Below are 56,810 nucleotides of genomic sequence, written 5' to 3'. Positions count from 1 at the left end.
TGTTATGCACCGTCGCGCTGGCGTCGGTCGCGCCTGCAACAGGGGCGTTCGCGGGATGGTTCGCGGTGGCGACCAATCTTGCCGTGGCGCTTCTGTTCTTCCTGCACGGTGCGCGGCTCTCGCGCGATGTCGTTGTTGCCGGCCTGATGCATTGGCGCCTGCACCTGGTCATCCTTCTGACGACCTTTGGCCTGTTCCCGCTGCTGGGCCTGGCGCTTGGCTATCTGCCTGCCGCGATCCTGCCCAAGCCGCTTTACCTCGGTATTCTTTTTCTGTGTGTCTTGCCGTCGACGGTTCAGTCCTCGATCGCATTCACCTCGATGGCCGGTGGCAATGTCCCCGCGGCCATCTGCTCGGCGTCCGCCTCCAACATCTTTGGCATGTTCCTGACACCCTTGCTCGTCGGGCTGCTCTTCTCCATCGGTGGTCACGGCGGATTTTCGTGGGATGCGGTGAGCCAGATCCTGATGCAACTGCTCCTGCCCTTCGCGCTCGGGCAGCTGCTGGAACCGCGGATCGGCAAGTGGATACGCGCTCGCAAGACCTTGCTGATGCCTGTCGATCGCGGCTCGATCCTGATGGTCGTCTACCTGGCCTTCAGCACGGCGGTTGCCGAGGGACTGTGGCACATGTTCTCGCTGCGCGACATTGCCGTGGTCGTTGTCGCCGACATGGCCTTGCTCGTCCTGGTGCTTCTGTGCACGACCTATGGCAGCCGGCTTCTTGGCTTCGACAGGGCCGACCAGATCACGATCACCTTTTGCGGCTCGAAGAAGAGCCTGGCGAGCGGCGTGCCGATGGCCAACGTCATCTTTGCCGGTCAGGGCGTCGGCGCGATCGTTCTGCCGCTGATGCTCTTCCATCAGATACAGCTCATGGTCTGCGCCATGATTGCCCAGAAATATGCCCGTGCGGCGCACCGGTCTTCCGTGCTGGGAGCCGAAACGACGGCTTCGGTCGCCTAGCTGGGTTTTTGCGTATATCGCATGAAGGCCTTGCGCCCGCAGGCCGGCCTGGACGGTCAATCAGATCTTCGTCTTGATCCGCAGTCGACCTTTATTCCGGCCGCGGGGCATCGCCGGTGAAAGGAGGCACACTGGACGGCTGGACGATCGATGAGGTCGAGACACCAGCGCCTTACATTGACAAAATCGTTGAGGTTGGTCTTGTGTCTCGGGAAACGCGGTATCCATGGCCAGATCGCGATGTCGGCGATCGATAGTCGCCGGCAATCGTGACGGAAACGCCGGGATTCTCGACGACAAGCATCGAGCTGAAACATCGTGCGGCGCATGTCCGCGGTCCGCCGATAGTCCGTGAACGACATGGAGAATTAGATGCGGAACACGATGCTGGGCTTGGCGGCACTTGCCCTGGCTGCGTGCCAATCGGCTCCCGTGGAGCCGCAACCCGCCGCTGTCGAACCCGCGTCGGGTCCGGTCGCCCCTCAACCGGCCTTGGCTGCCGCTGCTCCTGCTGGCTCTACGATCATGGATACATCCGTGACGATCACTCCCCCGGCGAAGGGCGTTCCGGCAAAGTACGCGGCTTTTTCAGGCATGTGGGCTGGACGATTGGAGGGCGCGTATGAAGCCAAGGTCGCCGTTCAGACGATTTCTGCGAACGGCAAGGTGACGGTCACCTTTGCCTGGGGCAATCTGGGCGACAACAATCCGGGCGAGGCCGCCGGTGAAGGAAGAATTGTCGGGAGCACGTTGAAGCTCGGGCGCCTGCCGAATGGCGCGGACATCAGCTTGACCATGATGCCTGACGGGACCCTGTCCGTAACCTATGCGCTCGTCGGCCAGACCTACAGAGGCACGTTTATCAGGCAATGACCAAAACCCGACTGGTCGCATTGCGGCCAGCCAGCCTTCAGCCCGCCATCCAGCCACCGTCCACCATCAAATTGATACCGGTGACGTAGCTCGCCATGTCGCTGGCAAGGAACAGTGCGGCTCCTGCCACATCGTTCGGGGTCCCGAGTCGCGGCCAAGGCGTGCGCCGATGTGAATAGTCGAGTGCGTCGGGGTCGTTGGCCACGCCCGGCTTGCCGGTGATGATCTTGCCGGGTGCGATTGCGTTGCAGATGATCAGGTCGTCGGCGTGGTCGACAGCGATCTGCCGCGTCATCTGCACGATGCCACCCTTGCTCACCGAATAGGGAAAGTCGCCGGGGCAGGCGACCATGCCGTGCTGCGAGGAGATGTTGATGATGCGGCCGCGCACGTCGTTGACCGGCGCCTGGGCGAGCATCTGCATCACCGCCCGTTTCGAGCAGTAGAAGAAGCCGGTCAGATTGACGCCGATGACGCGGCTCCATTGCTCTGGCGACGTCTCGATCAGATTGGTGCTGGTGTAGATCGCGGCGTTATTGACCATCACATCGAGCCGTCCGAACTGCTCGACCGTCGCACCGACCAGCGCATCGACGGCGTTCCAGTCGGATATGTCGGTCCGGATGTAAACGGCGGCTCCGCCGGCCGAGCGGATCAGCCCCATGGTGCTCTCACCGCCTTCGATCGGCTGCTCGACCGTGTCGGCGATGACGACGTTCGCGCCCTCGGCCGCGAATTTCAGCGCGATCGCGCGGCCGATGCCGGAACTGCCTCCGGTGACGATGGCGGTCTTGTCTGTGAGCAGGGGCATGGTCCTCAGCTTTCCCGGGTGACAATGTTTCCGACTTTCGGGCCGGTCAGCTTTCCCTCGCGCACGATCTCGCGACCGCGCAGGAAGACACTTGTCAGCCGCGCCTGGACGGTCCAGCCGTCGAATGGCGTATAGCCCGCTCGCGACACCTGATCGGCATTGGCGATCGCGCTGGACTGGCGCGGATCGAGAATGAGGATATCGGCATCGTGGCCGGTGGCGATCTTCCCCTTGCGCCGGCCAAGGCCAAAACGCTCGGCCGGGTTGCGGGCGCACAGGCGCACCAGATCGGGCAGGGCGATCAGGCCTTCGTCGACCAGCTTCAACATCGCCTGCAGCAGCGTCTGCAACCCCGGCATGCCGCCCGGAATGTCGGCGAAAGCCGCGTAGGGCGCCGCCTTCTCGGCCGGCTTGTGCGGCGCGTGGTCGGTGGCGACGATATCGATCAGCCCCGCGCTCAGCGCGGCGCGCAGCGCATCGACATCATGCGGCGAGCGCAATGGTGGTGAGGCCTTCAGATTGGCGCCTTGTGTTTCGTAATCCTGCGCCGTGAAGAACAGGTTCTGTGGCGTGGTTTCGACGCTGGCGTCGGCCATGCCGCGCAGCCGGCTCCAGGTTTCGACGCCGAGTTCGGAATTGATCTGGCGGACATGAATCCTGGCCTCGGCCGAGGCGGCGGCGACAAACGCCCGGGCAATGCCGTTGGCTTCCGCCAGCGGCGGCCTGCTGGCCTGAAAGGCGGCGATGGTGCCGGAGCGGTCACGCAGTGTGCTGCCGGTAAGGATCGATTGATCGCCCGGCGAGATGCCGATCAAAGTGTCGCTGCCGGCGAAAGCCTTCAATGCCTCGGCCACGGTGTCGAGCGTCGCGAAGAGGAAGTTGTCGGGCACATCGGCGGTGAACAGTTCGAACGAGACCGGCGCGAGATCGAGCAGGCCTGAGACGTGCGACAGGTCGCTGCTGACCACGGCCTGGAAGCCGAGATCGACATGGATGCGGCCATCGGTCATCGCCATCTTGTCGGCAAGCTGTTCGGCCGTGGCCGTCCACGGCTCGTCTGTCGGCATGTCGAGCACCGTCGTCACGCCGCCAAGGGCCGCGGCATGCGTGCCGGAGGAAAAGTCCTCCTTGTGCGTCAGGCCGGGCTCGCGCAGATGTGCATGCGCGTCGACCAGGCCGGGCAGCAGATAGGCACCGGCCGCATCGAAAACGGTGCTAGCCGAAGCCGTCTCGCCGGGCGCGATCATTGCCGCGATGCGGCCGTCGGTGATGCCCACGTCGCGCCGCTCGAACCCTTCGGCGTTGACGATGGTGGCTCCCCGGATCAGCGTATCGAACATGTCGCCATTCTCGTTGCTCTTGTCAGCCGCGCCGCTCGAAGCCGGCACGATTGTCCAGCCAGAACCGGGCAATGTCTTCGCGCCGCATAAAGGCAGCGGCCGGGTTCCGCTTCACATGCTCGATCACCTCGCGCAGCCCGGACGCCCGGTTGGGCTGGCCCATCCAGCGCGCGTGGATGCCGATCGTCAGCATGCGGCCGCCGGTTTCGTCCGCCTCGTCGAGCATGTAATCGATCGCCGAGCGGCAATCCTCGGCGAAGTCGCGCGGATTGCTGTAGCCGGGCGCCACCAGATAGCGGCTGTCATTGAGCGTCTTGGAATAGGGCACGACCAGGATCTCGGTCCCCCGATGGTCGAGGAAATAGGGTAGGTCGTCGTTGCAGGGATCGGAGTGGTAGAGGAAGCCGCCTTCCTCGACGAGCAAATCGCGCGTGTTGACGCTGGGCAGCGAGCGGCAGTTCCAGCCGAGGGGGCGCCTGCCCAGCAGCTTCTCGTAAAGCGCGATCGCTTCATGCAGGTGGCGCTTTTCCTCGCCGCGCTCCATGGTCGTGTAGTCGATCCAGCGCAGGCCGTGGCCGAGCAGATCGTGCCGCCGCGTCTTCATCCATTCGACGAAGGGCGGGTTCCGCTCCAGCGCTACCGCGCAAGCGGAGATGGTGATCGGGATGTCGTGGCGATCGAAGAGCCGCGCCAGACGCCACACGCCGGCACGGCTGCCATATTCGAAATGCGTCTCGGTGCCGAGGTCGCGCACCGGCGGGCTGGAGGTGAGATTGTATTCGCCCCAATTGTCGTTTCGGCCGTCTTCCAGCCAGGAGTACTCCGAGCCTTCCTCGTAGTTGAGCACGAGGTTGATGGCGAGCTTGACGCCGCCGGGCCAGGTCATGAAGGGCGGCCGGGAACCATAGCCGACGAAGTCGCGCGGCTGGGGCGGTTGCGGGGCAGCGCTCGGCGTCATGGCAAATTCCTCTCAACTGGTTTCGTTGGCTTCTATCCAGTCCATGTAAGCGTGGAAGGCTTCCTTGCCGGGACGCGGCCGCCATGTGGTGTCGCGCAGGATGCGGGCGATGTCATACGCGCCCCACATGCCGCCTTTCAGTCTCACATCCTGGACGATGTTGGCGTCTTCTCCCGATGTCACCTCGACTTTCAGTCCGGGCACACGCTCCCTTGCCCAGCCGATGATCTCGCCGATGGTCTGGCTGGAGCCGGAGCCGATGTTGTAGTGGCGGTAATTGAGGCACGGCGCATCGATCAGTGCGAGGATCGCGGCGGCAACGTCGGTCGAGGTGGCGTAGTCGCCGACCGGCTCCAGGCTGTTCGGCCTGATCGTCTCGCCGGCCAGGGCCATATGCGCGACGCGGTTGGGAACATGGCGAAAGTTGCGGCTCTCGGTGGCGCGGTCCATCGGGCCGTAGACGGAAGCAAGCCGCACCGAGACCGCCGACAGGCCGAACAGGTCGGCATAGCGGTTGGTCACCATCTCGGAGGCGAATTTCGAGATGCCGTAGAGCGTCAGCGGCGCGACATAGCCGTCTTCCGGCAGTGGCTCGCCGCCCCAGTCAGGTCCGTTGTGGCGGTAGACGGAGCCCGAGCTGACATAGACGAAGCGTTTCACCTCCGGCCTCGCGCGCGCCCAGTCGAGCATCCGCACGGTGCCCATGAGATTGACGTCGACGATGCGGGCCGGGTCCTCGGCCTCCGGCTGGCGTTTTGCCTCCAAGGCGCTGCCGCGTGAGATCGGCGTGATTGTCGCGCCATGCACGATTGCCGTGATGCCTTGCTTGTCCAGCGTTGCGGACCAGGTCTTCGGGTCGAGCACATCGGCGGCGATCACTGTGAGCCGGTCGCGCACCGGGGCGAAATGCTTTTCGGCCGCCGCGTCGAGGCCGGACCGGTCGAGGATCACGGCACGGGCTTGCGGATCGCGGTCGAGCCAGGCGCGTGCGACCACGCTCATGACAAAGCCGGTGCCTCCGGTGACGAGCAGCGTCATGCGAACTCCTTTGAAGTTGAACGAAGAGGGTCAGCGCGTCGCATAGCCGCCGTCCACGAGCATGTCGGATCCGGTGACGAAGGATGCGTCCGATGACAAAAGGAAAGCCGCCGCCGCGGCGATCTCATCCGGCTCAGCGATGCGGCCGAGCAGATGCGCGGGTCCAAGACCTGCATTGGCGGCCTCGAAATCTGGAAATCTGCGCAGCAGCCGCGTTGTCGCCACCGCGCCCGGCGACAGGCTGTTGACGCGGACCTTGTCCGGCGCATGGTCGACCGCCATCGCCTTGGCGAGATGGATCAGCCCGGCCTTGGCGGCGCAATAGGCGACGGCCCTGGTGGTGGCGACGCGTCCGAACTGCGAGCCGATGAACACCACCGAACCGCCGCCACCCGCCGCGATCAATGGCACCGCGTATTTGCTCATCAGGAACGCACCGGTCAGGCTGACGTCGAGCTCGCGACGCCAGGACTGTTCGTCGAGATCGACGACGGTGGCGTTGGTCGATGGCGCGGCGGCGTTATGCACCAGTCCGTCCAGCCGGCCGAATTTTTGTTTCGCGAATTCGACGGCGCCCCGGGCGGAACTCATGTCGGTCACGTCACATTGGCAGGCGGCAACCGAAGGACCAAGTGTGTCGGCAAGCTGTGTTGCCGCCGTGAGATCATGGTCGGCGCAGACTACGCTGGCGCCTTCCGCAACGCAGCGCCGGGCAATGGCGGCGCCAATGCCGCTTGCGGCGCCCGCGATCAGGACAACGCTTCCCTGCAATCGGTTCATCGCGGCGACCTCAAACACGTTCCTCGACGCTTTGCATGACCGGCGCGGTGACCGGCCGGCGCAGAAGATTGTAGCAGGCCGCGAGCGTGACCAGGGCAGCGCCGCCGCCGAGCAGCAGGAACATGGCGGGAGGCCCAAGATGCGCCATCAACCCCGCCGCGACACCCGGCGTCGCCACATTACCGATCGAGTAGAGCAGGAGCAGCGTGCCGGAGGCGGCGACCATGTGCCGGCTATGAAGCTGCGATGCACCGAAGGCCATCGCCACCGGATAGATCGTCAGCGCGGTGGCACCGTAGAGGAAGAACAGCACGAACAGCAGCGGCACCGAGAAAGTGCCGACCCATGCGATCGCGGCGCAGGCCGTCACCGACACCAGCCCTTGCACGAGCAGCATCAGGCGGCGGTCGAACCGGTCCGACAGCCAGCCGACCGGGGTCTGCGCGAGCATGCCGGCGATGCTGATCGTGGTCACCAACCAGACCGTGGCCGCCGCCGACAGCCCGATCTGCGTGCCGTAAAGAGGCGTCAGCACGAAGATGTTCATATTGGTGATGCCGGCCTGGAAAATGGCGACGACCGTCACCGGCGCCAGCCTGAAAAGCGAGAGCGGTCCGAGCCGCCTGTCTGCCTTCGCTCCGGGCGCCGGCGCCGGGTCTGCCGGCACCGAAGGCAGCGTCGGCCAGCGCAGCCCCGCGAATTTGGGCGCGAACGCCACAAGCACCGTCGCCGCCGCGACCAAGAACAGATGCGGAGATTGCGGACCGACAAGCGCGACCAGGATCTGGCCGAGCAGCACGGCGATCGCCGTCGTCAGCATGTAGATCGAGAACATCGCCCCGCGATTGTGCTGTTCGGCATAGAGATTGATCCAGCTCTCGCAGACGACGAACATCGAGGCCATCGACATGCCGCCCAGCAGCCGAAAGCAGAACCAGAACGGCATGAAGTCGGTGAAGACGAAGCCCAGGGCCGACAGCAGCGCTGTTGTCAGGATCAGCAGGAAGGTCCGCTCATGGCCGTAGCGGGCGACCAATGGACGTGTCATCAGGCAGCCGATCAGGAAGCCTACCGGATAGGCGGTCAGCACGATCTGCACGATTTTGGGGTCGACGCCGGGTTTGCCCAGATGGAACGACACCGCGGTCGTCAGCATGGCGCTGCCGATACAGGCGAGACAGACGCTTGCCATGATCGGCAACATGGCGCGGGAGCGCTCGGCATTCCGCCACAAGCGCATCGCGGATTGAGCAATCGATCCCATGAATGCCGCTGTCGGTCGGCTAGAGCAGACGCCGGCGATCGCAAACAGGATCAATGACCGACGCTGGACGTTCATGCATGGCGACGGCTCCCCTTGGCAGTCACGCTGACCAGCGGCTGCTCTCCCAGACAGAAGCTACACTTCATCATGCGTGCCACAAGCGAAGATTGACACGGCTATGGCGTCATTTTTTTTGGCCATCCCGGTGGCTGAAAACGGCGTCGCGCCATGCGACAGGCTTTACAGTCGTTTCGCACGCTCCCTACGATAGGCCGCCTGCAGAACATCGAGAGGAGACCAGGAGATGACGATCGAACGTCTTGAGAACGGCCAACGCTTCTGTCGGGTGCTGCGCTACAACGGCACCGTCTATGTCTCCGGCCTGACGGTGGACGACCTTTCCGGCGACACCACCGCGCAGACCAAGCAGATCTTCGCCAAGATCGATGCGCTTCTGGCCAAGGCTGGCAGCGACAAGTCGAAGCTTCTCAGTGCTCAGATCTGGCTGCGCGACATCGCCGATTTCGAGATGATGAATGCGGCCTGGGATGCCTGGATCGATCGCAGCGCCATGCCGGTGCGCGCGACGGTGGAGGCACGACTTGCCGGCGACCAATATCGCGTCGAGATCATGGTCACGGCGGCGGTCGGCTGACGCCGATTGGGGTGGGCAAACCGAATGCATGAGCTGGTGATCAAAGGCGGACGGGTTGCGCTCGACGACGGTTGGGCCGAATGCGACATCGCCATCGACGATGGCTGCATCGCCGCCATCGGGACCGATCTGGATGGTCAATCCGTGATCGGCGCCGACGGTCGTTGGGTCATGCCCGGCGGTATCGACGCCCATTGCCATCTTGACCAGCCGGTCTGGGGCGGGGCGGGCAATGCCGACGATTTCGAGTCCGGCACCATCTCGGCCGCCTTCGGGGGCACGACATGCATCGTCCCGTTCGGCATGCCGGGTCCGGACATGACGACAATTGGCGCCATCGACCGCGCTCTCGATCGCGCCACGGGGCGCGCGGTCATCGACTACGGGCTGCACGCCGTGGTGACCATGGGCACCGGCGCGGATGTAGAGGAACAGCTTTCGCAGCTCGCCGGCCGTGGCATCGCCTCGGTCAAGTTGTTCATGACCTATCAGGGTTTCGCCGTCGACGACGATCTCTTCTTCAGGGTGCTCGATACCGCCCACACGCTTGGCTGGATCGTCATGGTCCATGCCGAGAACGATGCTGCCATAAGACGCACGCGCCAGCGCCTGATCGATCTCGGCCGCACCGATATCCGCTACCATGTCGTTGCCCACAGCGAGACGATGGAGCGCGAGGCCACGCATCGTGCGCTGGCCTTCGCCGAAATGACAGGCGCGCGCATGACCATCGTCCACGTCTCCTCCTGGCAGTCGGCCGAAGAGGTGGCGCGGGCGAGGACGCGCGGCGTCGACGCGATCGCCGAGACCTGTCCGCAATATCTGTTCATCGGCGCCGCCGACCTCGATCGGCCGGCCCTGGATGCCGCGCGTTTCGTCTTTTCGCCGCCGCCGCGTTCGCCGCGCAGCCATGAGCATCTATGGCAGGCGCTGATCGATGGCGGCATCGACCTCTGGTCCTCGGACCATTCGCCCTATTTCTTCGCCGACAAGATCGCGCGGTCGCAGACACCTGGCTTCACCACCACGCTGAGCGGCATTCCCGGCATCGAGACTCGTCTGCCGCTGCTCTTCTCGGAAGGGCTGCTGACCGGCCGGCTGACGCTGGAGCGCTATCTCGATCTCACCTCGCGCAATGCCGCCGCGATCTATGGTCTGGCCCACGCCAAGGGGCGGATAGCGGTCGGCCTCGATGCCGACCTGGCGCTGTGGGATCCGACAGTGACCTGGATGCTCGGTCATGCCGCCTTGCATTCGCGCGTCGACTTCACCCCTTACGAGGGCCGGACCGTGACCGGCAAGCCGACCACCGTGCTGGTGCGCGGCGTGCCGGTGGTCGCCGACGGCGAGCTGCAGGTGCGGCCGGGGTTCGGACAATTCATAGAGCGCACCGCGGCCGATCCGGCGCGATCGGGAAAACCAGTTGAGGAGACGACGCCATGGCTCGATGCCTGACCATAGCGGTCGCCCAGACCGGGCCCATCCAGCGCAGCGCTTCGCGTACCGAAACGGTCGATCGCCTCGTCCACTTGTTAGAGCAGTCCGCCGCCGCAGGGGCGGAAATCGTGGCGTTCCCGGAGATGGCGCTGACCACCTTCTTTCCGCGCTGGCGCATTGACGATCAGGCGGAGATCGACGCCTTCTTCGAACAGTCGATGCCAGGCCCCGAAACGCGGCGCCTCTACGATGCCGCCGCGCGTCTCAAAGTCGGCTTCGCGCTCGGCTATTGCGAGATCGCCAGGGAAGACGGCCGCACGCGCCATTTCAACACCATGGACCTCGTCGGACCGGACGGCGCCTTCATCGGGCGTTACCGCAAGATGCATGTGCCGGGCTCAGCCGAGCCGGAGGAAGGCACCACCACGCATCTCGAACGCCGCTATTTCGAACCGGGCAATCTCGGCTTCCCGGTCTTCGACTATCGCGGCGTCCGTATCGGCATGGCGATCTGCAACGACCGACGCTGGCCCGAGACCTACCGCATGCTCTGCCTCAATGGCGCAGAGGTGGTTCTGCTGGGCTACAACACGCCGCTGCTGCTCGACGAGGCGCCGGCGCTGGCGCATCTCAGAATGTTCCACAACCATCTGCCAATGCAGGCCGGCGCCTACCAGAACACGCTGTGGGTGGCGGCCGCGGCCAAGGCAGGGCTGGAAGACGGCCAGGCGTTGATCGGCGGCTCCTGCATCATCGCGCCGACCGGCGAGATCGCCGCGCAGGCGCTATCGCTCGACGACGAGGTCATCGTTCATCGCGCCGATCTCGACCTGATCGAGACCTGCCGGAAGGTGAATTTCAACTTCGCGCTCTATCGCCGCCCCGACCAGTACCGGCGCATTTCGGAACCGGTCTGAGATCGAACGACATGGGCCTCGTCGAAACCAATCAGGACACGATGCCGCGCGCGGCCGACCCGCTGTCACTGGGCGCGATCGTCGAGAATGGGCTCTGTATCGGTTGCGGCCTGTGCCGTTCGATCGCCACGCCCGATGCCATCGAAATGGTGATGACGCCGGAGGGCCGCGAGCGGCCGGTGGCGAGGGAGGCATTGGACAGGCCGACGCTGATGCGGATCAACGCCGTCTGTCCGGGAACGCGCATCGCCGGTCCGCCACCGGCGCAATCAAGCGAAGCCGCTTTGACGGATACCGTCTGGGGGCCTGTCGAACGGCTCGTGCTTGGCCGCGCGAAAGACCCGACCGTGCGATTTATCGGTTCCGGCGGCGGGGTGCTGACAGCGCTCGGCCAGTTCCTGCTGAGCTCCGGCCGCGTCAAATTCGTGCTGCATGTCGCGGCATCGCGTTCCCAGCCGATGCGCAGCGAAAGGCGGCTGAGCTTCGATGCCGCGTCGATGCTTGAGGGTGCGGGCTCGCGCTATGGTCCGGCGGCGATCCTGGTGGATTTCGGCGACATCCTCGATCGCGGCGAGCCCTTCGCGCTGATCGCCAAGCCTTGCGACATCACTGCCGTGCGCAACCTGGCGCGGCTCGATCCCCGCGTCGACCAGTATATGCGCTATGCTTTGGCCTTCGTCTGCGGCGGCGCATCCGACCTGTCGAAATCGGAACAGGTGCTGCAGCGTTTCGGCCTCGCCGAGGACGAGCTCACGCTATTTCGCTATCGCGGCCACGGCAATCCCGGCCTCAATCGGATCGAAACCAGGGACGGCCGCGCCTTTGAGCTCACCTATCGGCAGCTGTGGGAGGATGAGGACAAATGGATGATCCAGCCGCGCTGCAAGATCTGCCCGGACGCGATCGGCCAGGTGGCGGATATCGCGGTTCATGACGCCTGGTTGAACGGCGGACCGGCGGCCGAGGACGAGGCGCTCAACGGCATCATCGTGCGCACTAGGCGCGGCCTTGAGCTGTTCGACGCGGCGGTCGAAGCCGGCGCGCTGGAGATCAAACGCGAGACCGGCATTGCCGAAATCAGTGAGTTGCAGTCGCACCAGGTGCGCAAGCGGCGCGCTGTCTGGGCGCGGCTCAAAGGCATGGCGATCGCCGGCAAGCCGGTGCCGCTTGTCACCGACCTCGCACTTGAAGATTGCGCCCTGCAGAATTCTCTGGCCGAGAATCTGGCCGAGGGGCGGGGCGCCCGCGACCGTGCCCGGCGCGGACGCCTGGGTGAGCCGCCTGCCGCGCCGCGCAAAAGCGAGGTTGTGCAGCCGTGTTGAGGGATGGGCTGATATGAGTGCCGCCGAGCAAACCGAAATCATCATCATTGGTGGCGGCATTGCCGGCGCCGGCGCCGCCTTCGAAACGTCCCGCTCCGCCAAAGTGATCGTGCTTGAGCGGGAAAGCCATTGCGGCTACCACACCACCGGCCGCTCGGCGGCGAGTTTTACCGAAAACTATGGCAACGGCATCATCCGCCGCATCGTGCTGGCGAGCCGGTCTTTCCTGACCGAGCCGCCCAGCGGCTTCTGCGATTACCCGCTGCTCGGCAAACGCGGCATGATCACCGTGGCGCGCGCCGATCAGCTTGATCTCTTGGCGCAGGATCTGGAGGCCGCGCAGGCCTTGGTGCCCTCGATTGTCGCCATGACGCCGGCCGAGGCGATTGCGCGCGTGCCGGTGCTGCGCGCGGATTACCTCGCCGGCGCCTATACCGAACCGCATTCGATGGACATCGATGTGAACGGCCTGCACCAGGGTTATCTGCGTGGCGCCCGCGCGCGTGGCGCGCGCATCGTCACCAATGCCGGCGTCAAGGCGATCGACCGGCGAGGCGGCCAGTGGCGGGTCGAAACCCCGGCGGGAACATTCCTTGCGCCAACGGTCGTCAATGCCGCCGGTGCCTGGGGTGACGAGATCGCTTTGATGGCGGGTGTGCGTCCGGTTGGCCTGCAGCCGAAGCGCCGCACCGCTTTCAACATTCCGGCGCCCGCCGGCGTCGACATCACAGAGTGGCCGCTGGTCAACGATGTCGGCGCCGAATTCTATTTCAAGCCCGATGCCGGGCAGTTGTTCGTCTCGCCTGCCGATGCGACGCTTTCTCCGCCGATGGATGCCTATGCGGAGGACATCGATGTGGCGATCGGCGCCGAGCGTCTTGAACGGGCGACCACCATCGAAGTGCAGCGCGTGTCGCGCTCATGGGCGGGCTTGCGGACCTTCGTCGCAGATGGGTCGCCGGTGGTCGGACCGGATGACGAGGTCCCGGATTTCGTCTGGCTGGTCGGGCAGGGCGGCTATGGCATCAAGACCTCGCCGGCGCTGTCGCGCGTCTGCGCCAGCCTGATTGCTGGCAAAGGCTTTCCAGACGATGTCGCAAGGCAGGGCGTGTCGATGGACGATCTCACGCCACACCGGCTGCGCGGCGACGAGTCTCAAACCAGGCAGGTTGCTTTATGAGCAACGCTGCCCTCACGGCCGGCGGCACGTTGGCCGGGCATCTGCTGGAGAGGCTGGCGCAGGCCACCAGCGACGCGCCAGGGATCACCCGCGTCGCCTACGGACCAGGTGAGCGCCTCGCCCATGATCTCGTGCGCGACGAAGCGGAAAAGCTCGGCGCCACGGCGCATGTCGATGCCGCCGGCAATCTCTATTTGACTCTGAAGGGACGTAGTCCGGATTTGCCGGCGATCGTCATAGGTTCGCATCTCGACAGCGTGCCGCATGGCGGCAATTTCGACGGCGCCGCCGGTGTCGTGGCCGGGCTGGCGGTGATGGCCGAACTGCTCGGGCAAGGCATGCAATTGCCGCGCGATCTGATCGTGCTGGCGACCCGCGCCGAAGAGGCTGTCTGGTTTCCGCTGTCCTATCCCGGCAGTCAGGCAGCACTTGGCCTGCTGGACCCGGTGGCGCTCGATGCGAAGCGGTCGGACAGCGGCCGCACGCTTGCGGATCACATGCGTGAGGAAGGCTTCGATCCCGATGCCGTGCGGCGCGGTGTGCCGGGCATCGACGCCGGCCGGATCGCGGCCTTTGTCGAAGTGCATATCGAGCAGGGACCGCGCCTTGTCGCATCCGGTGCGCCGGTCGGCATCGTCACCGGCATTGCCGGCGGCTTTCGCTATGTCGATGCGAAATGCTTCGGCGCCTACGCGCATTCCGGCGCCGAGCCGCGCTTTGCCCGCCATGACAGCGTGCTCGGCTTTGCCGATCTGGTCGCCGGCCTTGAAGCGGAATGGGACGCGCTCGAGCGCGACGGCCACGAAGCCACAATCACCTTCGGCCGGGTGGAATCCGATCCGAGCCAGCACGGCGGCAGCCGCGTCCTGGGCGAAATCAGCTTCACGCTCGATGTGCGCAGCGCCGAGGCCGCAGTGCTGGACCGGATCGAAGCGCGCCTTCATGCGATCTTCGCAGAGGTCGGCGCCAAGCGTGGCGTCAGCTTCGAGGCCGGGCCGCGCTTCACCTGGGAGCCGGCGACCATGTCGCCGCCGCTGATCGCGAGGCTGGACGGTGCTGCCGCCGAACTGCAAATGCCGGCGCCGCATGTGCCGAGCGGGGCGGGGCATGACGCGGCCACCTTTGCCGGCGCCGAGATTGCGACCGCCATGATCTTCGTGCGCAACGAGAACGGCAGCCACAACCCGCATGAAGCGATGGAAATCGCCGATCTCGATCAGGCGATCCGCCTGCTTCTTCGTTTCGTCACCGACTTCGACAATCCCGTGGGACAGCCATGAACCTTGCCGCGACCGCCTTGCTCGTCATCGACCTGCAGAATGAATATCGCCCCGGTGCGGCCTGGCCGGTCATCGGCTACGACGCGGTGCTCGCCAACACCACCGCGCTGATCGAAGCCGCCCGCGCGGCCGGTGTGCCGGTCATCCATGCGCAGGCCTGGGTGAAACCGGAGGAACGCGATGGCTATGCAAGGCAGGAAGAGATCCTGACCGAGGAATTCCGCTCCGCCGTGGCCGGCAGCGAAGGTGCTGCGATCTGCGCCGAAGTGGCGGCCCGGCCCGGCGACATCGTCATCCACAAGCACTGGCCGAGCGCCTTTCGCCGCACCGATCTTTCAAAACGGCTTGCCGACCTCAAGGTCGAGAACCTGATCGTCACCGGCGTGCTGACCGACAGCTGCGTGACCGAGAGCGTGTTCGACGCGGTCTATCAGGGATTCAGGGTCTGGCTGGTCAAGGAGGCCTGCGGCAGCATGAGCGAGGCCATGCACCGCACCGGCATGCTCGACATGGCCAACCGGCTCTATGGCGGCGGCATCCTGCGCCTGCCCGAGGCGCTGAAGGCGCTCGCCGGCCAGCCTTTCGACGGCTGGCGCTGCACGCGGCCGGTGGAATTTGTCTACACGCTGGAAACCGTCGACCGGATTTACGAGGCTCTGTGATCGGCGCCGCAGCCGCATGCGCCTCTGACGACCTTTGAGGCCGCCGGCTTGAGCACCGCGCCCGGCAGCGCTCCGGTTGCTCTGCCGCCACGCCAGACGGATACGCCGTTTACGAAGACATGCTCGATGCCGGCGGCGGGCCGGCGCGGCTCCTCGAACGTGGCGGTGTCGATGATCGTGTCGGGATCGAAGATGACGAGATCGGCGAAATTGCCTTCCGCGAGAAGCCCGCGTTGCGCGATGCCGAACTCCCGTGCGGGCAGGCCGGTCATGCGGAACACGGCTTCCTCCAGGCTGAACAGGCCGACATCCCTGGCATAGTGCCCGAGCACACGCGGAAACGTGCCCCACAGGCGCGGATGCGGATGGATGTCATGCGGCAGGCCATCCGAGCCGATCATGGTGCGTGAATGCGCCATGATGTTGCGCACGTCCGTCTCGTCGAGCTGGAAATAGACAGCACCTGCTGGCAGCAGGCGCTGGCCGGCCTCGCGCTCACTGCAGTTCCATTCCCGCGCAATGTCGGCGATCTCGCGCCTGGCCATCTCGGGATGCGGATCTGACCAGGTGATGAGGATCTTGAGCCCTGTGTCGCAGCGCTCCAAGCGAAGCACGGTCGAGCTCGCGGCATAGGGGTAGACATCCATGCCGATGTCCATCGTTTGGCGCGCCCGGTCGATCCTTTCCAGGGACGGACGGCTTTTGCCGAAATTGGCGCGGCCGGTGCACTGGTGGTGCGAGATGAACAGCTTGCCGCCGGCATGATCAGCGATGTCGATCGCTTCCTCGATCGCCTCGTCCATTGTCTCGAAATAATTGCGCGTGTGCGTGACATAGGGGCCGCCGAGGCTTGCCGCCGTGGCGGCGAGCGCCTTGACCTCTTCGGTCGAGGAGTTGACCGCCGGCGGATAGTCGAGCCCGGTGCTGAGGCCGAAGGCGCCTTCGGCCATCGCCTCGGCGATCGCCTCCTGCATCGCTGCCGTCTCCGCGTCATTGGCTGCACGATCGGTCACCGGCATGCAGCGCTGGCGCAAGGTGGTGTGGCCGACGAGCAGGGCCGCGTTCGTGGCGATGCCGCGCCGCTGGAGCTCGGCGACATAGTCGGCAAAACGGTCGAAGCGGAAATTCTCGCGGCCGCCGACCAGTGTGAAGGGCGGTGGCGGTGTCTTGTCGAGAAGCAGCGGCGCCAGGCTGACGCCGCAATTGCCGGCGATCACCGTGGTGACACCCTGGCTGATCTTCGGGTCCATGCCGTGTGGCGCCAAAAGCGCGCCGTCGTCATGGGTGTGCACGTCGATGAAGCCGGGCGCGACCACCTTGCCCCTGGCATCGATCTCCTCGATGCCAGTCACGTCGTCCAGCCGGCCGATGGCGGCGATCCTGTCGCCGGTGACGGCCATGTCGGCCTCGAAAGGTTTCGAGCTGTCGCCGGAAATCAACGTCGCATGACGGATGACGAGATCGTATGGCATCGGGCAAAGGTCCAACTCTCTTGTTGGAGCATGATCTCTGGACAAACGGAAACCGTTTGTCCGAGAAAACCGGTTCCCACTTTTCGGGATCATGCTCTAGCCGTCCGGATTGGCGGCGATCTCCTCGCGGCGGCGCGCGACATAGGCGTCGAGCTCCTCGCGGATCGCGGGGTCCATCACCGGTTCTTCGTAATCGTGCAGCGCCTGCTGCCAGAGCTCCGTAGCCCGCTCCAGCGCATCCTTGCCACCGGCCTCCTCCCAGGCGCCATGGTTCTGCCAGTTGGAGAGCATCGGCTGGTAGAAGGCGGTGGTGTAGCGCGACATGGTGTGCTCGGCGCCGAAGAAATGGCCGCCGGCCGGCACCGACTTGATCGCCTCGAAGCCGAGGTCGTCTTCCTGGAACGGCAGCGGCCGCAGGAACTCCATCATGTTCTGCAGGATCTCGACATCGAGCACGAGCTTTTCATAGGACGCGGTGAGCCCGCCCTCGAGCCAGCCGGCCGCATGGTAGATCAGATTGGCACCACCAAGCACCGCGCCCCAGGTCGCCATTTCCGTCTCATAGGCCGCCTGCAAATCGACCACATTGGAGGCATTCGCGTTGGAGGTGCGGTAGGGCAGATTGTAGCGCCGCGCCAATTGCCCGGCGATGATGTTGGCCTTGGCGTTCTCCGGCGTGCCGAAGGCCGGCGCGCCCGACTTCATGTCGACATTGGAGGTGAAGGCGCCATACATCACCGGCGTGCCGGGGTTGACGAGTTGGGTAAGCACCACGCCGAACAGCGCTTCCGCATTCTGCTGGCAAAGCGCTGCCGCCAGCGTCACCGGCGTCATCGCGCCCATCAGCGTGAAGGGCGTGACGGTCACCGGCTGGCCGTGCTCGGCCATGGCGATCAGTCCCTCCGCCATCGCATCGTCGAACAGGCGCGGCGAGTTGATCGAGATGATCGTGGTCACGCCCGGTGAGGCGCGCATCTCCTCGACGGAGATGCCGCGCGCTATCGCCATCATGTTGATGCCGTCCATCGCCCGGGCGCGGCCGATCGCGGTGCAGTGGAAGGAGAGATCGCTCAGCGTCAGATTGGCGTGATAGGTGTCGAGATGGCGCGCGTTGGCCGGCAGCTCCATCGGCGCCACCACCTGGTTGCCGATGATGTGGATGGCGTTGAAGTGGTGCGCCAGCTTGATGAAGTTCTGGTAGTCGGCAAGATTGCCCTGACGTCGGCCGTTGATGCGGTCGTGCACATTGGGCGGGCCAGCGACCAGCCCGAAGACCAGCGAATTGCCGCCGAGATGCACCTGCTTCTCAGGATTGCGGCTGGTCAGCGTGAAGGAGGACGGCACCGCGCGCAGCGCCTCGTTCACCAGGCTCTCGTCGATGCGGATGGTCTTTTCCTCGCGGTCGACGATGGCGCCGGCGGAGGCGAACAGGTCCATCACCCGCTCGCTCATCACGCGGATGCCGAGCTCCGACAGGATGCGCATCGAGGTGTCGTGCAGTTGCTGCATCCGCTCTTCGTCGAGAAGCTGCATGGGCGGATAGGGATTCTTGACGCTCTGCCACGGCAGTTGCGCGATGCCGCCGCCGCCGCGTTCCAGCCTCGACTTGCGGCCGCCGCCGCGCCTGTCCTGTGACATCGGATTTATTCCTTCCCGGCCTTCAATAGCCGCGCTCCGGACTGACCACATTCTCCAGCGGCTCGCCGCGGCGGTAGCGCGCCAGATTGTCGGCGAACATTCGCACCGACTTGATGTCCCAGCCGTCATAGACCGCCGCGCAATGCGGCGTGATGGCGACGTTGTCGTAGCCCCAAAGCGGGTGCTCGGCGGGCAGCGGCTCGGTCGCAAAGACATCCAGCGCCGCGCCCTTGATCTGTTTGGCATCGAGCGCGGCCAGAAGTGCTGCTTCCTCGACGACGCCGCCGCGCGAAATGTCGATGAGCACGGCGGAAGGCTTCATGGCGGCAAAGGCCGCTTTGCCGAGCAGGCCGCGCGTGGTCGGCAGCAAAGGCACGCAGCAGATGACGAAATCGGCGTGGCCGATGAGTGGTAGCAGCGCGTCAACGCCATGAACCTCGTCCAGGCATGGCGTCGGCTTGGGCCGCGCGCGGATACCCAGCGTATGCATGCCCATCGCCTTTGCCCGTTTGGCGACGGCCTCGCCGGTCTTGCCAAGGCCGATGATCAGCACGGTCTTGCCTTCGATCGGCTCGACACGGCCGCCGCCCCACTGCCGCGCCTGCTGGCGGCGTTCGAAGCCGCGCAGGTCGAGCGAGAAGGACAGCATGGCGCCGAGCGCGTATTCCGCCAGCATGCCGGCGGCAACGCCTGCGGAATTGGTCACCGTGACGCGCGTCGGATCCCAGCGTCCCAGATGATCCGTGCCGGAGCCGCCGATGGACACCCATTTCACGGTCGGGCTTTCGACGAGGGCCTGGCGTGGATAGCGCGGCGTGCCGTCGAAGCGGATGGAATAGACCACTTCCGCCGCCACGCGCTCGATCAGTTCGGGAAGCCCAGCGTAGCTCTCGCAGGGGTGGACCGGGAGGTCCGGGTGCGTCTCGGCGAGCACGGCCAACGCGCCGGCCGGCTTGTCGGTGTGCAGAATTACGGTTGGGCGGGCCGACATGGCGCGGGCCTCAGCCGTGGCCGATATGATCGGCGGCACTGCCCAGCGCGACAAGCAGCGCTTGCCCGTTCTCCAGCGTTGCATTCTCATGCGGCGCGCGCAGGTTCAGCCAGCGCTGGTCGCCGGAGCGCACGGCCAGCACGGCCTTCATCGCAGGGATCAAGCCGGCATCCTGGATGATCTTGCGGAATGCCTTGATCGCCGCATCCGCCTCAGTAACGTTCTCCCCGGCCAACGTACGATCGTAGAGCGAGCGGATGGCCGCGGCGTTGAGGTTGACGGTGGCCGAGATGCAGCCCGCCGCGCCGTTGGCCAGCCCCTTGGTCAGTTGCGCTTCGGAGCTGGGGAACACCGCAACATTTGGCGCGGCGGCAATCACCGCCGCCGTGTTGTTCCAGTCGCCGGCGCTGTCCTTGTAGGCGACGACAGTGTCGGGAAACGCCGCGCTCAGCCGGGCGGTCAAGGCCGGGCTCACCGGCACGCCGGAGTTCTGCGGAATATGGTAGAGGATCATCTTCATTGCCGGGTTCGCAACCCGCTCGATCAGTTCGCTGTAGTAGCGTGCCTGGCCGTCATCGCCGGCGGCGGTGTAGAAGAACGACGGCAGCACCATCACGCCGGCGCAGCCGAGCCCGACCGCGTGCGCCGACAGTTCGACGGTTTCCGGAAGCGCGGTGACGCCGGTGCCGGGCATCAGCCGGCCTGGCGAAATGCCGGCTTCGATCAGCCACTCCAGCGCCTGCATGCGCTCACCAAGTGAGAGCGACAGCGCCTCGCCTGTGGTGCCGAAGGGGGACAGGAAATGCGCGCCCTGGTCCAGCAGCCATTTGGCATGGGACACAAAGAGGTCGCGTGCGATGCCGCCGTCATCCGCGAACGGTGTCAGGATCGGTGCGATGGTTCCTTGCGGGCGGGTCATGCGTATCCTCTTTTGCGTGATGGTATTCGGGTGTGATCACCGCTGCCGCCGTCCGGCCGCTACCACGCCGGTCGTTGCAGCATCCTGGTGATCACCGGAGGATCGTAGAGCAAGGCCGAGAGGTCGGAGAAGAGGCTGTCGCGGTCGCTGAGCGACAGCACCGCGTCGCGGATCGCCTCGGCGCGGCCTTGTCCGAGCACCGGCGCGGCGAATTCCATGTACTTGGCCTCGATCTCAGCTTGCGTCAGCGGTGCCTCCGGTCCGCCGCGCGCATGCACATCGCCCGAAGCGAGGATCCGCCCATCAGTGGTCGTGATCAGCACGTCGGCCCAGCGGCCCGCCGGAAAGCGGGCACTGTGGCGTTCCGATTCCACGACCGTGATGCGGCTCAGCATATCCGCCACGGCAGCATCCTCCAGCCCGCTGCCAGAAATGTGCTCCAGTCCGATGCGGCCATGGACGATAAAGGTCGCGACGGCGAAGCGCAGGCTGTACTGCGCCTTCGAGGTCGTGTCCGGCATGCCGTCGAACAGCGTTGCGGCGTAATGAAAGCTGTTCACCTCGACGTGGCTGATGTCGGCGGGTGCGAGATGATGTGCATGGCAGAGCCCGCGCGTCGCGTCGATCGCCGCATGCGCCCAGCGGCAGATCGGGTATGGCTTCACATACTGGTGCAGCACCTGCCAGAAGGCGCCGAGATCTTGCCAATGTGGCGCGACCTCGGGCTCTTCGATCGTGATTGCCGGCGCGCCGGTAAAGCCGCGTTCTGCGAGCACGGCCGCCGACAGGCCGATCAGCGCGCCGATGCCCGAGCCGTCATGCAGCATTGTCGGGTTCGCGATCTCGCGCATCATCTGGCTGCGTGGGCCGTGATATTCGGCAATGCCGAGCGCCTGGCGCAGCTGATCGTCGCTGAGCCGTCGCAACCTTGCCGCCACCGCAACCACGCCCAGCGCGTTCCATGCGCCCGAAGTATGGTAGTCCGACACGGTTGCGTGCAGCGCAATGCCCGCCCGGCCGGCAATTTCGTAGCCGACGACCAGGGCTGCCAGTGCCTCCGGCCCGCCAAGGTCGGGGCGTGCCTCGGCAAGCGCTGCCAGCGCCGGCACGACGGCGACGCCGATATGGCCCTTGGTCGGGCTGTATCCGTCATGGCCGTCGAGATTGTCGATCTGTGTCGCGGCCGCATAGGCGGCTCCCGCGATGCTGGCACGGCGGCCATCGAAAAGCATGCGTGCCGAATGCCGCGGGTCGGTAGAGGCATAGAGAAGCGTGGCGGTGTCGCGGGCGATCCGGCCCGCTTCCATCGGACCGGCGGCAATGGCAATGCCGATTGTGTCGAGCAGGAGATAGCGTGCCTGCTCGAGGACGGAGGCGGGGAATGCGGCCGCCGGCCGCCGTAACACGAAATCGGCCAGGCGAACGGCAACGCTGGTACTTGCGTCAGGCCCTTCACGCCGATGCGACGGCACAGCCACTTGCATCACTCCCCTTTGCGTCACGACATCATTAATTTGGGTTCATCGTGCTTTCACGCAATTAGTTCAGCGGCATTGGCCAAAAAAATTCACGTCTTGCGATCAGGCACGATTGAACGCCGGCCGGTCTGTGCGATAGCTATCCCTGCATCTTGCAGGAGAGAGCGATGAAGCCGCCACCCCCGTTGAACTATATCAGGTCTTTTGAGAGTTCGGCCCGGCATCTCTCCTTCACCGCCGCCGCCAACGAACTCGGATACACGCAGGCCGCGGTCAGCACGCATGTGCGCGCGCTCGAACATTACATCGGACGGCAATTGTTCATCCGCTATCCACGCAGCCTCAAGCTGACCGAAATGGGCGAGGCCTTCCTGCCGACCTTGCGCCAGGCCCTCGATCAGATCGACCAGGCGACGGAGGCGATCGTCACCTCTTCGCGCAACCGCACCGTGGTCGTCTCCTGCCCGATGAGCCTGGCGGAGAACTGGCTGGCGGGGTGCATGGCCGCGTTCCGCAAGAAGCATCCCGAGATCGAGATCGTGCTGCACGGCACGATCTGGGAGGATATCAGCGAGCAGATCGCCGACATCACGATTTCGACGCGGCGTTTCGACGATCGCCCGCCCGCGGGCATCCCGCTTTGGAACGACGAGTTGTTGTTGCTCTGCGCTCCGGCGCTGCTGGATGGCGAACACGCGCTGAAGACGCCGCGCGATATCCTCAAGGTGGATTGGATCTTCGTGCACGGCCGTCAGGAATACTGGCAGGTCGTCACGACGGCGCTTGGCCTCGACATGGACGAGCACGACAAGGGGCTGTCGACGAACGCCTCCAACATCGCGCTCGAACTCGCTGCCATGGGGGCCGGACTGGTCGCTACCCAGCGGTCGCTTGCCCACGCCTATCTGCGTCGCGGGCTGCTCGTCGAACCCTTTCCGGTTCGGCCGCCAAGCCCCTGGAATTACTACCTCACCGAGAGCCAGCTCTCCAAAGGCAACATCGCGCGCATCGTGCGCGAATGGATCCTTTCACGGGCGCGCGAAGACGGCGCCTGACAGCCATCCGCTAGCCGGCGGCAGGCCAGCGCTCAAAAAATTGACACGCCAATGGCATCGTTTTTTTAGGTCTTGAGGGTCGGTTTTTGGCGGTTCTTCAGGGTTCGAGCCCTTCCGGGATTTTTGCATCGCCCCTAACATGGATATCGCAAGGGGAATGTAACGGGCGGAAAGCCCTGAACCGGAGAACAACGATGACAATGTTCAAGAGCAACGGTGATCGCGTCCCGGCGGTCATCGAAAGCTACGCAGCCGAAGTCAAAAGCGGCAGGATGGATCGCCGCGAATTCCTGGCCATGGCAAGCGCGATGGGCGCTTCCACGGCATTCGCCTATTCGATGGCCGGCATCGCCCCGGCCAAGGCCGCGGCGATCGTGCCCGGCAAGAAGGGCGGCATCCTCAAGATGCAGATGATCATCAAGGACATGAAGGATCCGCGCTCCTGGGATTGGTCCGAGATCGCCAACGTCATGCGCCAGTGCAACGACTACATGATCCGCTACACCACCGACTTCACCTTCGAGGGCCATCTCATCGAGAGCTGGGAAGTCAGCGACGACGCCACCGAGTACACGCTGCATCTGCGCAAGGGCGTCAAGTGGTCGAACGGCGACGACTTCAACGCCGACGACATCGTCCATAACATCGAGCGCTGGTGCGACAAGGCGGCCGAGGGCAATTCGATGGCCGGGCGCATGAGCTCTCTGATCGATCCCGCCACCAAGAAGGCCGCTGCCGGCGCCATTACCAAGGTCGACGACCACACGGTGAAGCTGAAATGCCATCAGTCCGACGTCACCATCATTCCGGGCTTTTCCGATTATCCGGCGGTCATCGTCCATCGCGACTTCGACAAGAACGGCGCCGACATGCTCAAGACGCCCGGCACCGGTCCCTATGAGCTGATCTCGTACAAGGTCGGCGAGTCGGCCTCGGTGCGGCGGCGCAAGGACTTCACCTGGTTCGGCGGCGAGCCCTATCTCGACGGCGTCGACTGGACCGACTACGGATCGGACGCCTCCAACCCCGCCATCGGCAGCGCCTTCGAGGCTGGTGAGATCGACTGCAACTACCAGACGGTGGGCGGCACGGTCGATCTCTATGACGGCATGGGCCTGGTCAAGGAGCAGGTCGTCACCGCCGGCACCATCGTGCTGCGCACCAATGTGACCAACAAGCCGTATGACGACAAACGCGTGCGCAATGCCATCCAGCTCGCGGTCGACAATGAGACGGTGCTGAAGCTCGGCTACAGCGGCTTGGGCCAAGTCGCCGAGAACCACCATGTCTGTCCGATCCATCCGGAATATTTCGCCCTGCCGAAAGTTCCGCGCGACATTGCCAAGGCCAAGGCGCTGATGACCGAGGCCGGCCAGATGGATCATGAATTCGAACTGATCTCCTACGATGCGGACTATGTGAAGGACCCGGCCGACGTCGTCGCCGCGCAGATGCGCGAGGCCGGCTTCAAGGTCAAGCGCACCATCATTCCGGGCTCGTCGTTCTGGAACGACTGGACGAAATATCCGTGGTCGACCACCGACTGGGGTATGCGGCCGCTCGGCGTCCAGGTGCTGGCGATCGCCTATCGCAGCGGTGAGGCCTGGAACGAGTCGGGCTACGCCAATCCGGAATTCGACAAGAAGCTCAACGCGGCGCTCGCCGTGGCGGACGTCGACAAACGTAAGGAACTGATGAAGGACGTCGAACTCATCCTGCAGGACTCCGGCATCCTCATCCAGGCATTCTGGCGTTCGCTCTACCGGCACCACGCAACCTATGTGAAGAACCTCGGCATGCATCAGACATTCGAACTGCAGCTGGACAAGGTCTGGCTCGACAAGGCCTAGGCCGGCCGGTCACAGCAAATATCTCAGGGGCGCATGTTGCGCCCCTGAAGTCGCCGGGCGACTGCGATTGACCCATCAGCTAAATCAAACGCCAAGATAAAAGTCGCCGAACAAAGGGAAGAAACATGCGTACCCATGCACAAGCCGTCGTCATCGGCGGGGGTCTGATCGGTTGCTCGATCCTCTATCACCTTGCCAAGTTCGGCTGGACGGATGTCGTTCTCCTGGAGCGCAGCGAACTGACCTCCGGCTCGACCTGGCACGCGGCGGCCAACATTCACGGTCTGCATGATTCCACCAACATCAGCCGCCTCCAGCACTACACCATGGCGCTCTACAAGGAGCTGGAGGCCGAGACCGGCCAGGGCTGCGGCATCTTCCAGCCGGGCTCGCTCTATCTCGCCCAGACCGAGGCGCGCGAGCATCAGCTGAGGCTGCAGGAAGCCAAGGCGCGGCGCTACAAGATGAATTTCTACGAGGTCGCGCGTGACGAGGCGGAGCGGCTGCACCCGCTGGTCGATTTCGACGGCATACGCTGCATCATGTATGAGCCGGAAGGCGGCAATGTCGATCCGTCCGGCGTCACCGCCGCCTACGCCGCCGGCGCGCGCCAGCGCGGCGCCGAGATCCATCGCTTCACGCCGGTCACCGCCACCGAGGCGCAACCCGACGGCAGCTGGATCGTGCGCACGCCGAAGGGCGACATCCACACGCAATGGGTGGTCAACGCCGCCGGCCTGTGGGGCAGGGAGGTCGCCGCGATGGCTGGCCTGCAACTGCCGCTGATCCCCACCGAGCACCAGTATTTCGTCACCGACACCATTCCGGAAATCGCCGCCATGGGCCGCCGCCTGCCCTCGGTCGCCGATCGCGACGGCGAGTACTATCTTCGCCAGGAAGGCCTCGGGCTGCTCATCGGTGCCTACGAGCGCAAGATGAAATTCTGGGCCGAGGACGGCACACCGCTGGATTTCGGCCACGAACTGTTTCCCGACGATCTCGACCGTATCGAGGAGAACATGCTGCGCGCGATTGCGCGCGTCCCGGCCGTCGGCACCGCCGGCGTCAAAAAGGTGATCAACGGACCGATGATCTGGTCGCCGGACAGCGCGGTGCTGTTCGGACCGGTGCCCGAACTCAGCAACTATTTCTGCTGCAACGGCATCATCCCCGGTTTCTCGCAGTCGGGCGGGATGGGCAAGCTGGCGGCCGAGTGGATGATCGAGGGCGAGCCTTCGCTCGACATGTTTGCTTGGGACATGGCGCGCTTCGGCCACTGGGCCGGCAAGGCCTTCACCAAGGCCCGCGTCCAGGATCAGTACAGCCATCGCTTCAAGATCCATTTCCCCAATGAGGAGCGCGCCGCCGGGCGGCCGGTGCGGACAAGGCCTGCCTATGAAACGCAGAAGCAGATCGGCGCCGTCTTCGGCCTCAATTTCGGCTGGGAGCACCCGTTGTGGTTCGCCGCCGAGGGCGAGCCGAGCGAGGAGACGATCGGCTTCACGCGCCAGAACTGGTGGGGACCGGTGGGCCGCGAGGCGCGTATGCTGCGCGAACGCGCCGGCATCATCGACATCTCCAATTTCGCCAAATACGAGGTCAAGGGTCCCGGCTCCGAGGCCTGGCTCAATGCGCTGTTCGCCAACCGCATGCCGACAAGGATCGGCCGCTCCTGCCTCACGCCGCTGATCGGCAAGCGCGGCGGCATTGCCGGCGACTTCACCGTGACCAGGCTCGCCGACGACGAATTCATGGTCGTCGGTTCCGGCATGGCCGAGCGCTTCCACCAAAGGTTCTTCAAGGCCGTCCCGTTGCCCGAGGGCACGACCTTCCGCTCGCGCACCGAGGACCTCTGCGGCTTCAACGTGGCCGGACCCAGTTCGCGCGACTTGCTGCAGCGCCTGACCAATGAAGATCTGTCGAACGAGGCATTCCCCTTCATGCAGTCGCGCCGGATCACCGTCGCCGGCATCGATGTGGTGGCGCTCAGGGTATCCTTCACCGGCGACCTTGGCTGGGAACTGCATTGCAAGGTCGCCGACCAGGTCGAGCTCTACGACGCGCTGCTCAAGGCCGGCAACGAAGTTGGCGCCGGACCAGTCGGGTCGCGCGCGCTGATGTCGCTGCGGGTCGAAAAGGGCTATGGCAGCTGGAGCCGCGAATACTCGCCCGAATATTGGCCGCAGGAGGTCAAGTTCGACGGCCTTGTCAAAATGGATAAGGGCGCGTTCCTCAACCGCGAGGCCTATGCCGCCATCGCCGGCAAGCCGGCGCGCGACGAACTCATCATGCTGTCGATCGACGCCAGGGATGCCGACGCGACCGGCGGCGAGCCGATCTTCCTCGCCGACGGCACGCCGATCGGCCAGGTCTCTTCAGGCGCCTACGGCTATTTCGTCGAGCAGTCGCTGGCGCTCGGCTATGTCAAGGCGGGCTCCGCCAGGGCCGGCGACAAGGTCTCCGTCGCCATACTGGGAAGGCCGCATGAGGCGATCCTGCTGCCGCATCCGCCCTTCGATCCTGAGGGCAAGCGGCTGCGCTCATAGAGGTTCGGCCATCCGTTCGCCCAGTGAACCAACTGACGAAAACCGTAGCCGGCCGGAGACGCCGGCGAAGCTGAACGAGGAAGATTTTGACCGTCTGAAAACAAAGGGGAATCGCATGATCAAACGGCATCTGCTGGGCACCCTGTTTGCCCTGATCCTCACATCCTCCGCGCATGCGGGAGACGTCAAGGTTATCAATCAAGACGCGTGGTTCGCCGAAGGTCCGATCTGGTATCAAGACAAGCTGTTCTACGTCGAATATGGCCGCGGTACCGTGGACGTATGGGACGGCAAGAAGAACGCGATCTTCTGGAAGATGGACGGTTGTGGCCCATCGGCGGTGTTACCAACGACCACTGGCGAGTTCCTTGTCACCTGCTACGACAGCAACTCGATCGGCCGCATCTCCGCTGACGGCAAGACACTGCCGGCCTATGACAAGGACACGGACGGCAATCCGTTCAGCGGGCCGAACGACTTCGCGCCCGACAAGGATGGCGGCATCTATTTCACCGGCTCCGGCAAGGGCGGACCGCTGATCGACGCCTCGGCCTACTACATCGGCAAGGACGGCAGCGTGAAGAAGGTTGCCGGCGACCTGCACAATGCCAATGGCCTCGTCATGTCGAACGACGGAAAAATCCTGTACCTGGTCGAGACCGAGGATAACAGGATCATCGAGTTCGACGTCCAGCCCGACCATAGCCTGAGCAACCGCCGCGTCTTCCTGCGCCTTGACGACTTGTTCCCGAACCAGCCGCATATCTGGCCTGACGGCATCAAGATGGACAAGGCCGGCGAGATGTATATCGGCCAGAGCCCGCGCTCGCTCGACGCGCCAGGCAAGATTGTCGTCGTAGACAAGGATGCGAAGCTGCTGCGCACGCTTTCGGTGCCATCGCCATCCATGCCGAATTTCGCCTTCGGACCCGAAGAGAAAGAGCTCTACGTGATGGCGCTAGACCAGATCGATGCGGCACCCTGGCACGGCAAGGTCTACGAGGTTCCGAACAAGTAGGGTGTTGCCGGCGGCCAGGGCAATTCCAGGAAAAGTGCGAAGCGGTTTTCCGTCCGGAATTGCGTCAAAACAATGCCGCCGGGTGCATTGTCAGCCGCCGAACCGATCCAGCCAATGTTGGGCAAGGTCGGAGCGGCGGCAGATCCAGATGTCCGGATTGGCCTTGATCTTGTCGAGGAAGCGGGCGAGCCCGATCATACGGCCCGGCCGGGCCGCCAGCCGGCAGTGCAGCGACACGGTCATCATGCGCGGTGTGTGCCCGCCTTCGGCCAGCAGCCAGTCCACGCCATCGCTGACATATTCGAAGAACTGGCTGCCGGTCTCCAGACCGGAGCCGCGCGAAAAGCGGCTGTCATTGTTGTCGAAACTGTGCGGGACGACCAGGTGCCGCTTGCCATCGACGTCGACAAAATAGGGCAGGTCGTCATTGTAGTCGTCGCAATCGAACAGGAAGCCGCCATGCTCCGCCACCAGCCGCCGGGTGTTGAGACTGGGCCGGCCCGTGTACCAGCCGAGCGGGCGAATGCCGGTCAGGCGCTGGACGGTGTCCACGGTCATCGCAATGTGATTGCGTTCTTCGGCCTCGCTCAGCGGCGCGTAGTCGATCCACCGCCAGCCATGGCAGACGATGTCGCTGCCGAGTGCGGCGATCGCCTTGCCGGCCGCCGGATTGAGTTCCAGCGCCCTGCCGACGACATAGAAAGTCGGAACGATGCCCTTTTCGCCAAACAGCGAAGCGAGCCGCCAGACGCCGACGCGCGAACCGTATTCGTAGAGCGATTCCATGTTGCGGTTGCGCAGGCCGGGCACTGCCGGGGACACCGCAAGGTCCGACAGGATCGCCTCGGAGACGCCGTCGCCCTCGCCGATGCTGTATTCTGCGCCTTCCTCGTAGTTGACGACGATGTTGAGTGCCAGTTTGGCGCCGCCGGGCCACTCAGCGGCCGGAGGCTTGGCGCCATAGCCGATAAGGTCACGGACAGGCAGATACGGCATCTCTCAATCTCCCCAGGATTCAGTCGTAAGACATGCGGTCGCCAAAACTATCCGCCGCGCATGTCGATCAGTATGTGCAGTGCTCGATCCATTATCTCTTGCGGGCCGACCGTCGCGCGCAAGCAGTCCGTGAGGCCGTAGCCGCCCAGGCTGCGCACGATGATATCGGCGCCGCGTAAAGTTCTCTCGGCGGCTTCTGCGGCGGCTGCACTGGAGAAGCGGATCAGTACGAAATTCGTCCGGCTTTCGGGAACATGGTAGCCGGCAGACCGCAGATCATGCGCATACCGATCGCGGATCACGGCCGTGCGGGCCACTGTTTCGCGCATATAGGCCTGGTCCTGCACGGCCGCGACGGCCATTGCCAGGCTCGGTGTCGTGACCTGGTTCGAATTCTGCATCTTGCGCATTTCAGCCGCGACCGAAGGCGCGAACAGTCCCCAGCCGACGCGCGCGCCGGCCAGGCCATAGGCTTTGGAGAGGGTGCGCAACACCACCGTATCGCCACGCGCGGCGAGCGCAAAAATCGGTCCTGGGTCTTGGTCGTCGAATTCGCCATAGGCCTGATCGATTACGAGGAGCACGTCCGGCCGCAACGCCGCGCGCAGCCGCAGCAGTTCGCTGTTGCGGATACGGGTGCCGGTCGGATTACCCGGATTGCAGACGAAGACGATACGCGTTGCTGGCGTGACGGCAGCCAGGATGTTGTCGATCGAAACGGTGAGATCGCGCTCTTCTGCCTTGACGTAGACTGCACCAACACGCGCGGCGGCGGACGCGGCGAAATTATAGGCAAAGGCGGTGCCCAGCACCTCATCGCCTGGCCCGGCAAACGCCGCGACGGTGCAACTGATCAGGTCCATCGAACCGGCGCCGCACAAGACCAGGCTGCGCTCGACCCCGTAGGCTTGTGCGAGCGCTTCGCGCAGCGCTGTCCAGTCCGGATCGGGATAGAGATGGCTGCGGGCAATCGCGTCCCGGCCGGCGGCAATCGCCCTGGGGCTGGGTGGAAAGGCGCTTTCGTTCTGGGCAAGGGTCGGCCGGTCATAGCCGCCGAAATTCGCAAGCGCGAAGGCAGACATGGCCTCGATATGGGTGGCTGCTTTCAGCGGCACGGCGCATCCATGAGGATGTAGATCATCTCGCGGACCACCTTCTGTCGGACCGGCTCATGAGCAAGCTACAATCCGCCAGCGTGTTCACAAGCAAAAACTAACCGCGCAATGGCTCCGAAATTCTGGCCCTTGTTGGGGTCGTCCGCACGAGAACGAAGAAGAGATGGCATTGTCGGGCCGGACGCGAGCCCTTCGGGTCAGGATTGTAGGATTTCCCGGTGCCGTCGAGCGAAGGTCTCGGCGATCGCGAGGACCGCGGCGTGAATCGGTCCCGCGGTGAGGCTGGGCATGATCGACGCGTCCACGACAAAGAGATTGTCGAGCGCCTTCAGCCGTAGATCTGCATCGACGACGGCGTCCGGGTCCTTGCCCATCCTGCATGTGCCGCAGGGATGATGGTGCGTGATGACCGATCGCGCGATGAAGTCGTCGATCTCGGCCGCACTGTTCAGCGCGCCTGGCAGCAGTTCGCGCTCTCGCCAGCCGGCGAGTTCATCTCCATGCCCGATTGTCCGTGCCGCCTCGAGTGCCTTGCGAAACAGCGCGCGGTCGCGGCCGGTTTGCAGATATGCCGGGTCGATGATCAGGGGATCGCCGAGCTCACGCCCACTTATGCGCACGCTGCCGCGGCTCGTCGGATGGGTGATGCCGAACAACAGCGAGTAGGCCGTGCCGGCGGCAGGTGCCTGGAAGCATTCGGACACGATCGGCGCGATGCCGCAACCAACGACTATTTCAGGCTGGCCGGTAGCGGCGAAGTCGTCGGCGCGCATATAGGCCATCGACTCTGAATGTTGGAGGCGTGACGGCGGCACCGGCTTGCGGGCGGCATAAAGGTTGCCGGCACCAAGCAGATGGTCCTGAAGGTTTCGACCGATTTCAGGCATATCGATCAGGCAGCCAACGTCCGCGGCATCGAGCACATCACGCGGACCGATCCCCGAACGCATCAGCAAAGCCGGACTTTCCAGCGCTCCGGCGCAAAGCACGATTTGATCCGCAAAGATTTCGACCGGACCCTGTTGCCCTGCGACCTCGAGGCTGCGGACCTGATTGCGTTCCAAATTGAGCCGCCGCACTCGGGATCCCGTAAGGATGGTCAGGTTTTCGCGGCCTCGAACTGCCCCGGTGAGCCAGGCGTCCGCCGCTGTGACCCGCCGCCCATCGCGAATGTTCAAGGAGTTCGGGGTGACACCGATCATCGCTCCGCTGTTATGGCCCTCGAGGCGAGGCAGACCCAATGATGCGCCTGCCTCGATGAAGGCACAAGCAAGCGGACTGACTTCGTCAGCCGGCAGATGGATCGGCAATGGTCCGCCCTTGCCGTGAATGCCGTCGCCGCCAAGCGGGTGGTCTTCGATAGCCTGGAAAACCGGCAGCAGTTCATCCCAACCCCAGCGGCGATCCCCGGTCGCGTCGACCCAGGCCTGGAAATCCGAGGGATGACCGCGCATGTAGCCCATCGCGTGCAGGCAACTCGAGCCGCCGATCAACCGCCCGCGCGCCCAATGATGGACCCGGCCCGCGGTGCCGGCCTGCGGCTGCGTGCGATAGTCCCAATCGTAGCTGCGGCCCTGAAGCGCCGGCCACGCGGCGGGGTTCCAGATGTCGGGGTCCGTCGCCTCTTCGCCCGCCTCGATCAGCAGAACTCGACTGTCCGGATCTTCACTCAGTCGCGCGGCAAGCAACGTCCCGGCCGAACCGCCGCCGACGATGACGATATCGCAATTCGGTCTACGCTCGACATCGGCCCTGGTCATCATCACTCCATCTGCCATTTGCCGGCTTCGATGGCCGGCATGTCTGACACCGACATGAAGAAGGCCGCGCACTGATCTACGTTCGGCCGATCCGAAAACGTCATGAAGGACGTCGAGTCTTCAGATGGAACGACAGTCCATCGAAGAGCTCAAATCCCGTGGTCCATGGATATCTTCGCCGCCGCTTTCGCCCTCAGGACGTGCTGTTTCGAGGCTTTGCGGGCGGCCTTCTCGTCGCCGGCGGCGATGGATTCGAAGATCTCCCTCATCTCCGCCAGGCTGCTTTGTGCTCTGCCCTCCAGGGACATCGATCGTCCTCGGAAGAAGCTGATCCTGGCCACAAGACCGCGATGGACTTCCTCCAGGATCGGGTTGCCGCAATTCGCGAGTATGATGGAATAGAAGTCCGCGGCGGTCATCACCTGCGCCAGGCTGTCATTGCTCGATGCCGCCTCTTCGAATGCGGAAAGAGATTTCTCGAGTTCACGCAACTGTTCCGGCGAAATCCTTAGCGCGCATCGTCCCGCCGCCTCGACTTCCAACAGCTCTCGAACCTCGTAGATGGCGGTTGCCACCTCCCATGAAAGCGCCGGTATCGACGGCCCGCGGTTGGGCACGATCTCGATCAGGCGCTCGGCCTCAAGACTGCGCAAAGCCTCCCTCAGCGAGGGGCGGCTGATGCCGAGTTGTGTGCACAGTTGACTTTCGATGAGGCGGCTTCCCGGCTGAAACAATCCGGAGAAGATCGCCAGCCGTAACTTGTCGACGGTCTCCCGTTGCACGGTCCGTGGCGAAATTCGCAAATTCAAATCTGGGGGCATCGATAACGTCTCATGGGCTTTTGAGTCGCAAGCTGAAGCAGCATACGCCACGCCGTTGAAATTTGACAGCAGGATGGCCTGATTGTCAAATCTGAAGATTGCAAGAATGTCAGACAATCTGCTTGACGCGCTTCGGGCTGTATGATCCTTTTGCAGGAGACGAGCAGCGGAGGCGAGGATCATGGACATGGCGGCAGAGGTAGCTTCCGACCACTTCATCTCGCGACGGGTCGACATTGGCCGCATCACCTTGAACGTGCGCCAGAGGGGCAGCGGCCCGTTGATGCTGTTCTTCCATGGCATCACTTCCAACTCCGCCGTCTTCGAGCCGTTGATGGCCCGGCTCTCGGATCGGTTTACGACGATTGCGGTTGACCAGAGGGGGCATGGCCTCAGCGACAAGCCGGAAACCGGCTACGAGGCGAATGACTACGCGGAAGACATCGCCGGCCTGATACGCACGCTCGATCGCGGCCCTCCCGTCCTCGTCGGACATTCGCTTGGTGCCAGGAATTCCGTCACCGCCGCGGCGAAATACCCGGATCTGGTGCGGTCGGTCATAGCAATCGACTTTACGCCGTACATCGAGACCGAAGCGTTGGACGCGCTGGAAGCGCGGGTGAACGCGGGGAGCCAGCTTTTCGAGGATGTCGGGGCTGTCGAAGCATATCTCGCCGGCCGCTATCCGAACATTCCCGCTCCCGCCATCAGGATCAGGGCCGAAAGTGGCTATCAGCCGGTCGACGGCGGATTGCGTCCGTTGGCCTCGCCCGCGGCGATGGCGCAGACCGCCAAGGGCCTGCGAGCGGACCTGGTGCCGGCCTACCGCGACGTGACGAAGCCTGTCCTCATCGTTCGCGGCGAGACGAGCAAATTGGTTTCGGCGGCGGCGCTGTCCAAGACAAGCCAGCTGCGGCCCGATCTGCCTGTCGTCGTCGTCCCGGGCGCCGACCACTACGTCAACGAGGTCTCTCCCGAGATCACGCTGAAAGCCATCACCAACTTCATAGACGCCTGACGGCCAAGCGCGCCGTCTTCTTGTACGCAGCATCAGGATAGAAAATGGCCAATGTAAACAAAACTCCGGGCAAAACGCGTCGCGCCGAAGTCGCCGGCGGCGGCTTTGCCGGCCTGACCGCCGCCATCGCTCTCAAGCAGATCGGTTGGGACGTCAGGCTGCACGAAAAGAGCTCGGAGCTGCGGGCGTTCGGCGCTGGCATCTATCTCTGGCACAATGGCCTTCGCGTGCTCGAAGGACTGGGCGCCCTGGACGATGTTCTCCAGGGTTCGCACACGCCTCCGACCTACGAGACCTGGATGCACAACAAGTCGGTCTCCAAGGAGACTTTCAACGGTCTGCCCTGGCGCATCATGACGCGCAGCCACCTGCACGATGCCCTGGTCAACCGCGCTCGTGCGCTTGGTGTCGACATAAGCGTCAATTCCGAGACGGTCGCCGCCGATCCGGAAGGTCGCCTGACGCTTCAGACCGGCGAGGTTCTCGAAGCCGATCTGATCGTCGGCGCCGATGGCGTCGGCTCCAAGGTCAGGGATTCCATCGGCTTCAAAAAGGATCGATGGGTTTCGAAAGATGGTCTCATCCGGCTGATTGTCCCGCGCATGAAGAAAGAGCTCGGTCATGGCGAGTGGGACAACACCATCGACATGTGGAACTTCTGGCCACGTGTTCAGCGCATTCTCTATTCGCCCTGCAATGAGAATGAACTCTATCTGGGCTTGATGGCTCCGGCCGCCGATCCTCGCGGATCCGCCGTTCCGATCGATCTCGAAGTCTGGGTCGAGATGTTTCCTTTCCTTGAGCCGTGCCTGGTCGAGGCGGCCAAGCTGAAAACCGCCCGATACGACAAGTACGAAACGACCAAGCTGGATAGCTGGACAAGAGGCAAGGTCGCCCTTGTGGGTGATGCCGCGCATGCCATGTGCCCGGCTCTTGCCCAGGGTGCCGGTTGCGCGATGGTCAACGCCTTCAGCCTGTCGCAGGACCTGGAGGAGGGCGCTTCAGTCGAGGATGCGCTCGTCGCGTGGGAGAAGCGCATCCGCCCGATCACGGATCGCTGCCAGGCCCTGTCCGGCGACTATGCGGCGAACCGCTCGCTCTCGAAGGGAAACATGTTCACACCGGCGGCACTGGAAGCTGCCCGCTACGACCCTCTGCGCCGTGTCTTCTCGTGGCCGCAATAAACGTCGGGCAAGCCGGCCAGCGAATTAATCGGTGCGCGCGGAAACAGCGCGCACCCTTCAGGAGATAAAGATGAATTATTCCAGTGAAGTCGAACGAGATTATGAGGTCAGGGGATGGTACTCCTCGGTCCAGGAAAGCCGGCATGACGGCGGCACACCGGGCGAGACCCTCGTCAAAGTCGCGACCGGCGTTGTCATACGCAATCCCTTTGCCGGAAAGTTCGTCGCCGAACTGTCTGATCTGACCAATCCGAGTGCCGCGATCGGTCATGCGCTTGGCGAGCGCGCCGTGGCGCTGCTCGGCAACAGGCCGGTCGAAAGCTATGGCAAGGGCGGTATCGCGGGTACATCAGGCGAACAGGAGCATGTCGTCGCCTGCATCACCACGGTCTTCGGAGATCCGCTGCGCCAGCAGGTGGGCGGTGGCAAGGCGTGGATCTCGTCGGTCAGCAAGGTCGCTGTCGCCGGCACGACCATCGATATCCCGCTTGCCCACAAGGACGAGCTCTACATCCGTTCCCACTACGACGCCGTCACCTTTTCCGTGCCGGATGCGCCGCGCCCGGACGAACTTCTGATCTGCGTCGCCGTCGCATCAGGTCCGCGCGTGCATCAGCGCGTCGGCGGCAAATCCGTCGCCGACCTCAAGGCCGGCGTCTAGTTCGATCGAAATTGCTGAAGGACGAATTCATGCCCCTGAACATCAAGGACCTCAAGATCACGTCGGCGGATTTCAAGCCGCTCGGGAAACTGCGTGACGAGCATGCCGGCGACAAGGGCAACGTATTGCCCAGGCTTACCGTCAGCGGCGTCCCGGCAGGGACGAAGGAACTGGCGGTCATCTGCCACGATCCGGACGCGCCGCTCGCCAACGGTTTCACGCATTGGGTGGTCTACGGCATCGATCCATCGACCACCGACCTTTCGGACGCGCAGGAGAAGTTCCGCGTCGGCCCCAACGGCGCCGGTGGCAAGCAATATTACGGCCCTCAGCCGCCCGCGGGCCATGGTGAGCATCACTACTACTTCTGGGTCTATGCTCTGGACACCAAGGTCGAAGGCACGCCCACCCGGGAGGAGTTCCTGCAGAAATATGCCGGCAACATCATCGAGCAGAACCGGATCGTCGGCATCTACGAAAACAAGTGAGATCCGTGGTTCTGGCGACCGATAACAACAAGAATGGTCGCCATCGCCGCAATGGGAGAATTTGGAAATGAAAGACAACAACCCCGCGCACCAGAAGGTCTTCGAGGAACTCGTCACGGCAACGAAGATACTTCTGAACGAAGACATCCTGGATACGTTCGGGCACATCAGTGCCCGTGACCCCGAGGATCCCGAGAGCTTCTTCCTGGCGCAGAAGCTGGCTCCAAGCCTGATAACGGTTGGGGATATCCAGCGTTTCAACCTCGACGGCGAGACCTCGGACAACCGGCCATCCTATCTGGAGCGCTATATCCACAGCGAGATCTACAAGGCACGGCCCGACGTCCAGTGCGTGCTCCACAGCCATTCGCCGGCTGTCCTGCCCTATTGCTTCACCGACCAGCCGCTGCGGCCCGTGACCCATATGGGGGCTTTCCTCGGCGACGCCGTCCCGGTCTACGAGATACGCGACAAGCAGGGAGACGATACCGATCTCTTTGGCGGCAGCCGGAGCGTCTGTGCGGACATCGCTGAAAGCCTCGGGACCTATCCCGTCGTGCTCATGGCACGCCACGGCGTCGTCAATGTCGGCAGTTCCGTCCGGCAGGTGGTGTTCCGGGCCTTCTATCTTGAGCAGGAGGCGGCAGCGCATACCGCCGGCCTGCGGATCGGCACGATCAAGTATCTGTCGCCGGGCGAAATCAAGGCCGCAGGAAATCTCGTCGGCGCCCAGATCGACCGTGGATGGGATCACTGGTCGCAGCGCCTCAGGGAAGCAGGCTTGGCCTAGGGGCCGGCGGCGTTTGAACATACCGGGAAAGACCTTGGTCCTGGCCCAGGTTTTCCAGACTCGATCGCAATGGGTTCCCTGACGCCACGGCGTCGGACGAAGGCAATGAAACGCACCATGCCGCATGCTGAAAGCTACGATTACATCATTGTTGGGGCCGGATCGGCCGGTTGCGTGCTCGCCAACCGGCTGAGCGCCGACCCGGGATGTTCGGTGCTGTTGCTGGAGGCCGGCGGCTGGGACAGCGATCCGATGATCCACATTCCGCTTGGATGGGGCAAAATCCTGACCGAGCGTCGGCATGACTGGATGTATTTCTGCGAGCCGGAAGACAATGTCGGAGGACGCCGGGTCGAGTGCGCGCGCGGAAAGGTCATTGGCGGATCCTCGTCGACCAACGCCATGGCCTATGTGCGGGGCAATCGCGGCGATTACGATCGTTGGGCAGCTTCTGGGCTCAGGGACTGGTCGTACGACAAGGTGCTGCCGTATTTCCGCAAGCAGGAAAGCTGGGAAGGCGGCGGGAACCAGTATCGTGGCGGCAACGGCCCGGTCAGCACCCAGTTCTGCCGCTACAAGGACACGCTGATCGACGCATTTGCGAAAGCCAGCGTGGACGCCGGCTATGCGCAGACGAACGACTACAATGGCGAGCGGCAGGAAGGGTTCGGCCGCCTCCAGATGACGATTTCGAAGGGCCGGCGCGCCTCGACCGCCTCTGCCTATCTGCGGCCGGTGCTGAAGCGGCCCAATCTGACCGTCCTGACGGAAGCGAGCGCGACGAAGATCGTGCTGGAGGGTGCGCGCGCCACCGGCGTCACCATAAACCATCGCGGCGGCGAACGCACGGTTCTCGCCCGCAGGGAAGTGCTGCTTTCCGGCGGTGTGATCAACACGCCGCAACTCATGATGCTGTCGGGCATCGGGGCGCAGGACGAGCTTGCCGCGCACGGGATCCAGACGCGGGTCGACCTGCCGGCGGTCGGCAAGAACCTGCAGGATCACGTCTCGGTCATCCTCATGTACCGGCGCCGGGCTCCGGGCGGCCCTTTCCTGCGCAACATGCGTGCCGACCGGATCGGGCTCGATTTCGTCAAGACCTATCTCACGGGACGCGGTTTTTCCAGCGATGTGCCTGGTGGTGTCGTCGCCTTCCTGAAGAGCGGTCCGGCGCGGCCATTGCCGGATGTGCAACTGCTCTTTACGGCGGCGCCGCTCGCCGCATGGCCATACTTCAAGCCGTTCAAGGCGCCGTTTGCGGACGGCTTCGCAACGCGCATCGTGGCGACACAGCCTGAAAGCCGGGGAGCGGTGAAACTGGCGTCGGCCGATCCTTCCGCGGCGCCTCTGATCCACCAGAATTTCCTCGCCTCGCCGAAGGATTGGGAATCGCTGCGGGCCGGCTTCCGGGTGGCGCGCGATCTTGCCGCGCAGCCCTCCATGCAGCCCTTCATCGAGGCGGAATTCTTTCCCGGTCCGAAGTGCCAGAGCGACGACGAGATCGACGAGCATATCCGCAAGACCTCCATCACAGTGCATCATCCGGCCGGGACCTGCCGGATGGGCGCCGATGATGCCTCGGTCGTCGACCCGGAATTGCGGGTTCGTGGCGTCGACGGCCTCAGAGTGGTGGACGCTTCCGTCATGCCCGACCTGGTCTGCGGAAACATCAATGCGGCGGTGATCATGATCGCCGAGAAAGCCGCCGACCTCATCGCCAGCTCAAAACAAAGCGGGACAATGCAATGATCCGACGTATCGCCATCATCGGTATGGGTACGATGGGGCCGGGCATGGCCGCCCGGCTCGCCAGAGGCGGCTTGCAGGTCGTCGCCTACGATGTTGCCCCGGCAGCGATCGAGCGTGCGCGATCCATGTTGGGCGTGGCCGAGACTGTTTTGGACGCCCTGGGCATCGCGCCGCCGTCGACCGGCGCTGGAGCGGTCCGCTTCACCGATGATATCGGCGATGCGGTATCGGGGGCCGACCTCGTCATCGAGAACGTCCCTGAAAACATTTCGGTCAAGGCCGATGTCTATCGCGCGATCGACGGCCTGATCGCCTCGGGCACGATCGTCGCCTCCGACACGTCGGGTATCCCGATCACCAAGTTGCAGGCGCATATCTCGCATCCCGAGCGGATGGTGGGCATGCACTGGTCGAACCCGCCGCACATCATCCCGATGATCGAGGTGATCGCCGGCGAGAACACCGCGCCGCAAACCGTGGCTGTCATCCGCGACCTGATCCGCTCGATCGGTTTGCTGCCGGTGGTGGTGAAGAAGGACGTTCCGGGCTTCGTCGAGAACCGCGTGCTCTATGCGTTGCTGCGCGAGGCGGTCGACCTTGTCGAGCGCGGCGTCATCGACCCGGAAGATCTCGACACCTGCGTATCCTGGGGCATCGGCTACAAGATCGCCGTGATCGGGCCGATGGCGCTGCTCGATATGGCGGGGCTAGATATCTACAAATCCGTCTCCTCCTTCCTCAACGCGGATCTCTCCAATCGCGACGATGTCGCGCCCATGGTGCTGGAGAAGACCAACGCGTCGAAGTTCGGCATCAAGTCGGGCGAGGGCATGTTCTCCTATACGCCCGAGCAGACCAAGGCGCTGCAAGGCGAGCGGGCGCGCAAGCTCGTCGCGGTGCGGCGCATCCTGGAGGGCCGGGAGTAGCCATGCGCATGGAACCCATTCGAGTAGCAGGCGGCCGGCCAGCACATATCCGCCACGACGACGATCTGATCTCCGTCAAAGGCGTTTCGGTGGTCATGGCCAAGCAGCTGGTTCTGCAGAATATCGATCTTTCGGTACCGAAGGGGTCGTTCGTCTCCCTTATCGGTCCTTCCGGCTGCGGCAAGAGCACGTTGCTCAAGGTTCTGGCCGGGCTTGTCAATCCGACGAGCGGCAGCGTCTCGATCGCCGGGCTTGCGCCCGTCGAGGCGGCGCGCAAGCGCATGATCGGCCTCGTCTTCCAGGACGCCAATTTGCTTCCCTGGAAGAATGCCGTCGACAACGCGTCGATGCTGCTCGGCATCGCCGACAAATCGCTCTCGCGCGCTGAGTTGCGGGCGCGCGGCCAGCAGATGCTGGAACTAGTCGGGTTGGGCGACAGCGCCCACAAGCGCCCCCATGAATTGTCAGGCGGCATGCGCCAGCGCGTCGCCATCGCGCGGGCCCTGGCGCTCGATCCGGCGGTGCTGCTGATGGACGAGCCGTTCGGCGCGCTCGACGCCATCACCCGCGATTCGATGGGCCAGTCGCTGCTGGAGATCTGGCAGCGCACCGGCAAGACCATCGTGCTTGTCACCCATTCCATAGACGAAGCCATCCACCTGTCGCGCCATGTCCACGTGATGGGGATCAAGCCGGGGCGGATCACCGAGAGCCTCGACATTGGTCTGCCCTATCCGCGCGACCTGTCGGTGACGGAAGATCCGGAGTTCGTCAGGCTGGTGGTTCAGCTGCGGGTGATGCTGCGCGCCAGCCATCAACCAGGAGGCGCGTCATGAGCGATCAACCCATCACCAATCTCTCCGAGCCCCGGCCTGCCTCCAACTGGGCCGCGGCGACAGGCAGCTGGCTGCCGGCGGTCATCCTCCTGCTTGCGACGATCGTGGTGTGGGAAGCCGTGGTGCGGATTTTCGCCATCTCCGCCTTCATCATTCCCGCCCCGTCCGAGATCGCGCAATCGCTGGTCGCGCAATGGGCAACGCTGATGCAGGCGACGTTGGTGACGGCGGGCGAGATCCTGTTCGGATTCCTTGTCTCCGTCATGGTCGGCATTGCCATTGCGCTGGTCATCGTGCGTTTCGACTGGCTGGGGCGAGCCCTCTATCCGCTGGTGGTGCTGTTCCAGAACGTGCCCAAGGTGGCACTGGCGCCGATCTTCATCCTCTGGTTCGGCTACGGGCTCGCGCCCAAGATCGGCTTGATCCTGGTCATCGCCTTCTTCCCGGTGACCTTGTCGATGCTGGCGGGCATGCAGTCGGTCGATCGCTCGCTGCTGTCGCTGATGAATTCGGTCGGCGCCAGCCGCACGCAAATCCTGTTCAGGATTCGCGTTCCGCATTCGCTGCCCAACCTGATGGCCGGCACCAAGATCGCCGCGACGCTCAGCGTCATCGGCGCCATCGTCGGCGAATTCGCCGGCGCTTCTGACGGGCTCGGCTACGTCATCCAGTTTGCCTCGACCCAGCTCGACACCGCGCTGGTCTTCGCGGCCCTGCTCCTCGTTTCGGTGCTGGGCATCGCCTTCTACTACGCGGCCGAAATTCTCGAACGCATCGTGGTGCCGTGGGCGCCGAAATTCAGCCAGTCCTAGGTCCGCTCTCAACCAACGAAAAAGGGAACAAAAATGCTCAGACGCTCACTCATCAAGGCAGCCGCGCTTGCGGCGTGTGTCGGGACACTCGGCTTCTCGGGCGCGGCCCTGGCGGCCGACAAGGTCAACGTCCAGCTCGACTGGGTGGTGCGCGGCAACCACGCCATGTTCTTCGTCGGCAAGGAAAAGGGCTTCTTCGCCAAGAACGACATCGACGTCGCCGAAATCCGCAAGGGCTCCGGCTCGCCGGATGCCATGCGGCTGGTGGGCAATGGGAACGCGGATTTCGGCTTCGGCGATCTTCCCACGCTCGCCGTTGCGCGGTCGCAGAATGTCCCGGTGGTGGCGCTTGCCGCCGTCAACCAGCACTCGCCGCTGGCGATCATCTCGCTGGCCAAGACGCTGAAGCTCGCCAAGCCGGCGGATCTCAAGGGCCTGACCATCGGCATTCATCCGGCCGGCTCAACCTACATCTTCTTCAAGGGCTTCCTGGCGGCCAACGGCCTGACGGAGAAGGACATGACGCTCAACAGCGTCTCGCCGCCCTATGAAAGCTATCTGCTTCTGGGCCGGGTCCAGACGGTGGTCGGCTATGTCGACGCCGAGGTTCCCGAACTGGAGGCCAAGGCGGGCGGTCCCGGTTCGCTCAGCATCATGATGGGCTCGGATCACGGCTGGAAGGCCTACGGCTCGGGCCTGTTCACCTCGCAGACAATGATCAAGGACAAGCCCGAAATCGTCGCCCGCTTCGTCAAGGCGTACAGGGAGGCCTTCGACTATGTCCTGGCGCATCCCGAAGAGGCAGCCGAGATCACCGCCAAGGCCGCACCTGGCTACGCCGGCAAGAAGGATGTGCTTTTGGCGCAGATCAACGCCGACATCGCGTCGACCTTCACCAGCGCGGACACCAAGGAACACGGCCTCGGCTGGATGACGAAGACGCAGTGGGAGGAAACGCTGAAGACGCTCACCGATCAGGGCGTGCTCAAGGCGGCCCTGTCGGCGGACGACGTCTTCACCGACAAATTCCTGGCCAAGGAGTAGGTCGCGCCATGTCGCGGGCCAACGGATCGGAGAGCGCCTATCGGCAAGCCAGCGTGTCCTGCTCCACGCCGCAGGACACGGCGCGCGCTCCGTTGGCTGCGTCGGTACGGTCAAGCGTGATCTGCACCCGTGTGGCATATGCGCGGCCCGACAGGCCGCACCACAGCCGCTCGACCGGCAGGTTCTCGCGCTTGTCGTTGAGGATCGTGAACGTGCCGGTCTTTGGGTCGAACCAGAGCTCGATGCGGGCGCTCTTGCCCGGCTCGACCGTCGCGATCCCGGCCGAATACCAGTGGGCGAAGTCGGCATTGCAGGACAGCCCTTCATTGCCCGCATTCGAAATCGTCAACGGCACCATGGCGAGCCCGTCGGTGCCCTTGCGGACGATGACATGGTGCAACTCGACCGCGTTGGCGAAGGGTGTGAACGCCAGCATCACCGGAAGGACATAACGAATCTTCACTTTGCCCGATCTCCATGGGTAGATTTTCATCGGGCAGTCTATCTCGCTTTTGCGCAATAACAATAAGAATATTGATTGGGAAATTAAACAGAGAGGGTAACATGTTAAAGATTCTTAAGAGCAGTGTAAGTGCAGTTATACTGAGCAGTGTCTTGTTGGGTGGTGCGTTTGCCGGCGAAGTCAAGTCGATCGCCATTCTGACCCCCGAAGAAGGCACCGACTACGGCTGGAACCAGCAAGGCATCGACGCCGCCAAGGCGGCGGGCAAGGCCGCCGGCGTCGAAGTGGTCGTGGCCCAGGGCCTCGGCTACGGCGATGTTCGCCCGACCTTGCGCGAGCTTGCGTCGGACGGCGCCAGCCTGCTGATCGCCCACGCCAGCGGCTACAACACCTCGGCGCCTGAAATCGCCAAGGAATTGAAGGTTCCGGTGGCGATCGTCGATACGCCGAACGGCCTGGAGAAGGGTCTCGTCGCCGACTACACGCTGAGCGGTCACCAGGGCGCCTATCTCGCCGGCCGTCTCGCCGCCAAGATGTCGCGTTCCAAGTCCGTCGGCATCGTCGTCTCGGGCGAACCCCCGTCGTGGAATTCGCAGTCGGCGGCGTTCGCGCAAGGCGTGAAGGCGGAGAACCCGGACGTCAAGATCACCTATGCGGTGATCGGACCCGCCGCCTACAGCGACGCGGCCGGCGGCAAGCGCGTCACCGAAAGCGTGATCGCGTCGGGCGCCGACATCATCTTCGGCCAGGGCAACGGTTCGAGCTTCGGCATGCTGCAGGCAGTCGAAACGACCAAGGCAGCGGATGGCGGCAAGGTCTATTTCATCGACGTCATCGGTGACAAGTCGCCGATCGACAAGGGCTTCCTGCTGTCGTCGGTGGTGTGGAACATCGAACCCGTCTACGCGGCGATGATCGCCGACCTGAAGGCCGACACGTTCGGCACCAAGCACTATACGATCGGCCTCAAGGACGACTCGGTGAAGCTGCTGAAAACCGCTGCCATTCCGGACTATGTCTGGACGGAAATCCAGGCACTGCGCGAAGACGTCATTTCCGGCAAGATCAAGGTCGATCCGGTCTATGACGCGGCCGCCGTCAGGGCATTGATGACCAGCGTCGCCCAGTAAGGCGATCACGGTCGGCTGCCGGAGGGGTGAACCGTTCACCTCTCCGGCCGATTACCATTTTTTGGTGTTGGGCTTTCATGAGCAGTTCTTCTTCATCGTCCGTTGCCGGGCGCGACATCGTCGCGCTTGAAGGCGTGACCAAACGGTTTCCCGGGATCGTCGCCAATGACAGTGTCGATCTGTCGATCCGCCCTGGCGAGGTGCATGTTCTGCTGGGCGAGAACGGTGCCGGAAAATCGACATTGATCGGCATGCTGTCGGGGCTGCAGCAGCCGGACGAAGGGCGCATACTGGTCGACGGCAAGCCGACGCCGATCACCTCGCCGCGCCATGCGCTGGCGCTGGGCATCGGCACCGTCTTCCAGCACATGATGCTGGTGCCGACGCTGACGGTGGCGGAAAACCTGTTGCTTGGCGGACCCTGGTGGCAACGCCCCAGGACCGAGGAGCTTGAGGCGCGCGTCGCCGAGATCACCCGCAGCCTCGGCATCACGGTGAAGCTGCATGCCAAGGTATCGGAGCTTTCGCTCGGCGAGCAGCAGCAGGTCGAAATCCTGCGCGCGATGGTGCGCAACAGCCGATTGCTGATCCTCGACGAATCCACCTCCATGCTGACGCCGAAAGGCATCGACGAACTGGGCGCGCTGATGCGCCGCCTTGTCGAGCAGGGCCTGGCGATCGTCTTCATCACCCACAAGCTCAAGGAGGCGGCGGCCTTCGGCGACCGCATCTCGGTGCTGAAGCTCGGCCGCAAGGTCGGCGAGATCCCGCCCGAGCGGTTTCGCGCACTGGGCGAACAGGCGATCATTTCGGAGATCGTGGAATTGATGTTCGGCAAGCAGAAGGACGATCCGGAAGCTGTCGAGCGCCCGGTCCGCACAGTCCGCACCGCTGCTGCTCCACTGCTTCAGGTCGCTGATCTGGCGGTCGCGCCGACGGACAATGCGCCCGGCCTGTCGTCGATCTCCTTCGACATCCGCCCGGGCGAAATCCTGGGCATCGCCGGCATCGATGGCAACGGCCAGAAGCAACTGGCGGAAGCGCTGGCCGGCCAGCGCGCCGCGACCAGCGGTTCGGTGCGGCTGGAGGGCACCGCCATCGAGGCGCTGAGTGTCGGCGAACGCCGCAAGCGAGGCCTTCGCTACCTGACCGATGACCGGTTGGGCGAAGGCACGGTCGGCACTTTCCCGGTGTCGATCAACTTCTTCCTCAAGCAGGTTGGCGCTGCGCCCTTCTGGCGCGGCGGCGTCGAGCAGCGCGGCGAGATCGACAAGCGCGCCGCTGAACTCGTGCGCGAATACGATGTGCGCACGCCAAGCCTGAAGACCCCGGTCGCCCGGCTGTCAGGCGGCAACATCCAGAAGGTGCTTCTGGCACGCGAACTGGCTGAGGGTGCCAAGGTGGTGATCTTCAACAAGCCGACCTATGGGCTCGATCTCGCCAACACATTGGCGTCGCGCCAGCGCATCCGCGATACGGCGGCCCGCGGCCTTGCCGCGCTCTTGATCTCCACCGACCTCGAGGAGTTGCTCAGCATGTGTGACCGCGTCGCCGTCATCGCCAACGGAGCGCTGGTCGGCACCGTCGAGAATACCGACGACGCCCGCACCAGGATCGGCCGCCTGATGATCGGACTTGCCGCATGAGCATCGACACCGCACCCACGGCCAGTGCCACCGCACTCGACGCAACGAGCGCGGCGGCGACGCGTCGCGACATCCTGCATCGGTTGCTGATGACGCTCGGCCCGATCCTCATCGCTCTCGTCATAGCCGGCTGCATCCTGCTTGCCGTCGGCGTCGACCCACTCGCCTATTACGGCTTCGTGCTGGAGAAAGGACTGTTCTCGCCGCTCGGCATCCAGCAGACGCTGACGCGGATGGCGCCGTTGCTGTTTCTCGCCGCCGGCCTGATCGTGGCCTTTCGCGCCGGCATGTGGAATCTCGGCGGCGACGGCCAGTTCCTGCTTGGCGCGGTGACGGCGGCGGCCAGCGCTCCGGTGTTGGTGGAGATCTTACCGGCTTGGCTGGCGCTCATCTGCTCGTTCCTGATCGCCATGGTCGTGGCCATGATCTGGTCGCTGGTGCCGGCCTTGCTGCGCGCCTATCAGGGCGTCAACGAGATTATCACCACACTGATGATGACGTTCCTCGGCACCTCGCTCGCCAATGTCCTGGTCAAGCTGGCATTTCGCGACCCCACCACGACGGTGCCGCAGACCCGCACGTTGCCGGTCGAGGACCGGCTGCCGCGCCTGTTCGATACGACCATCACCAGCGGCCTGCTGCTTGGGTTGGCGGCGATCATCATCGTGCATCTGGTGATGACGCGCACGGCGTACGGCCTGAAGTTGCGGATCGTCGGCGCCAATCCGCGCGCGGCGGTCCATTCGGGGCTGGGCGTGCCCGGCCTGACCGTCGCCGTCTTCGCCATTTCAGCGGGGCTCGCCGGCCTGGCCGGCGCCGTCGATATCATCGGCGTGCAAGGCAATGTCCGCGCCGACTGGAATCCCGCCTACGGGCTTGCCGTGATTCCCGCCGTGTTTCTCGCCCGCATGAACGGCTTTGCAGCCATCGGCTTCGTGTTCCTGCTCTCGGTGCTGTCGATCGGCGGCGAGAGCGCGGCGCGGCGGCTCGGCGTGCCCAATCATTTCACGCTGGTGCTGGTTTCCATCGTGCTGATCGTGCTCGCGCTCGCCGAATATTTCGATCATCGATACAACCAGTCGCGGAGGGCTTGAGGCATGACCGGGCTCTTCAGCGAAGTCTTTCTCAGCGCGTTGCTGTTCGGCGCCGTTACCGCGGCGATCCCGCTGCTTTTGGCCGGCCTCGGCGAGCAGATGTCGGAGAAAGCCGGCGTGCTCAACATCGGCATCGAAGGCATGATGCTGGCCGGCGCCTATCTTGGCTTTGTCGGCGCCTTCTATTCCGGGTCGCTATGGCTGGGGTTCCTTACCGGTGCCGCCGGCGGCGTCGCGGTGGCGCTGGTCATGGCGCTGCTGTGCGTGCGCATCGGGCTGAACCAGATCGTCATCGGCATCGCGCTGACGCTCGGCCTCGAAGGGCTGACGGCGCTGCTTCATCATTTCCAGTTCTCGCGCAGCTATCCCCGCCTGCCGGCGGCGGACGCCACCGTCATTCCGCTGCTGTCGGATATCCCTGTCATCGGGCCTGCCTTCTTCAAGCATCATTTGATCGTCTATCTGGCGGTCGCGCTGGTGTTCGGCATGGGCTACCTCTATCGGCGCACGCAGCTCGGCCTCAATTTGCAGGCGGCGGGCGACAAGCCGGCCGCGCTCGACGTCGCCGGTATCGACGTCATCAGGACCCGGACGATCGCGGTGCTGACGACCGGCGCGCTGGCCGGGCTCGGCGGCGCCTATCTCGCCAATGTCGGGGCCGGGCTGTTCATTCCGTTCATCACCAACGGCGCCGGCTTCCTCGGCATCGTGCTGGCCATGCTGGCGCGCGGCCGTCCGGTCTGGGTGCTGTTCGGCGCCTTGCTGTTCGGCGTGTGCCTGTCGCTGACCACGGCCATGCAGGTGGCTGGCATCAACATACCGACCGACATCATCCAGATGCTGCCGTTCCTGGCGGTGATGATCATGCTGGTGCTGTTCGGCCGGCGCGCCAGCCTGCCGGCGGCACTTGGCGTTCCATACGAGCGCGGCGCGCGCTGACAACAACTCATGCGCGGAAGGGAACCGCGCCAAAACAGGAGGCAAGAATGTCGGATACCAAAGTCTACCTGCTCGACGGCGGCTCGCTCGTTCTCGACGGCTACCACGTGTTCTGGAATCGCGGCCCGGGCGGCGAAGTGCGCTTCCCCGTCTATTCGATCCTGATCGAGCTTAGCGAGGGCCGGTTCCTGATCGACACCGGTTACGACTACGATCACGTCATGAAGGTGCTTCCCTTCGAAAAGCCGATCCAGGAAAAGCACCAGACCATCCCCGGCGCGCTTGGCCTGCTCGGCCTCGAGCCCAGGGATATCGACGTCGTCGTCAATTCGCATTTCCATTTCGACCATTGCGGCGGCAACAAGTATTTTCCGCATGCCAAGAAGATCTGCCACCGGACCGAGGTGCCGCAGGCCTGCAATCCGCAGCCTTTCGAACATCTCGGCTATTCCGACCTGAGCTTCTCGGCGGAGGCTGCCGAAGCGCGTGGCGCGACCGCGCAGCTGCTGGAAGGTACGACGCGCGCCAACTCGACCTTCGAAGGCGTCGACGGCGACATCGATCTCGCCAAGGGCGTCAAGCTGATCTCGACGCCGGGCCATTCGATCGGCCACTACAGCCTGCTGGTCGAGTTCCCCAAGCGCAAGCCGATCATGTTCACCATCGACGCCGCCTACACCCAGAAGAGCCTTGAAACGCTGTGCCAGGCGGCTTTCCACATCGACCCGGTGGCGGGCGTCAATTCGATGCGCAAGGTGAAGAAGCTGGCCGAGGACCACGGTGCCGAGCTGATGTACTCGCACGACATGGACAACTTCAAGACCTACAGGACCGGCACGCAATTCTACGGCTGACCGCCGCCAATCCGGAGACAAGATGATGCGCTATCCCGAACACGCCGATCCGGTCATCACCCTGACCGCGGGCCCGGTGAACGCCTATCCAGACGTGCTGCGCGGCCTCGGCCGCACCGTGCTCTACGACTACGATCCGGCCTTCCAGCTCTTCTACGAGGGTGTGGTCGACAAGGCGCAGAAGGCGATGCGGCTGTCGAACAAGCCGGTCATCTTGCATGGTGAGCCGGTGCTCGGCCTCGAAGCGGCGGCGGCGTCGCTGATCGCGCCGGACGACGTCGTGCTCAACCTTGCCTCGGGTGTCTACGGCAAGGGCTTTGGCTATTGGGCAAAACGGTACTCGCCGCATCTGCTCGAGGTCGAAGTGCCCTACAATGAGGCGATCGATCCGCAGGCGGTCGCCGACATGCTCAAGGCGCATCCGGAAATCACCGTTGTTTCGGTCTGTCACCACGACACGCCGTCGGGCACCATCAATCCGATCGACGCCATCGGCGCGCTGGTTTCGGCGCATGGCGGCTATCTGATCGTCGACGCGGTCTCGTCCTTTGGCGGCATGAAGACGCATCCGCAGGATTGTAAGGCCGACATCTATGTCACCGGCCCCAACAAATGCCTGGGCGCGCCTCCCGGCCTCACCATGATGGGTGTCAGCGAGCGGGCCTGGGCCAAGATGAAGGCCAATCCCCTGGCGCCGCGCGCGTCGATGCTCAGCATCGTCGACTGGGAAAATGCCTGGTCGAGGGACAGACCGTTTCCGTTCACGCCATCGGTCTCGGAAATCAACGGGCTCGACGTCGCGCTCGACCTCTATCTCAATGAGGGGCCGGAGGCGGTGTGGGCGCGCCACGCGCTCACCGCCAGGGCCATGCGCGCGGGCGTCACCGCGATGGGCCTGGCGATCTGGGCCGCCAGCGACAGCATCGCGTCGCCGACCACCACCGCCGTCCGCACCCCCGAAGGTGTCGACGAGAAGGCGCTTCGCCAGGCCGCGCGCGCCCGCTACGGCGTGGTGTTTTCGTCGGGCCGCGGTGAGACATTGGGGAAGCTGACGCGCATCGGCCATATGGGCCCAACCGCCCAGCCGATCTATGCGATCGCCGCACTCACGGCACTTGGCGGCGCCCTGAACGCAACCGGGCAGAAACTTGCAATCGGCAAAGGCATCGAGGCGGCGCTGGCCGTTATCGACGCCGACGCCTGAACCGACATACCAGATCCCGGATTGAGGGAGTATTTTCATGACTGAACGGCTTGCGGGAAGAACGGCCCTGGTTACAGGCGCCGCACAGGGTATCGGCAAGGCAATCGCCGCGCGGCTTGCCGCCGACGGTGCGACCGTCATCGTCAGCGACATCAATGCCGAAGGCGCCAAGGCGGCGGCCGCGGCGATCGGCGGAAAGGCGAGGGCTATCGCCGCCGACATTTCCGATCCGGCCTCGGTCAAGGCGCTCTTCGCCGAAATCCAGACCCTGACCGGTGGCGTCGACATTCTGGTCAACAATGCCAGCATCGTGCCGTTCGTCGCCTGGGACGACGTCGATCTCGACCATTGGCGCAAGATCATCGACGTCAATCTGACCGGCACCTTCATCGTCACCCGCGCCGGCACCGACCAGATGCGTGCGGCAGGCAAGGCCGGGCGGGTGATCAGCATCGCCTCCAACACCTTTTTCGCCGGCACACCGAACATGGCGGCCTATGTCGCGGCCAAGGGCGGCGTCATCGGCTTCACCCGGGCGCTGGCCACGGAACTCGGCAAATACAACATCACCGCCAATGCGGTAACGCCCGGCCTGATCGAGAGCGACGGCGTCAAGGCAAGCCCGCACAACGAGGCGTTCGGCTTTGTCGAAATGCTGCAGGCGATGAAGGGCAAGGGCCAGCCGGAGCATATCGCCGATGTGGTTTCGTTCCTGGCCTCCGACGATGCGCGGTGGATCACCGGCCAGACGCTGAACGTCGACGCCGGCATGGTCAGGCACTAAGTCGGATAGCGACTGCTCAGCCCCCGCAATGCAACCGGCGGCCGTACCATGGCCGCCGTCGCACTTGCCGGGTCAGGCTGCGTATCTGGCAATCACGCCGGGTTGCCTCGACCACTGGGCATACCAGCTGTCGAACAGCTTGAGTTGCGCCTCGGCATAGCCGCGCTGGCTGTCGGTCAGGGCATCCGTCTCGTTGAAGTGCAGCTTGTATTCAGGAGCGCCCTTCAGCACCATCATGTGCTTGAAATAGAGCACCAGGTCGGGGCCCTCGTCGAAGGAGGACAGCACGGCGAGCGCGGCGTCCAGTTCCAGCGCGCGCTGGCGGGCCTCGACGTCGCCCTTGGCCGCGGCCTGGCTCAAGCCCACAAGGTGCAGCACCTCCTTCGGCAGGACGTTGCCGATGCCGGTGATGGCGCCGGACGCGCCGCAATTGACGAAGCCGTGGAAGACGGCGGTGTCGACGCCGATCATCAGCGCCACCTCATCGTCGCGGCTGGTGATGTTTTCCGCCGCGTAGCGCAGATCCGACGGGCCGCCGAACTCCTTGAAGCCGACCAGGTTCGGGTGTTCGGCGCGCAGCGCGAAGAACAGGTCCGCGCGCGTGGCAAAGCCGTAATAGGGGCTGTTGTAGATGACCGCGGGCAGGTCGGGTGCGGCGGCGAGGATCGCCTTGAAATGGTTGCGCTGCGCCGTCACCGAAGGCCCGCGCGACAGAACGCGCGGGATCACCATCAGGCCCCGTGCGCCGACCTTCTGGGCGTGCGCCGCGTGCGCCACCGCCTTGGCGGTGTTGACCGCGCCGGTTCCCACGATCACCGGCACGCCGGCCTTCACCAGGCGCTCGACGCCTTCCATGCGCTGCTCGTCGGTCAAGAGCGGCCAGTCGCCCATCGAGCCGCAATAGACCACGGCCGACATGCCGGCCGCGATCAGCTCGCGTCCCTTGCGCACCAGCGCATCGAAGTCGGGCTGGCGGTCCTGCGTGCACGGGGTCATCAACGCCGGCATGCAGCCGGAAAAAACATTAGGGGTCATTTCGGATTCTCCTTGAGGCTGGCACGCGGATTGATCAGTTTGTCCCGAGCGGCATGGCTTGCCAAGCAAAATAGTCGTGGCCGACAGGGATCAACGCAGGAACAACAATGCGCAGCAAAACCAGCATTCATGTCGTCGGCTGCCATGCCGAAGGTGAGGTCGGTGACGTCATCATCGGCGGCGTGCTACCGCCGGCGGGCCGCACGATGATGGACAAGATGATCACGATGGAACGCGATCATGACCATATCAGGCGCATGCTGATCTGCGAGCCGCGCGGCAGCGTCGCGCGCCACGTCAACCTCCTCGTCCCATCGACGCGCGAGGATTGCGCCGCCGGCGCCATCATCATGGAGCCGACGGAATATCCGCCGATGTCCGGTTCCAACACCATATGCATCGCCACGGTGCTGCTCGAAACCGGCATGGTGCCGATGCAGGAGCCCGAGACTCGCTTCAAGCTCGACATGCCGGGCGGCGTCATCGAGGTGCGCGCGCAATGCCGTGATGGCAAATGCGTCTCGATCACCTTCCGCAACGCGCCCGCCTTTGCCGAACGTCTCGACGCTGCCATCGAGGTCGAGGGCCTTGGCACGCTCATCGTCGACATCGCTTATGGCGGCATGTTCTATGCCATCGTCGACGCCAAGGCGCTCGGCTTCTCGGTCGCTCCCGACGAGGCGCGTGAGTTGGCGGTGGCCGGCGAAAAGGTCAGGCGGGCCGCGCGCGAACAGCTCGATGTCGTCCATCCGGAGTTCGAGCATGTGCGCGGCGTGTCGATCGTGCAATTCGCCATGCCGTTCCAGGGGCCGGGCAAGGTCACGCGCAACACCTGCATCGTCTCGCCGGGCCGCTCGGACCGCAGCCCGACTGGAACCGGCACGTCGGCCCGCATGGCCGTGCTGCAAGCCCGGGGCTTGATGGGCGTCGGCGACGTGCTGATCCATGAATCGATCATCGGCTCGCGCTTCACGGGCAGGATCGTGGAACTGACGGAAGTCGCAGGGCGCAAGGCGATCGTTCCGGAGATCACCGGCCGGGCCTGGATCACCGGCGAGCACAGCTACTATCTCGATCCGACCGATCCCTATCCCCAGGGCTACGTGCTGTCGGATACCTGGGGCACCTCCACTTCGGTGAAGCAGTAGGACTCGTCGCGCCTGGGACTCAAGCGGGCCGGGGCCGCGCCAGGATGAAATCGTGTTCGACGTCCCAGAAGGGATTGTCGAACGCATAATCCCTGGCGCGCGACGGATCGTCGATGCGTCTGAACTCTGCCAGCAGGCTCTCCTTCACCCCGAACACGGCATCCGAATTGATGTAGGGATCGTCCGGATCGAAAATGTGGGTGGTCAGCGTCTCGAAACCATCGGCCTTGAGAATGTAATGCAGATGCGCCGGCCGGTAGGGATGGCGGCCAAGCGCGTGCAACAGCTTGCCGACCGTGCCGTCGTCAGGGATCGGGTAGAATTTCGGCTTCACCGCGCGGAACCAATAGCGGCCGTCGGCACCGGTGCGGAAGACACCGCGCAGATTGAAGTCGGGCTGGATGCCCTTCTGCTGCACGTCGTAGAACCCTTCGTCATTGGCCTGCCAGACGTCGAGCACGGCATCTGCGATCGGTCTGCCTTCGGTGTCGAGGATGCGGCCATGGATGAACATGTCCTCGCCCTTCTGGTCGAGGCAGATGTTGGCGCCCATCGGCAGTTCCGGTGCGTCGGCGAGATGGAATGGCCCGAGCACCGTCGATTCCGAAGCGCCCGAGGGTTTGCGGTTGTTGATGGCGTCGACCAGCATCGAAACGCCGAGCACATCCGACAACAGGATAAACTCCTGCCGCCATTCGGTGGAGAGCTGGCCTGTTTTGGTCAGGAACAGGATCGCCTCGAACCATTCCTCCTGCGTCGGCTCGATCTCCTTGACCGCCTCATGCAATTTCCGCGTGATGACCTCCATCACCGCCTTCAGCCGTTCGCTCCTCGCGTTCTTGTTGCGGCCGGTGACGACCTCGACCGAATTCGCCTCGGTGAAGAAGCCCTTTTCGTGCGCTTCCATATCGCTCACCTGTCCAGAATTGATGTCAGGGCGCGGCGCAGATCCGCCGTCGGATCGCTGCTGATGGCGTCCTTGCGCCAGGCTACATGCTGGTCGGGCCGCACCAAAAGCACGCCGCTGTCGCGGATCTCGCGGGCGCGCGCCCAGTCGCCGGAAAAGTCCTGCCAAGACTGGCGCGGGCCGATGAGATGCCCCGTAATGTCGATGCCCAATTCCTTGCCGACTGCCTTGGCCGCGTCGAGCCAGCCTTGGCCGCCAATGCCGGTCAGCACGGTGAATTTGCCGTGCCCGGTCAGATCGAGCGTCGAGACCTTGTCGCCTCGATCCGAATGCACCCAGACATGCGGCAGACGCGCGCCCGGCCAGGAGGTCGGCTGGTGGTGCAATTCGGCGTCTCTGTCGAAAGCCGGCTCCTGCTGGCCGTCGGTGACGATGGCATTCGACCTGTAGCGCTGGTTCATCTCGACGCCATGGGCGTCGAATTCATAGACTTTTGAAGCGATGGTTTCGCGTATCTTGGCGCGTTGCGCTTCGGCCGCCGGTGTGTCGTCGCAGCGCGCGTCCATATTGGACTGCATCTTCACCGGGTCGATGGAATCGAGCAGTCCAAGCGCCTTGAAGATCGGGCCGAATTCCTCGATCGATTTGTTGGCGCGGGTGACGATCTGCCTGGCGACCGGCGCGCGCTCCTGTGAATAGCTGTCGAGCAGTTTTGGACCGGCCTTGCCCTTGACGACATGGGCAAGCTTCCAGGCGAGATTGAAGCCGTCCTGGATTGAGGTGTTGGAGCCTAGCCCATTCGATGGCGGGTGGCGGTGGATGGCATCGCCCATGCAGAACACGCGGCCCTTGGAGGTCTCAGTGGCGTACATGTTGTTGACGGTCCAGGTCGATACGGACTGGATCTCGATTTCGAGCTCGGGATCGCCGACCAGATCACGCGCCACTTTTCTCGCGAAGGCCTCGTCGACCTTCGGTGCCGGCTGGTTGATGTCGTAGCCCCAGACGATCAGCCACTCGTTCCACGGCCGGATCATGCGCACCAGGCCCATGCCAATGCCACCGACATCGGCGCCCGGCTGCACCACCCAATAGAGCACTGACGGCCGGTGGGCGACGTATTTCGAAAGGTCAGCCTTGAACAGGATGTTCATCGAGCCGCCTACGCCCATCTTGCCTTCGAAGGGCAGACCGGCATGTTCGGCGACCAGCGAATTGCCGCCATCGGCGCCAACCAGATATTTCGAGCGGATGGTGATGTCCTTGCCGGTCAGCCGGTCTCGGCAGGTCGTGGTGACGCCGTCGGCATCCTGGACATGGGAAAGGTATTCGGTCGACATCCGCGCTTGCGTGCCGCGCGAACAGGCTGTCTTGAACAGCAGCGGCTCCATGAAGGTCTGCGGCAAATCGTTCATGTGAGAGGGGGAGGACAAGAGATGCTCGGCACGGCTGAGCGGATGCTTGCCCCAACTGCGCATGCGGCCGATCTCCTCGCCGGCCAGCGACGTGCAGAACACGTTCTCGCCCATCAGATCCTGTTCAGTGGCATGCATATAGGCTTCCGCCTCGACATCCCTGCCGAGGTCGCGCAGCACCTCCATGGTGCGCTGGTTGGTGATGTGCGCGCGAGGCGTCGAGGCCAGCCAGCGGTAGCGGTTGATGACCATGTTCTCGACGCCATAGGTCGAAAGCAGCGCTGCCGTCGCCGAGCCCGCAGGCCCGGTGCCGATGGTCAGCACGTCGGTGGAAATGTCAGCCATGCGGCCCTCCCTTTTTGGCTAATGGTCCAGGTCCGCCGGTCAATCGGCGGCGAACGGGAAAAAGCTGGATGCCGGTGCGCTCGGCGAACAGGCCCCACAGGCCGCGCGGCGCAAACAGCATGATGACGATGCCGATCAGTCCGAGGATCAAGAGATACCAGGAGCCGTAATCGGCCAGCAGGTTTTGCAGAAGATAGAAGACGATGACGCCGACGATCGGCCCCTCGATGGTGCCGATGCCGCCGATGACGACGATGAAGATGACATAGGCGGTCCAATCGACGACGGAGAAGGCGGCGTCCGGTGAGATTCGGGCCTTCTGCACATAGATCAGCGCACCGCAAAGACCGGTGCCGAAGGCCGCCGCCAGATAGACCAGCGTCTTCATGCGGCGCGCGTCGACGCCGACCGATCGCGCCGCTTCCTGATTGTCGCGCACGGCGGCAAGCCCCAGCCCCTGCTTCGAGCGCAGCAGGCGGTAGACGAGGCCGATCGTGGCGATGGCGAGCAGCAGCGCCAGCCAGTAGGTGAGGATATCGCCGGCTTCGGACGATTTGACGCCGAACAGTTCACCGACCAGTTTTAGCGCCGGCATGTCGCGGGTCGCCTCGCGCGGCAAAGAGGTGCCGGTGCCGCCGCCCAGCATCTTCCATTGCGCCAGCGCCAGCCGCACGACTTCGGCGATCACCCAGCTGCCGATGGCGAAATAGGCGCCCTGCAAGCGAAACAGGAAGAAGGCGGTCGGGACGGCAAGCAAGGCGCTGGCAATGCCGGCGAGCAGGATCGCGGCCAGCGGGTCGAGCCCGGCGAGGATCACCAGAGCAAACATGGCGTAGGCGCCGAAGCCGACAAAGGCCTGTTGGCCGACCGAGACCAGCCCGGCATAGCCTGCGAGCAAGTTCCAGTTCTGCGCCAGCACCAGCATGGTGAGGATGAAGAACAGGTCCTGCAGCACGCTGCGCGAAGCGAAGAGCGGCGCGGCGAAACTGAGCAGGATGATGAGCGCGGCGACGATGGCGAATGTCGCGGACGCCGTGGTGCGTGTTTCGACTTTCCAACGGGCGATGGAGGTATCGGTCATGGCGCTCAATCCACTGCGCGCGGGAACAGCCCGCGCGGCCTGACCAGCAGCACCGCCAGGAAAGCAAGATGCCCGGCGAGGATCTGCCATTCCGGATTAATCGCGGCGCCAAAGGT

The 56,810-nt window shown here is 64.2% G+C and carries 52 protein-coding genes (2 of these 52 cut by a window edge); 31 read left to right on the top strand and 21 right to left on the bottom strand.

Going from position 1 to position 56,810, the window contains the following annotated elements; translation table 11 throughout:
* Both JN279_RS34020 and JN279_RS38435 read left to right on the top strand, forming a co-directional pair.
* Positions 1-965 carry the 3' portion of a bile acid:sodium symporter family protein gene (locus JN279_RS34020; protein ID WP_096458657.1) on the top strand. 37 nt of this gene lie to the left of the window's left edge, so the window shows 965 of its 1,002 coding nt (coding positions 38-1,002); the start codon falls outside the window, past its left edge; the stop codon is at positions 963-965.
* A 372-nt stretch (positions 966-1,337) separates the two neighbouring features.
* Positions 1,338-1,838 (top strand): hypothetical protein, encoded by a 501-nt coding sequence (locus JN279_RS38435; protein WP_096454283.1) that lies wholly within the window; start codon positions 1,338-1,340, stop codon positions 1,836-1,838.
* 37 nt (positions 1,839-1,875) lie between these two features.
* Here JN279_RS38435 and JN279_RS34010 read toward each other — a convergent pair whose 3' ends face one another.
* The 6 genes from JN279_RS34010 to JN279_RS33985 are packed head-to-tail and all read right to left on the bottom strand — an operon-like array spanning position 1,876 to position 7,957.
* Positions 1,876-2,649, bottom strand: a complete 774-nt coding sequence (locus JN279_RS34010) for an SDR family NAD(P)-dependent oxidoreductase (RefSeq protein ID WP_202351392.1) — start codon at positions 2,647-2,649, stop codon at positions 1,876-1,878.
* A 5-nt stretch (positions 2,650-2,654) separates the two neighbouring features.
* Positions 2,655-4,037, bottom strand: a complete 1,383-nt coding sequence (locus JN279_RS34005; protein ID WP_244734276.1) for a dihydroorotase — start codon at positions 4,035-4,037, stop codon at positions 2,655-2,657.
* Entirely contained in the window at positions 4,012-4,947 is a 936-nt protein-coding gene (locus JN279_RS34000; RefSeq protein WP_096454287.1) for a polysaccharide deacetylase family protein, read from the bottom strand. Before JN279_RS34000 ends, JN279_RS34005 begins: the two co-directional genes overlap by 26 nt.
* 12 nt (positions 4,948-4,959) lie before the next feature.
* Positions 4,960-5,985, bottom strand: coding sequence for an NAD-dependent epimerase/dehydratase family protein (locus JN279_RS33995; RefSeq protein WP_096454289.1), 1,026 nt, complete (start codon positions 5,983-5,985; stop codon positions 4,960-4,962).
* 30 nt (positions 5,986-6,015) lie between these two features.
* Positions 6,016-6,765, bottom strand: a complete 750-nt coding sequence (locus tag JN279_RS33990) for an SDR family NAD(P)-dependent oxidoreductase (RefSeq protein ID WP_096458663.1) — start codon at positions 6,763-6,765, stop codon at positions 6,016-6,018.
* A 10-nt stretch (positions 6,766-6,775) separates the two neighbouring features.
* Positions 6,776-7,957, bottom strand: a complete 1,182-nt coding sequence (locus tag JN279_RS33985; protein WP_342216297.1) for an MFS transporter — start codon at positions 7,955-7,957, stop codon at positions 6,776-6,778.
* Positions 7,958-8,333: 376 nt separating this feature from the next.
* Between JN279_RS33985 and JN279_RS33980 the strand changes: the two genes are divergently transcribed.
* From JN279_RS33980 to JN279_RS33950, 7 genes are read left to right on the top strand one after another with little or no spacing between them, the layout of a single operon-like run.
* A complete protein-coding gene (locus JN279_RS33980) occupies positions 8,334-8,684 on the top strand; it encodes a RidA family protein (protein ID WP_202351391.1) in 351 nt (116 codons plus the stop codon).
* A gap of 24 nt (positions 8,685-8,708) precedes the next feature.
* Positions 8,709-10,139 (top strand): dihydropyrimidinase, encoded by a 1,431-nt coding sequence (hydA, locus tag JN279_RS33975; RefSeq protein ID WP_202351390.1) that lies wholly within the window; start codon positions 8,709-8,711, stop codon positions 10,137-10,139.
* Positions 10,124-11,038 carry a nitrilase-related carbon-nitrogen hydrolase gene (locus JN279_RS33970; RefSeq protein ID WP_202351389.1) on the top strand — a complete coding sequence of 305 codons (915 nt, stop codon included), beginning with the start codon at positions 10,124-10,126 and terminating at the stop codon, positions 11,036-11,038. The genes hydA and JN279_RS33970 overlap by 16 nt, the downstream gene beginning before the upstream one ends.
* 11 nt (positions 11,039-11,049) lie before the next feature.
* Complete coding sequence (locus tag JN279_RS33965; protein ID WP_202351388.1) at positions 11,050-12,360, top strand: Coenzyme F420 hydrogenase/dehydrogenase, beta subunit C-terminal domain; 1,311 nt, start codon at positions 11,050-11,052, stop codon at positions 12,358-12,360.
* Positions 12,361-12,373: 13 nt separating this feature from the next.
* Complete coding sequence (locus JN279_RS33960; RefSeq protein ID WP_202351387.1) at positions 12,374-13,540, top strand: NAD(P)/FAD-dependent oxidoreductase; 1,167 nt, start codon at positions 12,374-12,376, stop codon at positions 13,538-13,540.
* Positions 13,537-14,820: a Zn-dependent hydrolase gene (locus JN279_RS33955; protein WP_202351386.1), complete on the top strand. Its 1,284-nt coding sequence runs from the start codon at positions 13,537-13,539 to the stop codon at positions 14,818-14,820. Before JN279_RS33960 ends, JN279_RS33955 begins: the two co-directional genes overlap by 4 nt.
* Positions 14,817-15,482, top strand: coding sequence for a cysteine hydrolase family protein (locus tag JN279_RS33950; RefSeq protein ID WP_096454305.1), 666 nt, complete (start codon positions 14,817-14,819; stop codon positions 15,480-15,482). Before JN279_RS33955 ends, JN279_RS33950 begins: the two co-directional genes overlap by 4 nt.
* Here JN279_RS33950 and JN279_RS33945 read toward each other — a convergent pair.
* From JN279_RS33945 to JN279_RS33925, 5 genes are all read right to left on the bottom strand, one after another.
* A complete protein-coding gene (locus JN279_RS33945) occupies positions 15,467-16,954 on the bottom strand; it encodes an N-acyl-D-amino-acid deacylase family protein (protein ID WP_202351385.1) in 1,488 nt (495 codons plus the stop codon). The two genes, JN279_RS33950 and JN279_RS33945, sit on opposite strands and share 16 nt — an antisense overlap.
* A 96-nt stretch (positions 16,955-17,050) precedes the next feature.
* Complete coding sequence (locus JN279_RS33940) at positions 17,051-18,592, bottom strand: trimethylamine methyltransferase family protein (protein WP_202351384.1); 1,542 nt, start codon at positions 18,590-18,592, stop codon at positions 17,051-17,053.
* Between the two features lie 22 nt (positions 18,593-18,614).
* Positions 18,615-19,583 (bottom strand): D-2-hydroxyacid dehydrogenase, encoded by a 969-nt coding sequence (locus JN279_RS33935; RefSeq protein ID WP_202351383.1) that lies wholly within the window; start codon positions 19,581-19,583, stop codon positions 18,615-18,617.
* A gap of 10 nt (positions 19,584-19,593) precedes the next feature.
* Positions 19,594-20,502 carry a dihydrodipicolinate synthase family protein gene (locus tag JN279_RS33930; protein ID WP_202351382.1) on the bottom strand — a complete coding sequence of 303 codons (909 nt, stop codon included), beginning with the start codon at positions 20,500-20,502 and terminating at the stop codon, positions 19,594-19,596.
* 59 nt (positions 20,503-20,561) lie between these two features.
* Positions 20,562-21,980, bottom strand: coding sequence for an MmgE/PrpD family protein (locus tag JN279_RS33925; RefSeq protein WP_244734275.1), 1,419 nt, complete (start codon positions 21,978-21,980; stop codon positions 20,562-20,564).
* Positions 21,981-22,147: 167 nt separating this feature from the next.
* Here JN279_RS33925 and JN279_RS33920 point away from each other — a divergent pair, with 167 nt between their 5' ends.
* The 4 genes from JN279_RS33920 to JN279_RS33905 all read left to right on the top strand — a co-directional run bounded on the left by JN279_RS33920 (position 22,148) and on the right by JN279_RS33905 (position 28,449).
* Positions 22,148-23,035, top strand: coding sequence for a LysR substrate-binding domain-containing protein (locus JN279_RS33920; protein WP_095198109.1), 888 nt, complete (start codon positions 22,148-22,150; stop codon positions 23,033-23,035).
* A gap of 194 nt (positions 23,036-23,229) precedes the next feature.
* Positions 23,230-24,885 (top strand): ABC transporter substrate-binding protein, encoded by a 1,656-nt coding sequence (locus JN279_RS33915; RefSeq protein ID WP_202351381.1) that lies wholly within the window; start codon positions 23,230-23,232, stop codon positions 24,883-24,885.
* Positions 24,886-25,010: 125 nt separating this feature from the next.
* On the top strand, positions 25,011-27,431 hold the full coding sequence (locus JN279_RS33910) for a GcvT family protein (RefSeq protein WP_202351380.1): 2,421 nt from the start codon (positions 25,011-25,013) through the stop codon (positions 27,429-27,431).
* A gap of 115 nt (positions 27,432-27,546) precedes the next feature.
* Positions 27,547-28,449, top strand: coding sequence for an SMP-30/gluconolactonase/LRE family protein (locus tag JN279_RS33905; RefSeq protein ID WP_202351379.1), 903 nt, complete (start codon positions 27,547-27,549; stop codon positions 28,447-28,449).
* A 90-nt stretch (positions 28,450-28,539) separates the two neighbouring features.
* Here JN279_RS33905 and JN279_RS33900 read toward each other — a convergent pair whose 3' ends face one another.
* The 4 genes from JN279_RS33900 to JN279_RS33885 all read right to left on the bottom strand — a co-directional run bounded on the left by JN279_RS33900 (position 28,540) and on the right by JN279_RS33885 (position 33,330).
* The gene (locus tag JN279_RS33900; RefSeq protein ID WP_096454318.1) at positions 28,540-29,445 is read right to left on the bottom strand and encodes an allantoinase PuuE; all 906 of its coding nucleotides are present in this window, start codon (positions 29,443-29,445) and stop codon (positions 28,540-28,542) included.
* A gap of 47 nt (positions 29,446-29,492) precedes the next feature.
* A complete protein-coding gene (locus tag JN279_RS33895) occupies positions 29,493-30,560 on the bottom strand; it encodes a pyridoxal phosphate-dependent aminotransferase (RefSeq protein WP_244734274.1) in 1,068 nt (355 codons plus the stop codon).
* A gap of 197 nt (positions 30,561-30,757) precedes the next feature.
* The gene (locus JN279_RS33890) at positions 30,758-32,338 is read right to left on the bottom strand and encodes a GMC family oxidoreductase (protein ID WP_096454320.1); all 1,581 of its coding nucleotides are present in this window, start codon (positions 32,336-32,338) and stop codon (positions 30,758-30,760) included.
* A 131-nt stretch (positions 32,339-32,469) separates the two neighbouring features.
* Positions 32,470-33,330 carry a GntR family transcriptional regulator gene (locus JN279_RS33885; protein ID WP_244734272.1) on the bottom strand — a complete coding sequence of 287 codons (861 nt, stop codon included), beginning with the start codon at positions 33,328-33,330 and terminating at the stop codon, positions 32,470-32,472.
* Here JN279_RS33885 and JN279_RS33880 point away from each other — a divergent pair.
* The 10 genes from JN279_RS33880 to JN279_RS33835 all read left to right on the top strand — a co-directional run bounded on the left by JN279_RS33880 (position 33,323) and on the right by JN279_RS33835 (position 42,649).
* On the top strand, positions 33,323-34,159 hold the full coding sequence (locus tag JN279_RS33880) for an alpha/beta fold hydrolase (RefSeq protein ID WP_096454322.1): 837 nt from the start codon (positions 33,323-33,325) through the stop codon (positions 34,157-34,159). The two genes, JN279_RS33885 and JN279_RS33880, sit on opposite strands and share 8 nt — an antisense overlap.
* 44 nt (positions 34,160-34,203) lie before the next feature.
* Entirely contained in the window at positions 34,204-35,343 is a 1,140-nt protein-coding gene (locus JN279_RS33875; protein ID WP_096454324.1) for an FAD-dependent oxidoreductase, read from the top strand.
* A gap of 70 nt (positions 35,344-35,413) precedes the next feature.
* Positions 35,414-36,004, top strand: a complete 591-nt coding sequence (locus JN279_RS33870) for an amino acid synthesis family protein (RefSeq protein ID WP_096454326.1) — start codon at positions 35,414-35,416, stop codon at positions 36,002-36,004.
* Positions 36,005-36,033: 29 nt separating this feature from the next.
* Complete coding sequence (locus tag JN279_RS33865; RefSeq protein ID WP_096458675.1) at positions 36,034-36,492, top strand: YbhB/YbcL family Raf kinase inhibitor-like protein; 459 nt, start codon at positions 36,034-36,036, stop codon at positions 36,490-36,492.
* Between the two features lie 67 nt (positions 36,493-36,559).
* Entirely contained in the window at positions 36,560-37,282 is a 723-nt protein-coding gene (locus JN279_RS33860) for a class II aldolase/adducin family protein (protein WP_202351378.1), read from the top strand.
* 117 nt (positions 37,283-37,399) lie between these two features.
* Complete coding sequence (locus tag JN279_RS33855; RefSeq protein WP_202353862.1) at positions 37,400-39,031, top strand: GMC family oxidoreductase; 1,632 nt, start codon at positions 37,400-37,402, stop codon at positions 39,029-39,031.
* Positions 39,028-39,957, top strand: coding sequence for a 5-formyl-3-hydroxy-2-methylpyridine 4-carboxylate 5-dehydrogenase (gene fhmpcd1, locus JN279_RS33850; protein ID WP_202351377.1), 930 nt, complete (start codon positions 39,028-39,030; stop codon positions 39,955-39,957). Before JN279_RS33855 ends, fhmpcd1 begins: the two co-directional genes overlap by 4 nt.
* Positions 39,958-39,959: 2 nt before the next feature.
* Positions 39,960-40,793 (top strand): ABC transporter ATP-binding protein, encoded by an 834-nt coding sequence (locus tag JN279_RS33845; protein WP_202351376.1) that lies wholly within the window; start codon positions 39,960-39,962, stop codon positions 40,791-40,793.
* Positions 40,790-41,605, top strand: coding sequence for an ABC transporter permease (locus tag JN279_RS33840; protein WP_202351375.1), 816 nt, complete (start codon positions 40,790-40,792; stop codon positions 41,603-41,605). The genes JN279_RS33845 and JN279_RS33840 overlap by 4 nt, the downstream gene beginning before the upstream one ends.
* Positions 41,606-41,638: 33 nt before the next feature.
* On the top strand, positions 41,639-42,649 hold the full coding sequence (locus tag JN279_RS33835; protein WP_202351374.1) for an ABC transporter substrate-binding protein: 1,011 nt from the start codon (positions 41,639-41,641) through the stop codon (positions 42,647-42,649).
* 37 nt (positions 42,650-42,686) lie between these two features.
* Here the strand turns inward: JN279_RS33835 and JN279_RS33830 are convergent, their stop codons facing one another.
* Positions 42,687-43,112 carry a hypothetical protein gene (locus tag JN279_RS33830; protein WP_244734271.1) on the bottom strand — a complete coding sequence of 142 codons (426 nt, stop codon included), beginning with the start codon at positions 43,110-43,112 and terminating at the stop codon, positions 42,687-42,689.
* A 155-nt stretch (positions 43,113-43,267) separates the two neighbouring features.
* Between JN279_RS33830 and JN279_RS33825 the strand changes: the two genes are divergently transcribed.
* From JN279_RS33825 to pldH, 7 genes are all read left to right on the top strand, one after another.
* On the top strand, positions 43,268-44,242 hold the full coding sequence (locus JN279_RS33825; protein WP_244734269.1) for a putative B6 ABC transporter substrate-binding protein: 975 nt from the start codon (positions 43,268-43,270) through the stop codon (positions 44,240-44,242).
* 77 nt (positions 44,243-44,319) lie between these two features.
* The gene (locus JN279_RS33820; RefSeq protein ID WP_202351371.1) at positions 44,320-45,888 is read left to right on the top strand and encodes a putative B6 ABC transporter ATP-binding protein; all 1,569 of its coding nucleotides are present in this window, start codon (positions 44,320-44,322) and stop codon (positions 45,886-45,888) included.
* Positions 45,885-46,982 (top strand): putative B6 ABC transporter permease subunit 2, encoded by a 1,098-nt coding sequence (locus JN279_RS33815; protein ID WP_202351370.1) that lies wholly within the window; start codon positions 45,885-45,887, stop codon positions 46,980-46,982. The genes JN279_RS33820 and JN279_RS33815 overlap by 4 nt, the downstream gene beginning before the upstream one ends.
* 3 nt (positions 46,983-46,985) lie before the next feature.
* Positions 46,986-47,921: a putative B6 ABC transporter permease subunit 1 gene (locus JN279_RS33810; RefSeq protein ID WP_202351369.1), complete on the top strand. Its 936-nt coding sequence runs from the start codon at positions 46,986-46,988 to the stop codon at positions 47,919-47,921.
* Positions 47,922-47,968: 47 nt separating this feature from the next.
* A complete protein-coding gene (gene pldA / locus JN279_RS33805) occupies positions 47,969-48,775 on the top strand; it encodes a 4-pyridoxolactonase (RefSeq protein WP_202351368.1) in 807 nt (268 codons plus the stop codon).
* A 25-nt stretch (positions 48,776-48,800) separates the two neighbouring features.
* The gene (gene ppaT, locus JN279_RS33800) at positions 48,801-49,979 is read left to right on the top strand and encodes a pyridoxamine--pyruvate transaminase (RefSeq protein ID WP_096458678.1); all 1,179 of its coding nucleotides are present in this window, start codon (positions 48,801-48,803) and stop codon (positions 49,977-49,979) included.
* Between the two features lie 37 nt (positions 49,980-50,016).
* Positions 50,017-50,763 (top strand): pyridoxal 4-dehydrogenase, SDR-type, encoded by a 747-nt coding sequence (gene pldH / locus JN279_RS33795; protein WP_202351367.1) that lies wholly within the window; start codon positions 50,017-50,019, stop codon positions 50,761-50,763.
* A gap of 72 nt (positions 50,764-50,835) precedes the next feature.
* On the opposite strand, the gene JN279_RS33790 is transcribed toward pldH, so the two are convergent.
* A complete protein-coding gene (locus JN279_RS33790) occupies positions 50,836-51,798 on the bottom strand; it encodes a dihydrodipicolinate synthase family protein (protein ID WP_202351366.1) in 963 nt (320 codons plus the stop codon).
* Positions 51,799-51,905: 107 nt separating this feature from the next.
* On the opposite strand from JN279_RS33790, the gene JN279_RS33785 reads away from it, so the two are divergent.
* Complete coding sequence (locus JN279_RS33785) at positions 51,906-52,946, top strand: proline racemase family protein (protein ID WP_202351365.1); 1,041 nt, start codon at positions 51,906-51,908, stop codon at positions 52,944-52,946.
* Positions 52,947-52,965: 19 nt separating this feature from the next.
* Here JN279_RS33785 and JN279_RS33780 read toward each other — a convergent pair whose 3' ends face one another.
* The 4 genes in view from JN279_RS33780 to JN279_RS33765 are tightly spaced (at most 5 nt apart) and all read right to left on the bottom strand, a layout consistent with a single transcriptional unit that may run on beyond the window.
* A complete protein-coding gene (locus tag JN279_RS33780) occupies positions 52,966-53,853 on the bottom strand; it encodes an intradiol ring-cleavage dioxygenase (RefSeq protein WP_202351364.1) in 888 nt (295 codons plus the stop codon).
* Positions 53,854-53,858: 5 nt separating this feature from the next.
* On the bottom strand, positions 53,859-55,613 hold the full coding sequence (locus tag JN279_RS33775; protein ID WP_202351363.1) for an FAD-dependent oxidoreductase: 1,755 nt from the start codon (positions 55,611-55,613) through the stop codon (positions 53,859-53,861).
* A complete protein-coding gene (locus JN279_RS33770; RefSeq protein WP_202351362.1) occupies positions 55,606-56,694 on the bottom strand; it encodes a branched-chain amino acid ABC transporter permease in 1,089 nt (362 codons plus the stop codon). The genes JN279_RS33775 and JN279_RS33770 overlap by 8 nt, the downstream gene beginning before the upstream one ends.
* A 5-nt stretch (positions 56,695-56,699) precedes the next feature.
* Positions 56,700-56,810, bottom strand: partial view of a branched-chain amino acid ABC transporter permease gene (locus JN279_RS33765; protein WP_202351361.1) — the 3' portion only. 753 nt of this gene lie beyond the right edge of the window; the window shows 111 of its 864 coding nt (coding positions 754-864); its start codon lies off the right edge, out of view; it ends in the stop codon at positions 56,700-56,702.

This window comes from Mesorhizobium sp. 113-1-2 (genome assembly GCF_016756475.1).
GTDB lineage: Bacteria > Pseudomonadota > Alphaproteobacteria > Rhizobiales > Rhizobiaceae > Mesorhizobium > Mesorhizobium loti_C.
Note: the sequence above shows the minus strand (reverse complement) of the source record. Positions and strands in the feature narration are given on the sequence as shown.

What these genes read in the sequence shown, in the direction of transcription:
- JN279_RS38435 (WP_096454283.1), top strand. Translation starts at nt 1,338, where the DNA reads ATGCGGAACACGATGCTGGGCTTGGCGGCACTTGCCCTGGCTGCGTGC.
- JN279_RS34010 (WP_202351392.1), bottom strand. Translation starts at nt 2,649, where the DNA reads ATGCCCCTGCTCACAGACAAGACCGCCATCGTCACCGGAGGCAGTTCC.
- JN279_RS34000 (WP_096454287.1), bottom strand. Translation starts at nt 4,947, where the DNA reads ATGACGCCGAGCGCTGCCCCGCAACCGCCCCAGCCGCGCGACTTCGTC.
- JN279_RS33995 (WP_096454289.1), bottom strand. Translation starts at nt 5,985, where the DNA reads ATGACGCTGCTCGTCACCGGAGGCACCGGCTTTGTCATGAGCGTGGTC.
- JN279_RS33990 (WP_096458663.1), bottom strand. Translation starts at nt 6,765, where the DNA reads ATGAACCGATTGCAGGGAAGCGTTGTCCTGATCGCGGGCGCCGCAAGC.
- JN279_RS33985 (WP_342216297.1), bottom strand. Translation starts at nt 7,957, where the DNA reads ATGGCAAGCGTCTGTCTCGCCTGTATCGGCAGCGCCATGCTGACGACC.
- JN279_RS33980 (WP_202351391.1), top strand. Translation starts at nt 8,334, where the DNA reads ATGACGATCGAACGTCTTGAGAACGGCCAACGCTTCTGTCGGGTGCTG.
- hydA (WP_202351390.1), top strand. Translation starts at nt 8,709, where the DNA reads ATGCATGAGCTGGTGATCAAAGGCGGACGGGTTGCGCTCGACGACGGT.
- JN279_RS33970 (WP_202351389.1), top strand. Translation starts at nt 10,124, where the DNA reads ATGGCTCGATGCCTGACCATAGCGGTCGCCCAGACCGGGCCCATCCAG.
- JN279_RS33965 (WP_202351388.1), top strand. Translation starts at nt 11,050, where the DNA reads ATGGGCCTCGTCGAAACCAATCAGGACACGATGCCGCGCGCGGCCGAC.
- JN279_RS33960 (WP_202351387.1), top strand. Translation starts at nt 12,374, where the DNA reads ATGAGTGCCGCCGAGCAAACCGAAATCATCATCATTGGTGGCGGCATT.
- JN279_RS33955 (WP_202351386.1), top strand. Translation starts at nt 13,537, where the DNA reads ATGAGCAACGCTGCCCTCACGGCCGGCGGCACGTTGGCCGGGCATCTG.
- JN279_RS33950 (WP_096454305.1), top strand. Translation starts at nt 14,817, where the DNA reads ATGAACCTTGCCGCGACCGCCTTGCTCGTCATCGACCTGCAGAATGAA.
- JN279_RS33945 (WP_202351385.1), bottom strand. Translation starts at nt 16,954, where the DNA reads ATGCCATACGATCTCGTCATCCGTCATGCGACGTTGATTTCCGGCGAC.
- JN279_RS33940 (WP_202351384.1), bottom strand. Translation starts at nt 18,592, where the DNA reads ATGTCACAGGACAGGCGCGGCGGCGGCCGCAAGTCGAGGCTGGAACGC.
- JN279_RS33935 (WP_202351383.1), bottom strand. Translation starts at nt 19,583, where the DNA reads ATGTCGGCCCGCCCAACCGTAATTCTGCACACCGACAAGCCGGCCGGC.
- JN279_RS33930 (WP_202351382.1), bottom strand. Translation starts at nt 20,502, where the DNA reads ATGACCCGCCCGCAAGGAACCATCGCACCGATCCTGACACCGTTCGCG.
- JN279_RS33920 (WP_095198109.1), top strand. Translation starts at nt 22,148, where the DNA reads ATGAAGCCGCCACCCCCGTTGAACTATATCAGGTCTTTTGAGAGTTCG.
- JN279_RS33915 (WP_202351381.1), top strand. Translation starts at nt 23,230, where the DNA reads ATGACAATGTTCAAGAGCAACGGTGATCGCGTCCCGGCGGTCATCGAA.
- JN279_RS33910 (WP_202351380.1), top strand. Translation starts at nt 25,011, where the DNA reads ATGCGTACCCATGCACAAGCCGTCGTCATCGGCGGGGGTCTGATCGGT.
- JN279_RS33905 (WP_202351379.1), top strand. Translation starts at nt 27,547, where the DNA reads ATGATCAAACGGCATCTGCTGGGCACCCTGTTTGCCCTGATCCTCACA.
- JN279_RS33900 (WP_096454318.1), bottom strand. Translation starts at nt 29,445, where the DNA reads ATGCCGTATCTGCCTGTCCGTGACCTTATCGGCTATGGCGCCAAGCCT.
- JN279_RS33890 (WP_096454320.1), bottom strand. Translation starts at nt 32,338, where the DNA reads ATGGCAGATGGAGTGATGATGACCAGGGCCGATGTCGAGCGTAGACCG.
- JN279_RS33880 (WP_096454322.1), top strand. Translation starts at nt 33,323, where the DNA reads ATGGACATGGCGGCAGAGGTAGCTTCCGACCACTTCATCTCGCGACGG.
- JN279_RS33885 (WP_244734272.1), bottom strand. Translation starts at nt 33,330, where the DNA reads ATGTCCATGATCCTCGCCTCCGCTGCTCGTCTCCTGCAAAAGGATCAT.
- JN279_RS33875 (WP_096454324.1), top strand. Translation starts at nt 34,204, where the DNA reads ATGGCCAATGTAAACAAAACTCCGGGCAAAACGCGTCGCGCCGAAGTC.
- JN279_RS33870 (WP_096454326.1), top strand. Translation starts at nt 35,414, where the DNA reads ATGAATTATTCCAGTGAAGTCGAACGAGATTATGAGGTCAGGGGATGG.
- JN279_RS33865 (WP_096458675.1), top strand. Translation starts at nt 36,034, where the DNA reads ATGCCCCTGAACATCAAGGACCTCAAGATCACGTCGGCGGATTTCAAG.
- JN279_RS33860 (WP_202351378.1), top strand. Translation starts at nt 36,560, where the DNA reads ATGAAAGACAACAACCCCGCGCACCAGAAGGTCTTCGAGGAACTCGTC.
- JN279_RS33855 (WP_202353862.1), top strand. Translation starts at nt 37,400, where the DNA reads ATGCCGCATGCTGAAAGCTACGATTACATCATTGTTGGGGCCGGATCG.
- fhmpcd1 (WP_202351377.1), top strand. Translation starts at nt 39,028, where the DNA reads ATGATCCGACGTATCGCCATCATCGGTATGGGTACGATGGGGCCGGGC.
- JN279_RS33845 (WP_202351376.1), top strand. Translation starts at nt 39,960, where the DNA reads ATGCGCATGGAACCCATTCGAGTAGCAGGCGGCCGGCCAGCACATATC.
- JN279_RS33840 (WP_202351375.1), top strand. Translation starts at nt 40,790, where the DNA reads ATGAGCGATCAACCCATCACCAATCTCTCCGAGCCCCGGCCTGCCTCC.
- JN279_RS33835 (WP_202351374.1), top strand. Translation starts at nt 41,639, where the DNA reads ATGCTCAGACGCTCACTCATCAAGGCAGCCGCGCTTGCGGCGTGTGTC.
- JN279_RS33820 (WP_202351371.1), top strand. Translation starts at nt 44,320, where the DNA reads ATGAGCAGTTCTTCTTCATCGTCCGTTGCCGGGCGCGACATCGTCGCG.
- JN279_RS33815 (WP_202351370.1), top strand. Translation starts at nt 45,885, where the DNA reads ATGAGCATCGACACCGCACCCACGGCCAGTGCCACCGCACTCGACGCA.
- JN279_RS33810 (WP_202351369.1), top strand. Translation starts at nt 46,986, where the DNA reads ATGACCGGGCTCTTCAGCGAAGTCTTTCTCAGCGCGTTGCTGTTCGGC.
- pldA (WP_202351368.1), top strand. Translation starts at nt 47,969, where the DNA reads ATGTCGGATACCAAAGTCTACCTGCTCGACGGCGGCTCGCTCGTTCTC.
- ppaT (WP_096458678.1), top strand. Translation starts at nt 48,801, where the DNA reads ATGCGCTATCCCGAACACGCCGATCCGGTCATCACCCTGACCGCGGGC.
- pldH (WP_202351367.1), top strand. Translation starts at nt 50,017, where the DNA reads ATGACTGAACGGCTTGCGGGAAGAACGGCCCTGGTTACAGGCGCCGCA.
- JN279_RS33790 (WP_202351366.1), bottom strand. Translation starts at nt 51,798, where the DNA reads ATGACCCCTAATGTTTTTTCCGGCTGCATGCCGGCGTTGATGACCCCG.
- JN279_RS33785 (WP_202351365.1), top strand. Translation starts at nt 51,906, where the DNA reads ATGCGCAGCAAAACCAGCATTCATGTCGTCGGCTGCCATGCCGAAGGT.
- JN279_RS33780 (WP_202351364.1), bottom strand. Translation starts at nt 53,853, where the DNA reads ATGGAAGCGCACGAAAAGGGCTTCTTCACCGAGGCGAATTCGGTCGAG.
- JN279_RS33775 (WP_202351363.1), bottom strand. Translation starts at nt 55,613, where the DNA reads ATGGCTGACATTTCCACCGACGTGCTGACCATCGGCACCGGGCCTGCG.
- JN279_RS33770 (WP_202351362.1), bottom strand. Translation starts at nt 56,694, where the DNA reads ATGACCGATACCTCCATCGCCCGTTGGAAAGTCGAAACACGCACCACG.